Source organism: Tatumella sp. JGM130, assembly GCF_018257525.1.
In the GTDB taxonomy this organism is placed as follows: Bacteria; Pseudomonadota; Gammaproteobacteria; order Enterobacterales; family Enterobacteriaceae; genus Tatumella; species Tatumella punctata.
This window is the reverse complement of the sequence record NZ_JAERJS010000007.1, coordinates 57,672-115,342: the sequence shown is the minus strand read 5'-3', so window position 1 is coordinate 115,342 and position 57,671 is coordinate 57,672. Positions and strand designations below refer to the sequence as shown.

Below are 57,671 nucleotides of genomic sequence, written 5' to 3'. Positions count from 1 at the left end.
ATATGGATACGGTCTGGTCGCCGGCCGAAAAATATGGTGTTGACCGGGCGCTGGGGATGTCGCTGGTCGGAGACCAGGCCTCTGTCACCCAGGGACTGGCATCTTTGCAGCAGCAATACCAGCCAGATGAACTGATGATTAACGGGCAGATTTTTGATAATGAGGCACGGATTTATTCGTTCTCCCTGGCCATGGCCGCGGCAGAATCGCTGAAACACTGATCTGCCACCGGCCAGCAGATATAAAAAAAAGCGATGGTTTTCACCATCGCTTTTTTATTTTCTGACCCGGCGCAAACAGCGATGCTGTTCCCGCCGGCAGTAGTGACTAACGATTAATATTCGCGACGACGGGCAGCCGGTGCGGCACCATCTTCACGACGCTGACCACGATGACCTTCACGGTTTCCACCGAAACCACGACCGCCTTCACGACCACCTTCACGACGATCCGAAAAACGACGACCGCCGCCCTCACGACCACCTTCACGGCCACCACGACGTGGCTCACGTGACTGTGGTGCATCACCAATCAGTTGCATATTCATCGGCTTGTTCAGAATACGGGTTTTCGTAAAGTGCTGCAGAACTTCACCCGGCATACCTTTTGGTAATTCAATTGTTGAGTGGGTACCAAACAATTTGATGTTACCGATATAGCGGCTGCTGATATCACCTTCGTTAGCGATAGCACCAACGATATGACGCACTTCAACACCATCATCACGGCCAACTTCAATGCGGTACATCTGCATTTCGCCGACATCGCGACGCTCACGACGCGGACGATCACCATCACGGCCACCTTCACGGTTACCACGACGATCATCACGGCTGCCACGCTCATCACGGTCACGGAACTCACGGCGTGCAGGACGAGGTGCATCAGCAGGGACGATTAACGGACGTTCACCCTGGGCCATTTTCAGCAGAGCGGCAGCCAGAGTTTCCATATCCAGATCTTCCTGCGGCGATAATTTCTCCAGCAGTGCACGATACTGATCCAGATCGCTGCTTTCCAGTTGCTGCTGTACGCGCTCAGCAAATTTCGCCTGACGACGGCTGCTCAGCAGTTCTGCATTTGGCAGTTCAACTTCCGGAATCGTCAGCTTCATGGTGCGTTCGATGTTGCGTAGCAGACGACGCTCACGGTTCTCCACGAACAGTAAAGCACGCCCCGCACGACCCGCACGGCCAGTACGGCCAATACGGTGTACGTAAGATTCTGCATCCAGAGGGATGTCGTAGTTTACCACCAGGCTGATACGTTCAACGTCCAGACCACGTGCGGCAACGTCGGTGGCAATCAGAATATCCAGACGACCATCTTTCAGGCGTTCCAGAGTCTGTTCACGCAGTGACTGGTTCATGTCACCGTTCAGTGCTGCACTGCTGTAACCACTGCGCTCCAGAGTTTCAGCAACTTCCAGGGTGGCATTTTTGGTACGAACGAAGATAATCGCCGCATCAAAATCTTCTGCTTCCAGGAAACGTACCAGTGCATCGCTCTTACGGCCGTAAGCAGTCCAGTAAGACTGGCTGATGTCCGGACGGGTAGTGATGCTGGACTGAATGCGCACTTCCTGTGGATCTTTCATAAAGCGACGGGTAATACGACGGATTGCTTCCGGCATAGTCGCAGAGAACAGCGCTGTCTGATGCCCTTCAGGGATCTGCGCCATAATGGTTTCAACGTCTTCGATGAAGCCCATACGCAGCATTTCATCAGCTTCGTCCAGCACCAGACCACGCAGGTTAGACAGGTCCAGAGTACCGCGTTTCAGGTGATCCAGCAGACGGCCGGGAGTACCGACAACAATCTGTGGTCCCTGACGCAGGGCGCGCAGCTGTACGTCGTAACGCTGACCACCGTACAGGGCCAGAACGTTAACGCCGCGCATATGTTTAGAAAACTCAGTAGCAGCTTCACCTACCTGTACCGCCAACTCACGGGTCGGTGCCAGCACCAGAATTTGTGGTGCTTTCAGAGAAGGATCAATGTTGTTCAGCAATGGCAAAGAGAATGCCGCTGTTTTACCACTTCCGGTCTGAGCCATACCCAGAACATCACGGCCTTCCAGCAGATGAGGAATACAGGCAGCCTGGATTGGCGATGGTTTAACGTATCCCATGTCATTCAGTGCAGACAAAATGGATTCGTTAAGGCCCAGATCGGAAAAAGTGGTTTGAATATCAGTCATGTAGTACACGTGCCTCTTAGATAACGGCGGCCAGTCTACATAACTCGTCATGAAAACTTTCAGTTATTTTCATTGAAAAGTGTGAACCGGCTCAAATTAGAAGTTTTTGACGAATAAAACACCCCTCACCCCGAAGGATGACAGGATACATAAACAAAGGGCGTTAAATGTCGTCAGCTATTGCTGGTCGGATTCTGATAAATCGTCTTGTGCCTGGCCAAGTTCCGCCAGTTCCAACAATGCGTATCGGTGTTCAACAAAGTTATTCACATTGTTGGCAACCGCCAGTTTGAATAACGCTTCCGCGTTATCCTTCTCCCCCAGACTTAGGTAATACTTACCTAAATAGAAGTTGGTTTCACTGAGATGTTCAGCGAGCGAGGTGTTATCCGTAGCATCCGCCTGTAAACGCGCCATCAGTGTTTTTTCACTGATATCGCCCAGGTAGAATTCGACAATATTCCATCCCCATTGATCTCTGTTCGCCGAGTCATAACGCTGCCTGAGCGCGACTTTCGCTTTGTCTGCATTTATCTCACGTTCGTCGAGATAGAGCCAAAGCGTACGAAAAGGATCATTAGGATCGTCCTGATAAAACGCCAGCAGATCATCTTGCGCTAACTTGTATCGACCGCCGTAATACAGCGCGATACCACGGTTTAAATGCGCATAATTGTAAGTTGGATCAAGCTCAAGTACAGAATCAAACGCTTCATAGGCAGAATCAAAATTACCTGCCTGCGTTAAGTATATACCAAGATAGTTAAATACTTCTGGCATATCTGGTCTGATAGACAACGCTTGGGAAAAATCGTTCCGTGCGAGTGCCCGCAAACCTAAACTATCATACAACACTCCGCGCTCATATAACAGCTGTGCGCGTTCATCATCGGTGAGAGCACGACTGGCAAGAATTTGTTCCATACGTGCCAGGATGACTTCCTGCTGCAACGTTGGCTGCAAAGGCACGGCAAGAACTTCGTTCTGACGCCAATTAGAGCTGCTGCATCCTGCCAGCAATAAAGCTGTCGCAACAAAACCCCAGCGCAAATAAGGCTTCATTATCCCACTCCCGAATACAAACATTAGGATGAATATCCTGTCATCCGCCTGCCGTGCAAAGGAATCCTGCCCTCGCGATAACAGAAATCCTGCTCTCCGGGTGTCCGGAGAGCAGGAAAATCATCGAACGCTTAACCGGCGTCGGACGGATTCGTCGCTGCGGTTTCTTCTGCCTGCGGTTTTTCAGCCGCTTCTTTGATGCTCAGGCGTACACGACCCTGACGGTCGACTTCCAGTACTTTAACCGGAACTTCCTGGCCCATCTGCAGATAGTCTGTCACTTTTTCTACACGCTTTTCAGCGATCTGAGAAATATGTACCAGACCTTCTTTACCGCCACCAATGGCAACGAATGCTCCGAAATCAACGATACGGGTGACTTTACCGTTATAAATACGGCCCACTTCGATTTCTGCGGTGATTTCTTCGATACGGCGGATAGCTTCTTTCGCTTTGTCACCATCAGTAGCCGCAATTTTTACGGTACCGTCATCTTCGATTTCGATAGTGGTACCGGTCTCTTCGGTCAGAGCACGGATAACTGCCCCCCCCTTACCGATAACATCTTTGATTTTGTCCGGATTGATACGAATAGTATGAATACGTGGTGCAAATTCAGATATTTCGATACGCGGGGTGCTGATTGCCTGTTCCATGGTACCCAGGATATGCAAACGCGCACCTTTCGCCTGGTTCAATGCAACCTGCATAATTTCGCGGGTAATACCTTCGATTTTGATGTCCATCTGCAGTGCAGTCACACCGTCGCGGCTACCGGCAACTTTAAAGTCCATATCACCCAGGTGATCTTCGTCGCCCAGGATATCAGACAGGACAACATAACGTTCGCCGTCTTTCACCAGACCCATCGCAATACCCGCTACTGCGGCTTTGATAGGCACCCCGGCATCCATCAGTGCCAGAGAAGCACCACAGACTGATGCCATAGATGATGAACCGTTAGATTCGGTGATTTCTGATACCACACGTACAGTGTACGGGAAGACATCGGCTTTTGGCATCATCGCCAGCACGCCGCGCTTCGCCAGACGACCGTGGCCGATTTCACGGCGTTTTGGTGAACCCACCATACCGGTTTCGCCCACAGAGTACGGAGGGAAGTTGTAGTGGAACAGGAAGCTGTCGGTTCTTTCGCCCATCAGCTCATCCAGGTTCTGCGCATCACGGGTGGTACCCAGTGTTGCCGTAACCAGTGCCTGAGTTTCACCACGGGTAAACAGTGCTGAACCGTGGGTACGCGGCAGAACACCAGTACGAACGTCCAGACCACGAACCATATCTTTTTCACGTCCATCGATACGCGGTTCGCCGTTCAGAATACGTGCACGGACAACGTTTTTCTCGATGGCGTGCAGCAGGTCACTGATTTCGCCTTCATCCAGTGCTTCATCTTCTGCTTTCAGTGCAGCAATAGTTTCGCTTTTGATCAGGTTAACCTGCTCATAGCGTTGCTGTTTCTCTGTAATGCGGTAAGCGTCACTCAGACGAGCTTCAGCCAGTGCAGCAATACGTGAATTCAGAGCTTCATTTGCCGCTTCCGGCTGCCAGTCCCAGCGTGGTTTGCCTGCTTCAGCAACCAGAGATTTAATATTTTCGATCACAACCTGCTGTTGCTCATGGCCAAAGACCACCGCACCCAGCATTTGTTCTTCGCTCAGTACATCAGCTTCTGACTCAACCATCAGTACCGCATTCTCGGTACCGGCCACCACCAGATCCAGACGGGTGTTAGCCATCTCTTCAGTGGTCGGGTTCAGAACATACTGATCATTGATGTAACCAACACGGGCTGCACCGATGGGACCATTGAACGGAATACCAGATAAAGAAAGGGCCGCTGACGCACCAATCATTGCCACGATGTCCGGGTTAACCTGTGGGTTAACAGAAACAACAGTTGCAATAACCTGTACTTCATTGACAAAACCTTCAGGGAACAGCGGACGCACCGGACGGTCAATCAGACGCGCAATCAGTGTTTCACCTTCACTCGGACGACCTTCACGACGGAAGAAGCTTCCCGGGATACGGCCGGCAGCGTAAGTACGTTCCTGATAGTTAACCGTTAACGGGAAAAAGTCCTGGCCTGGTTTCGCTTTCTTCTGACCGACAACGGTCACGAATACACAGGTATCATCAATGCTTGCCATCACAGCAGCAGTCGCCTGACGGGCCATCATTCCTGTTTCCAGAGTGACGGTATGCTGGCCATACTGGAATTTACGTACAATCGGATTCAGCAAAGTTTAGATCCTTTAATTTTTAATCAGATAGCCTTTTTCAGGCTCTCTGTATCATGGGTTTTGATCTTCCAGCATCCTCGCGACTAATGACAAATCTTTCCGTACTGCCGGTGGGATAAGGTTTCTCATTAGCCGCGCGAATCGTGCAAATAAAGATCACTCACGGTAACAATACATGAGTTTTAGCAGAAATACTGCCAGTCCCCCGAAAAAAGGGGCCATACAGGCCCCTTTTCGCGAAACTCGCTCAAATTTTTTCGCCGGAACAGCACGGCTGATAACGCAACGTACAGACCATTGAAAAAACTCTTCAGACTTAGCGACGCAGACCCAGAGCTTCGATCAGGCTCGAGTAACGTGCAACATCTTTACGCTTCAGGTAATCCAGCAGCTTACGACGCTGGGAAACCATACGCAGCAGACCGCGACGGCTGTGGTGGTCTTTTTTGTGCTCAGAAAAGTGACCCTGCAGGTGGTTAATCTGTGCAGTCAGCAGAGCAACCTGAACTTCAGTTGAACCACTGTCATTGGTACCACGACCGAATTTAGCAACGATCTCTGCTTTAGCTTCTACGCTTAGAGACATAATAAACTCCAATATATGTGTTGATTTCAGGTTGCCGATCTCTAATTCAGCTCCCCACTTTAAAGCCGCGTCATTCTACTCTGCGGCCGACATGAGTGCAAATAACTCAGTCGAAATATTCAACCACCAGTCGGCGCGGTGCAACACGCCCCTGATCGTCGATTTCTGCCATACCGATAAACTTCTGACTGTCGCCTTCACTGACGCGCACCAGGCCATTGGCTGGCGCACCGGCAATTTGTACCGGCTGACCGAGTTTAAACCAGTGACTGACGGATTCCGGCAAATTCACCAGCGGATAGTCTTCCGCAGGGCTGTCCATTGGCATCAGTAACGCATCCAGGGCCGCCAGATCGGTGTGTCCCTGTGGGTCCGGCGCGGCCAGTGTTTGTAACTGCTCCAGGGTGACCATTTTATCCATCGGATAACGGGCGACCTGTACACGGCGCAGCATGGTGACATGAGCACCGCAGCCAAGCTTTTCACCCAGATCATCAATAATGGTCCGGATATAGGTGCCTTTTGAACAATGAATTTCCAGCTCCAGTTCATCATCCTGATGACGGATAAACTGTAACTCATGGACAGTGATCGGCCGGGGTTCCCGTTCAACAGTGATACCCTGACGGGCATATTCATATAACGGGCGTCCCTGATGTTTCAGTGCCGAAAACATAGAAGGCACTTGCAGGGTTTGCCCGCGAAAACTGTCCAGCGCCTGAGCAAGCTCAGCGGCAGTAAAACGGACCGGACGTTCTTCAACCACATTACCATCCGCATCGGAGGTATCGGTACGCTGGCCGAGCCGGGCGATAACACGGTAACGTTTATCAGAGTCGAGCAGGTAACGGGAAAATTTGGTCGCTTCACCGAGGCAAATGGGCAGCATGCCCGTTGCCAGCGGATCCAGCGCGCCCGTATGGCCGGCCCTGTTCGCGTTATAAATACGTTTTACTTTTTGCAGCAAATCATTGGAGGATATACCCGTGGGCTTATCCAGCAGTAATACCCCGTGGATATCACGCCCACGGCGACGGGGACGTCCCATCAGTCCTCCTCGTGCTCTTCAGGCTTATCGCCGCGACGTTCGTTATCCCGCTTAACTACATTGGATACCAGGTTAGACATACGCATACCTTCGACCAGGGAATTATCATAGAAAAACGTCAGTTCCGGGACAATACGCAAGCGCATCGCTTTACCCAGCAGAGTACGGATAAAGCCGGAAGCATCCTGTAATGCTTTAACCCCTGCTTTTACTGCATCTTCGTCTTTATCATTCAGGAATGTGACAAATACTTTGGCATAGGCCAGGTCGCGTGACACTTCGACACTGGATACGGTTACCATCATACCGAGACGGGGATCTTTGATTTCGCGCTGAATAATCAGGGCAATTTCTTTTTGCAATTCCTGAGCAACACGCTGAGAACGACCGAATTCTTTTGCCATCTTTTTGCTCCTTTCAAATAATTCGGGAGGCCAGCGGCCTCCCAAATAGTCATAACCTGGTAACGATTAATCGATAGTACGTTTGATTTCAATAACTTCAAACACTTCGATAGAATCGCCGGCGCGAACATCATTATAGTTCTTCACACCGATACCACATTCCATACCATTACGGACTTCGTTGACGTCATCTTTGAAGCGGCGCAGAGATTCCAGCTCGCCTTCATAAATAACCACGTTCTCACGCAGGACACGGATAGGATTATGACGTTTAACCACACCTTCAGTAACCATACAACCGGCAATGGCACCAAATTTCGGTGATTTAAATACATCACGGACTTCAGCCAGACCAATGATCTGCTGTTTGTATTCCGGTGCCAGCATACCGCTCATTGCTGCTTTTACTTCGTCGATCAGGTTATAGATAACCGAGTAGTAACGCAGATCCAGGCTTTCAGCTTCAATAACACGGCGCGCTGATGCATCAGCACGAACGTTAAAGCCCAGCACGATAGCATTAGATGCCGCTGCCAGAGTGGCATCAGTTTCGGTAATACCACCGACACCGGAACCGACAATTTTCACTTTAACTTCATCGGTAGACAGTTTCAGTAATGAATCTGAAATAGCTTCAACCGAGCCCTGTACGTCTGCCTTCAGTACGATATTCAGTTCAGAAACGTCACCTTCTGTCATGTTAGCAAACATGTTTTCCAGTTTAGATTTCTGCTGACGAGCCAGTTTAACTTCACGGAATTTACCCTGACGATACAGAGCAACTTCGCGTGCTTTCTTCTCATCACGTACCACAGTCGCTTCATCACCGGCAGCAGGTACACCTGACAGACCGAGAATTTCGACCGGGATTGACGGACCGGCTTCCAGAACTTCCCGTCCCAGTTCGTTACGCATCGCACGGACACGGCCATATTCGAAGCCACAAAGGACGATATCGCCTTTGTTCAGGGTACCGGCACGTACCAGTACGGTAGCAACCGGACCACGGCCTTTATCAAGGAAGGATTCGATAACCACACCGCTTGCCATACCACTGCGTACCGCTCTCAGTTCCAGAACTTCTGCCTGCAGCAGGATTGCCTGTAACAGGTCATCAACACCGGTACCTGCTTTCGCAGAGACATTGACGAACATGTTTTCGCCGCCCCACTCTTCCGGAATAATTCCGTACTGGGTCAGTTCATTTTTAACCCGATCCGGATCAGAATCTGGTTTATCGATTTTGTTAACTGCAACCACCACCGGTACATTGGCCGCTTTAGCATGCTGGATAGCTTCTACGGTCTGAGGCATCACACCATCATCCGCTGCGACTACCAGGATAACGATATCCGTTGCCTGAGCACCACGGGCACGCATTGCGGTAAACGCGGCGTGGCCAGGAGTATCCAGGAAAGTGATCATGCCGTTACCGGTTTCAACGTGGTAAGCACCGATATGCTGGGTAATACCACCGGCTTCACCGGAAGCAATTTTTGCAGAACGGATATAATCCAGCAGCGAGGTTTTACCGTGGTCAACGTGACCCATGATAGTTACCACCGGCGCACGTGATTCAGCTTCTGTATGTCCGCCGATATCACGGTCACTCATTACCGCTTCTTCCAGCTCGTTTTCACGACGCAGGATCACTTTGTGACCCATTTCTTCGGCAACCAGCTGAGCAGTTTCCTGATCGATAACCTGGTTGATGGTCGCCATGGCACCCAGTTTCATCATTACTTTGATGACCTGAGAACCTTTCACTGCCATTTTGTTCGCCAGTTCAGCGACTGTCACCGTTTCACCGATCACTACATCACGGTTAACCACCTGCGCCGGCTTGTTAAAGCCTTGCTGCAGAGCGCTGCCCTTACGATGTTTACCGCCTTTACCGCCGCGAACAGCTGCACGTGCTTCTTCACGGTCAGTTTTCGCTTCAGAGTGTTTGTTACTTTTCTTTGCACGCGGGCTTTTGGTCGCAGTGCGGGTACGGCCACGGCCACCTTCAACCTGACGATCGTTCTCGTCTTCAGCCTGACGGGCGTGAGTTGATGTAGTCACGTGGTAGTCAGAAGCGTCTTCGGTTTCCACCGGCTTCTGCCACTCTTCGCCTTTCTCTTCAGCCAGTTTACGGGCTTCTTCAGCAACACGCTTTGCTTCTGCTTCCAGCTTACGGCGTGCTTCTTCTTCGGTTTTACGCTTAAGTTCAGCGGCTTCCGCTTCGCGACGGGCTTTTTCTGATGGTGCTGCCTGGGTCATATCGTTCTTTTGTTGATTCGTCACAGTTTTTGTTTCCGCAGCTTCACGTCTGGCTTTTTCTTCTGCCTCACGCTTAGCTTTATCTTCGGCTTCACGTTTCGCTTGTTCTTCAGCAACGCGTCTGGCTTTTTCTTCTGCCTCACGGCGTGCTGCCTCTTCCGCTTCACGCTGTGCCTGTGCTTCAGCTTCTGCCTGGCGTTCCGCCTCGGCATCATCTTTCACATAGGTACGCTTTTTGCGGACTTCAATTTGCACAGATTTACTTTTACCCCCGGTGCCGGGAATATTCAAGGTACTGCGTGTTTTACGTTGCAAAGTGAGTTTACCTGAATCCGTAGTACCGTGCTCACGGTTCAGGTATGACAGTAAACTTTGTTTTTCCTGTTCAGTCACAGAGTCGTTTTCAGACTTAGTGATGCCTGCATCAGCCAGTTGCTGTACCAGACGATCAACAGGAGTTTCAATTTCTGCAGCCAGCGATTTTACAGTTACATCAGTCATGCTGTTCCTTCCTGTTAGTTATGCGTCACCGCCAAACCAGCAGATATTACGTGCAGCCATAATCAGCTCGCCGGCTTTCTCTGCAGAAAGCTCTTCAATATCTGTGAGGTCATCAATACCCTGTTCAGCTAATTCTTCCAGAGTGCTGACGCCTTTAGCAGCCAGACGATAGGCCAGGTCTTTATCCATTCCCTGCAGAGCCAGTAAATCATCTGCAGGTTTCTGGTTACCCAGACTTTCTTCTTTTGCCAACGCCAGGGTGGTCAACGCATTTTTAGCTCGTTCACGCAGAGCCTCTACCATCTCTTCTTCGAGCCCGTCAATTTCCAGCAGCTCATCGACCGGCACATAGGCCAGTTCTTCGAGAGTCGAGAACCCTTCTTCTACCAGTACAGTAGCGAATTCCTCGTCAATATCGAGGTATTTCGTAAACATATCGATGGCTGCATGAGCTTCTGCCTGATGCTTCGCCTGCAGGTCATCAACCGTCATTACGTTCAGTTCCCAGCCACTCAGCTGAGAGGCTAAACGTACGTTTTGGCCATTACGGCCGATCGCCTGAGCCAGATTTCCGGCTTCAACAGCGATATCCATGGTGTGATTGTCTTCATCCACCACAATGGATGCGACATCAGCAGGTGCCATGGCATTAATCACAAACTGTGCCGGATTATCATCCCACAGCACAATATCGATACGCTCACCGCCCAGTTCACTGGAAACGGCCTGTACACGAGCACCACGCATACCTACACAGGCACCTACGGGATCGATACGTTTGTCATTGGTTTTTACAGCAATTTTAGCACGTGATCCCGGATCACGGGCCGCGCCTTTAAGTTCGATAACTTCTTCACCGATTTCCGGCACTTCAATGCGGAATAACTCTTTCAGCATTTCAGGCTTAGAGCGGCTGACAAACAGCTGCGCTCCACGGGCTTCAGGACGCACCGCATAAAGAATACCGCGGATACGGTCGCCCGGGCGGAAGTTTTCACGTGGCAGCATATCTTCACGGAGGATCACTGCTTCAGCACTGGTGGCAGAACCGTCGGTCGGACGCACTTCCAGAGAGATGCTGTCACGGTTAACTTTTTTTACCACACCGGTAATGATTTCGCCTTCCTGCTCACGGAACTGATCAACCACCATCGCACGTTCGGCTTCGCGAACTTTCTGGACGATAACCTGTTTCGCTGTCTGGGTGGTGATACGGTCGAAAACCACAGATTCGATCTGATCTTCCACGAACTCGCCGAGAGTAAGGTTCTCATCTTCAAACTGAGCCGCCTCCAGCGTGATTTCACGGGTTGGCAGCGTCACTTCATCAACAATCAGCCAACGACGGAAGGTATCAAAGTCACCACTTTTACGATCAATACAAACACGAACATCGATTTCCTGTTCGTATTTTTTCTTTGTTGCCGTTGCAAGCGCACTTTCCAGCGCTTCAAAAATTTTTTCGCGCGGCAGGGATTTCTCGTTAGAAACGGCTTCTACAACAGCTAAGATTTCTTTGTTCATCCTGGTTAGCCTCAATCCGGACGTTTAAAAATGGGGGACCAGATTCGCTTTCTGAATATTACTCAGCGCGAACACTTCATCATTACCCTCGACGGTCACGGTCACCATTTCACCTTCTACGGCTTTAATGATGCCCTGCCACTTACGGCGGTTCTGCACCGCAATCCGCAACACCAGACTTACCTCATCTCCGGTAAAACGCTGATAGTGTGCTGCGTTAAACAACGGTCTTTCAAGACCAGGTGATGAAACTTCAAGATTATAAGCAACGGTGACCGGATCTTCGACATCCATTACTGCACTGACCTGGCGGCTGACATCAGCACAATCATCAACGTTGATGCCATTCTCACTATCAATATAGATACGCAGTGTCGATACACGGCCGCGAACGAACTCAATGCCGACCAGTTCGTAGCCAAGCGCTTCTACCGGAGCGGTGACTAACTCAGTTAATTTTTGCTCTAATGTGGACAAGCCCACCCCCAAGACATAAAAAAAGGGCTAACGCCCAAAATTGCTATTACCTGATAATAAAAAACCCCGAAAATTCGGGGCTTTTTATCACTGGACCCTGTGTCTGCCGTGATACGACAAAGCACATACCAAAAGAATTCTTTTCAAAACCAGGTGATTGCAGTTACCTGCAGACATTTTGAAAAATAACTCTAAGGGAAAGTGGTTGCGGGGGCCGGATTTGAACCGACGACCTTCGGGTTATGAGCCCGACGAGCTACCAGGCTGCTCCACCCCGCGTCCGAAAACGTGGCGAATTTTACGCCGAACATGCTTAAAAAGCAAGTTATAAAGAATTGGTACCGAGGACGGGACTTGAACCCGTAAGCCCAATTGGGCACTACCACCTCAAGGTAGCGTGTCTACCAATTCCACCACCTCGGTACTGCTTAAGACGATAGAGAAGTCATTCGCCGAAAGTAGGGTTACTGCTGAACTGCTTACTGCGGGATGTCACTGCCTGGTGCTGCTGGTTTTGCAGGCTGCTGAGTCTGTTCAGACTTTACAGGTGCACTCAGATTATCCCACTCACTTCCTTTCGCGCTTTTGTTGGTGTTCAGGTTGCCAAGGATCAGACTAATAATAAAGAACAGCGCAGCCAGAATGCCGGTCATACGAGTCATGAAGTTACCAGACCCTGTTGAACCAAACAATGTTCCTGACGCACCAGCACCAAAAGATGCTCCCATATCAGCGCCTTTACCTTGCTGCAGCATAACCATGCCTACCAGGCTGACTGCTATCAGAAGGAAAATAACTAAAAGAGCTTCGTACATAATTAACCTGTTTCCTTGCACGCTACCGTACAGTTAAAACTTCACCTGGCGCTGACGGATAGTCACTACCCATCAGAAGCGGGTCTGAATACTAACCAATGGCCGCAGACTCTGCAAGAGCAATTTTGTCCGCCACACTCGTTTGGCGATAAAACCAGCACAGCGCTGCATTTATCGCCAGCCACCTGCGATGACGATCATCGGTTATCCGGCTGAGGGCCCGCTGTGCCGCCGGACAGTGGCGGGCGCTTCGCACCGTGGTAACGTCAGCCAGCTTTTACAGCATCGGCAATCTTATTTGCCAGTGCCGTCACTTGCTGCTGATCTTCACCTTCCACCATGACCCGGATCAGAGGTTCAGTCCCGGATTTGCGTAACAGTACGCGGCCACGGCCTGCCAGTGCTGCTTCAGCTTCAGCTGTCGCCAGCGTCACTGCGTTACCGGACAGTGGATCCGTTTCACCGCTAAAGCGGACATTGACCAGTATCTGTGGCAGTAATTTCATACCGCTGCACAAGTCATGCAGTGTCATATGATTGCGGACCATCGCTGTCAGTACCTGCAAACCTGCCACAATCCCGTCACCGGTGGTGGTTTTATCCAGCAAAATCACATGACCTGAATTCTCGGCCCCTAACTGCCAGCCTTTTTCCTGTAATTTTTCCAGCACATAACGGTCACCCACTTTCGCTCTGGCAAACGGGATACCCAGCTGCTTCAGGGCCAGCTCCAGCCCCATATTGCTCATCAGGGTGCCGACAACCCCGCCCCGCAGATTCCCCTGGCGCAGCTTCTCACGGGCGATGATGTAGAGGATCTGGTCACCGTCGACCTTATTCCCCTCATGGTCCACCATCATAATCCGGTCGCCATCGCCATCGTACGCGATCCCCAGATGTGCCTGCTCAGCCAGTACTCTCTGCTGTAATAGCCGTAAATCCGTCGCGCCGCACTCTTTATTGATATTCATACCGTCCGGCTGAGCCGCGATGGTAATGACCTCAGCGCCCAGTTCGCGCAGCACATTAGGCGCAATGTGGTAGGTTGCGCCATTGGCACAATCGACGACAATTTTCATCCCGTTCAGGCTGAGTTCACTGGGGAAAGTGCCCTTACAGAACTCGATATAACGGCCGGCAGCATCCACGATTCGGCTGGCACGTCCCAGTTCAGCAGAAGGCACACAGGTAATGGTTTTTTCCATTTCCCGTTCGATAGCCGTTTCCACATCATCCGGCAGTTTAGTCCCTTCCGTAGAGAAGAACTTAATACCGTTATCATAAAAAGGATTGTGAGACGCCGAAATAACAATCCCCGCCTCAGCACGGAAAGTGCGGGTCAGGTAGGCAATCGCCGGGGTCGGCATCGGACCGGTAAAGGCGGCAGATAAACCGGCAGCAGCCAGTCCCGCCTCGAGGGCAGACTCCAGCATATAACCGGAAATACGGGTATCCTTACCAATAATGATCTGTTTTGAACCATGGCGGGCCAGCACTTTACCGGCGGCCCAGCCCAGTTTCAGTACAAAGTCAGGGGTGATCGGTGCCTCTCCGACTTTGCCACGGATCCCGTCAGTGCCAAAATATTTATGTTCACTCATAATGTTGTCCTTTCGCTCTTAATGTGGCCTCAGCGACCCGTATGGCTTCAACTGTTTCTTTTACATCATGCACACGGTGAATTTGTGCGCCCTGCATAGCGGCAATCACTGCGCATGCCAGGCTACCGCTTAGCCGCTGTGATGGGCCGACATTCAGTAGCTGGCCGATCATTGACTTACGGGACATACCAGCCAGTAACGGCAGCCCGAAATGGTGAAAATGATGTAAATGTGCCAGCAGCTGGTAGTTATGGGCAAGATTTTTGCCAAAACCGAAGCCGGGATCCAGTATCAGATTTTCTTTCTTTATGCCCCCGTCAATACAGCGGGTAATCTGCTGAGTAAAGAAACGGTCGACGTCTGCGACTACGTCCTGATAATCAGGAGCCTGTTGCATGGTTTTTGGCTGGCCCTGCATATGCATCAGGCAGACCGGTAAGCCAGTGTCAGCCGCCGCAGATAGCGCTCCGGGCATCTGCAGTGCACGAATATCGTTAATAATATGTGCTCCGGCCTGTGCCGCTTCGCGGATGACTTCCGGCCGGGAGGTATCGACAGAAATCCACACGTCGAAACGACGGGCAATTTCTGTCACTACCGGGATAACCCGCTCCAGTTCTTCTTCGGTACTGACTTCCGCAGCCCCTGGCCGAGTAGACTCACCACCAACATCGATAATGGTGGCACCGGCATTCACCATCTCATTGGTATGGGTGATAGCATCGGTTAAAGTCGCATGACTGCCGCCATCGGAAAATGAATCAGGGGTAATATTCAGTATCCCCATCACATGCGGAAATGAAAGGTCGAGTTCAGAATCCCTGGCGTACAACTTCATCAGACGGTATCTCCCGGCAGTAAAAAACAGCAATAAAAAACCCCGGACAAGCCGGGGTTGTATTTTAACGTAAAAGCGTCTTATTTATCGAATGATTCAGACATGGTGTTATTGCCCGGGGTCTCAGTACGCGGTTCATCGACCGGACGAGGCGCCTGCGGTGCAGGAGTACCATTGTTATTGTCTGAAGAAGAACCATTATTTTTTGGTTCTTCCCATCCGGCTGGCGGACGGACTTCGCGACGCGCCATCAGATCATCAATCTGTGGTGCATCGATAGTTTCGTACTTCATTAATGCATCTTTCATGGAATGCAGAATATCCATGTTTTCATTAAGGATAGTACGGGCACGCTGATAATTACTGTCGATCAGGTGTTTAATTTCCTGGTCGATAATACGTGCCGTTTCATCAGACATATGTTTCGCTTTGGCAACCGAACGGCCGAGGAATACTTCACCGTCTTCCTCTGCGTACAGTAGTGGTCCCAGCTTGTCGGAGAAGCCCCATTGCGTAACCATATTACGTGCCAGGTTAGTCGCCACTTTAATATCGTTAGATGCCCCGGTGGAAACGTGTTCAACGCCATAGATAATCTCTTCTGCCAGACGGCCACCATACAGCGTGGAGATCTGACTTTCGAGTTTCTGACGACTGGCGCTGATTGCATCTCCTTCCGGCAGGAAGAAAGTCACACCTAACGCACGTCCGCGAGGAATAATGGTCACTTTATGTACCGGATCATGTTCCGGTACCAGCCGGCCGATAATCGCATGTCCTGCTTCGTGGTATGCCGTAGACTCTTTCTGGGCCTCTGTCATCACCATCGACCGGCGCTCAGCACCCATCATGATTTTGTCTTTGGCTTTTTCAAACTCAACCATCGATACCACACGCTTGTTACCACGCGCAGCAAACAGAGCAGCTTCGTTAACCAGGTTAGCCAGATCAGCACCGGAGAAACCCGGTGTACCACGGGCAATAATCGCCGCATCAATATCTGTCGCCAGCGGGACACGACGCATATGTACTTTCAGGATTTGCTCACGGCCACGCACATCCGGTAACCCTACCACGACCTGACGGTCAAAACGGCCCGGACGCAATAACGCAGGGTCCAGTACATCAGGACGGTTAGTGGCGGCAATGACGATAATACCTTCGTTACCTTCAAAACCATCCATTTCGACCAGCATCTGGTTCAGGGTCTGTTCACGCTCATCGTGACCACCACCTAAACCGGCACCACGCTGACGACCGACGGCATCAATTTCATCGATAAAGATAATGCAGGGCGCGGCTTTTTTAGCCTGTTCAAACATATCACGAACACGGGATGCACCCACACCAACAAACATTTCAACGAAGTCAGAACCGGAGATGGTAAAGAACGGTACTTTCGCTTCACCGGCAATCGCTTTTGCCAGCAAGGTTTTACCGGTACCCGGAGGGCCGACCATCAGAACGCCTTTAGGAATTTTACCGCCAAGTTTCTGGAAACGACTCGGTTCACGCAGATATTCCACCAGTTCACTGACTTCTTCCTTCGCTTCATCACAGCCTGCGACATCGGCAAAGGTGGTCTTAATCTGATCTTCGGTGAGCATACGTGCTTTGCTCTTTCCGAAAGACATCGCGCCTTTACCGCCACCGCCTTGCATCTGACGCATAAAGAAGATCCACACGCCGATCAGCAACAACATAGGGAACCACGAGATAAAGATAGAAGTCAGCAGACTTGGTTCTTCCGGTGGCTCACCTACTACGGTTACATTTTTAGTCAGCAAATTGTCGAGCAACTTGGGATCGTTGACAGGAATATAGGTCGTATATTTTCCACTGTCTTTTTTGATAACGTTAATTTCACGCCCGTTAATACGTGCCTCGCGGACCTGATCCTGGTTCACTTCCGACAGGAAAGTTGAATAATCAACCCTCTTGCCATTCGACTCGCTGGGCCCAAAGCTCTGGAATACCGACATCAGTACAACCGCGATGACTAGCCAGAGAATCAGGTTTTTCGCCATGTCACTCAAGGGATTAACCTCATATTACAACGATGTTAACAGACAGCGTAGGGTACTATAGTTTGCGCCCAGTCGCTACAATGTACACTTCACGTGAACGTGAACGTGAAGCGTCAGGCTTCCGAATTTTCACTTTCGTAAACAGGGAGCGAATTTCCCGCAGGTATTCATCGAAGCCATCTCCCTGAAACACTTTCACTACAAAACTACCACCCGGCGCCAGAATATCCCGACACATATCCAACGCCAGCTCTATCAAATACATCGAACGTGGAATATCCACTGCCGGAGTACCGCTCATATTCGGTGCCATGTCAGACATGACGACCTGAACTTTCTCATCACCTACGCGTTCCAGTAATGCTGCTAATACCGCTTCATCACGAAAATCGCCCTGCAGGAAGTCTACCCCTACAATAGGGTCCATCGGTAACAGGTCGCAAGCAATAATGCGCCCTTTCGAACCGATCTGCTGTACCACATACTGTGACCAGCCTCCCGGTGCCGCACCAAGGTCAACAACTGTCATACCAGGTTTAAATAATTTGTCACCTTGCTGAATTTCGTCCAGTTTAAACCAGGCGCGTGAACGCAACCCTTTTTTTTGTGCCTGTTGCACATATTTGTCGCTAAAGTGTTCCTGAAGCCAGCGGCTGGAACTGGCCGAACGCTTTTTACCGGTCATAATTTTTCCAACTAATTCTATATCGTCGCGATAAATCACCACGTATATGTCGCGTTGATTTGGCGATATACCAGAGATGGCGGTAGAATGACCCGTTTTCAATCCCTGAGTAAGTAAATAATACGATGAATCTGAGTACTAAACAAAAACAGCACCTGAAAGGTCTGGCCCATCCCCTGAAACCGGTTGTTATGTTAGGTAACAACGGGCTGACAGAAGGTGTTCTGGCTGAAATCGAAAATGCACTCGAACACCATGAACTGATCAAAGTAAAAATAGCTGGCGAAGATCGCGAGACTAAATCTTTGATTGTTAATGCCATTGTTCGCGAAACCAAAGCCGCTGAAGTTCAGGTTATTGGCAAAGTACTGGTGCTGTATCGTCGTTCAAAAGAGAATAAAATCTCTTTGCCACGCTAAATTTCGGCAGGTACCGGCTCCGGTGCCAGCAGAAATTGCCACAGGTCTGCTGTGGGTGAAAAGGCCGCACAGCGGCCTTTTCTGTTTTTTACATTTCAGCATGACAATTTATGTTACCACGCTAAGTACATCATTGCAGACCTGCTGAACAGATTTACGATATTTAGCCATAAAATAACGTTATCTGTTAAATCTGAGTTCTGTTATCTAAGCGTAGCAAGAGATTACAGGTATTCCACCCGCAGGATCTCATATTCCACATCACCACCCGGTGTTTTGATAATCGCGACATCATCCTGCTGTTTGGAAATTAATCCGCGTGCCATTGGCGAATTTACAGAAATCAGATTTTGCTTAAAATCAGCTTCGTCATCACCCACAATACGGTAGGTCGCTTCTTCATCAGTGCTGGTATTGTAAACCGTCACTGTTGCACCAAAAATCACACGGCCAGTGGCTGGCATTTTAGTAATATCAATAATCTGTGCGTTAGATAATTTCGCTTCAATTTCCTGAATGCGTCCTTCACAGAATCCCTGCTCTTCACGTGCCGCGTGATACTCTGCATTTTCCTTAAGATCACCGTGTTCACGTGCTTCCGCGATTGAGGCGATGATGCGCGGACGTTTAACAGTTTTCAGCTCTTCAAGTTCTGTACGCAGTTTTTCAGCACCACGTAGTGTCATAGGAACCTGACTCATCTTCAACTCCTCATTATCTTATGTGTACAAGTGTCATCCTGACTGATGACAGCAGAAAATAGCGTCCTGCCTCGCATTAATTTCAGCATAAAACAACCCTGCCCGGGGCATGATTAACCACAGGCAAGGATCATTTTTTCATTTTGATACGTATTTTACCCCGGAGTTCCCCGGGGGTCATCGTTTACTTTGCCCTGCAATGGGACGTAGTATTGCGGCTTCCTCCGTCACTTAGCCCGAGATTATGCGATTTTTACGACTTATATCAGGATTGACTCTCGCTTTTACTCTGCAGGCTCAGGCCGCTATCCCTGTAGAGCAATATACACAATATTTGCCGGACGGGGCCAGCCTTGCGTTCCTGGCACAAAAAGTCGGCTCACAGGAACCCCTGGTGGATTACCGTGCACATCAGATGGCGCTCCCCGCCAGTACCATGAAAATATTCACCGCACTCAGTGCATTACTGGAGCTGGGTAAAGATTTCAGGTTTCAGACCACATTTGAAACCAAAGGTAACATCAGTAACGGCACATTACAGGGAGACTTAATTGCCCGGTTTGCCGGCGACCCGACTTTTACCCGCCAGGACCTGCGGGTCATGGTAAACAGTCTGAAAAAACAAGGGATCACTCATATTCAGGGCAATCTGGTGATTGATACATCAGTGTTTGCCAGCCACGATGCTGCTCCGGGCTGGCCGTGGAATGATCTGACCCAGTGTTTCAGTGCCCCGCCGGGTGCAGCGATCATCGACAAAAACTGCTTTTCCGTCGCACTTTACAGTGCCGATACCCCCGGCCAGAATGCCTATATCCGCATTGCATCTTACTATCCGGCTCATATGTTCAGCGAGGTAAAAACCATCGCACCGAACTCCGGAGAAGGTCAGTACTGCGAGCTGGATGTGGTACCCGGAGAATTAAACCGTTATACCCTGACCGGATGCTTGCGCAAACGTGCCGACCCGCTGCCTTTAGCCTTTGCTGTACAAAATGGCGCGGCCTGGGCCGGAGAAATTCTGCGTGATGAACTGCGTCAGGCGGATATCGATTACAGCGGACAACTGCTGCGTCAGACACAGCCAACCCCCGCAGGCACAATACTTGCCAGCCACGATTCCGCACCTTTGCATGACCTGCTGCATCATATGCTGAAGGTTTCCGACAATATGTATGCAGACACCATCTTCCGTACCATCGGCCATCATTACTTTAATGTGCCGGGTACCTACCGCGCAGGCTCAGACGCTGTCAGAAGGATTCTGAAAGAAAAGGCCGGTATTGATTTAGGTAATACAGTACAGATGGATGGTTCCGGTTTATCCCGCCATGATCTGGTTTCTCCGGAAACAATGATGCAGGCTCTGCAGTACATCGGCAAAAATGACAGCAGCCTGGACTTTATCAGTATGTTACCCCTGTCAGGCCATGACGGTACCCTGCAATATCGTGGCGGTTTACATGAGGCCGGGGTCGATGGCAAGTTGTCAGCAAAAACCGGTTCTCTGCAAGGCGTATACAATCTGGCGGGCTTCCTGACGACAGCCAGCGGCAGCAAAGTCGCTTTTGTCCAGTACCTGTCCGGATATGCTGTACCACCGCAGGACCAGCGCACGCGCCGCGTACCTCTGGTGCGCTTCGAAAGCCGCCTGTATCGCGATTTATATCAGCAATACTAGTCACCGGCCATCTGATAGCAGAAAGCCGCCTTCGTTGCTGAAGGCGGCTTTTTTTACGGAAGTAACCCGCGGATCAGAAGTGGGTATTAAGACTCATATAAAAAGTCCGTCCGGACTCGTTATAGGTATTCGCCCCTGCCCCGTAGATGGTAATCGGGTTAAGCGCTCCTGTTGAGGTGATAGTCCCTGTTGACTGAGCGTTACCTTCGCGGAAGTGACGTTTATCAAACAGGTTTTCTATACCCGCCGTGATACTGACATTTTTGGTGGCATCCCAGGTCGCGCTGGCACCGACAATGCTGTAAGGACTGACTTCCCGGGTATCAGGATAACCCACCACATTACCGCGGTAATCGAGGCGTTTAGGTTTCTGACGACCATACCAGGTGAAGGTCGTTGCCAGCGAAAGATCATCCCGCGCCTGCCAGGTCAGTCCGGAGTTCAGCGTAAACTGCGGGATAACCGATAAACGATCGCCGGTGGTTTTATTTTTACTCTGCAGCATCCAGGTCATATTGTTATTCCAGTTGACTGTATCTGTCAGCGGAATATTCAGTGTCCCTTCCAGACCTTCCACCAGCGCTTTAGGTACGTTTTCCCACTGATAGATATACGTTCCGGTACTGCTGGTGCCCAGAATATTGTTACCGGCCTCAATTTTATTGCGATAATCATTGCGGAACCAGGTCACTCCAGCCTGTAGCCCCGTCTCGTTTTTGTATTCCAGGCCGATCTCTTTGTTAACACTGGTTTCGGCTTTAAGGTTATCGTTACCCATCAGATAACAGCCCGCGCCGGTTCCTGTGTAGCCATAACAGCCCTGACCATTACTGTACAGAATGTAGTTGTTGTTGGTCTGATACAGGTTAGGCGCTTTATATGCCCGGGCGATACCCATCTTCAGTGTCAGATTGTCGGTCAGGTTCTGGGACAGATTCAGCGACGGGCTCCAGTTAGTCCCTGAAATGGAATGGTGGTCAAAACGCAGTGCCGGCGTTAATACCGTGCTGTCGGTAATATCCATATTATCTTCAGCAAACAGAGAAAAGATATCAGCACTGGAATAGGGATCACGGGTGCCGGTAGTCACACCCTCGATCGCTCCGCCCGTTTTGTTGCCGGTCAGTGCCTGGCTGGTAGAAATACCGTCTTTCATCCTCTGCTGGTTCCATTCGGTACCGAGGGTCAGGTTCTGATTGACCAGCGCCGTAAACGGGATACTGATTTCACTGTGCAATAATACATCGCTCAGGTCGATATCAGCAAAACCGGCATCAGTATTAAAAATACCTTCAGTGCCGCCAGCCAGACCTTCGGCCAGTCGTGAGTTACGGGTTCTTTCATACTGTGCATAAGTATTAGTGCTGACCCCGTTATCCCAGACGCCGGTCCAGGTCAGGGCATAATTCTGGCGATAAATACGGTTGGTTTCCTTGCCGTACATCGACTTCACATAATCGGAGGTATTGGTATTCTGAGTATCGCCGGCATACAGGTTACCCTGACGACTGGTTCCGGCTTCAAACTCCAGATGCTGGTTGCGGGCAAACTCCCAGTTCAGTTTACCGTGCAGTTCTTTATCCACTACCCCTTCGCGCCCTGCCGGGTAACTGCCCGTATAAATACCGGAACGCGGCGTCGTATGATCTTTGTTGATATCGTAAGAGTCAGCCTGCGTTTTATCCAGGTTACCCCAGATACTCAGCGTCAGGCTGTCTGATACGGGGCCCATCAGGCTGAAGTTAGTACGTTTGGTGGCGCCTTCCGCTTTATGCTGCGGTGCATTCAGGTAAGTATCCCATGAACCATGCCACTGGCTGGTCGCCTGTTTGGTTATGATATTCACCACTCCGCCCATGGCGCCGTTACCGTAGCGGGCTGCTGCCGGACCACGGATGACTTCAATACGCTCAATCATTTCCGGGGGTACCCAGTTGGAATCACCGCGGGTATCACGTTCACCACGCCAGCCAAAGCGCACTGAATTACGGCTGGATACCGGTTTACCATCGATCAGAATCAGGGTGTTTTCCGGCCCCATACCACGGATATCAATCTGACGATTGTTGCCGCGCTGGCCACTGGTCGAGTTACCCGTAAGGTTTACCCCGGGCATGGTCCGGACAATTTCTGATACATCGCGGGCCGGCGGATGCTTGCGGATTTCGTCGGCAGTAATCGTCGAGACACCCGGTGCCTGTAAGTTTTGCTGTCTGGCGGTCACAATAATTGTGCCATTTTGCGGGTCTGTCTTACTGGTGACAGATGTTTCAGATGCCTTTTGCTGGCTGGTCACTGCTCCGTCAACAGGGGCTGGTTCTGCGGCGGCCGCCTGGAAGGATAAAAAGAACGCTGTAGCCCCAATCTCAAGGCATACAGCCGTGGAAAACCGAGATAATTTTTTCATAGTAAGATCCTGGTCCTCTCCCGCGCGCAAATATGGAGCAGAAGATCCGGTTATATAGTCAGGTTTTTATCCAGTGTCTGACTGCGATCCTGCAGACAACTGCTTGTGCTGTGCGGGGTTACAGAAGATCCGGAAACAGTGAGCAGTTATAAATGCGCTAACAACAGACGGTGAAACAGACTATTGCAAACCGAAATAATTATCAATACTATTATCAGTCACTATTACTGTTTTGCTGATGTGAATACCCCGCAGATGGCTATCCCTGAATGGTTTACTGAACACCCCGGGAGTGAATCCTGGTGGCAACAACAACAACAACAGCAAGGATTACCCAGGATTGAAGACCCGGCCGGAGGTGAATGTCTGGTGACATTCCTGTGGCGCGATCCGCAGGGCTGCGAGAAAACCTCTGCCTGTCAGCATGTCTGGATAAACATCACCGGTATCACTGACCACCATCAGAAAACTCCGCCCCGTTCACTGCAGCGAATTGCCGGCAGCGACGTCTGGTTCTGGCAAACGACCCTGCCGGCTGACTGGCGTGGCAGCTATTGCCTGATCCCCGATAGCAGTACCGATACTCCTGATGATGCCGCTGATGTTTATCAGCGCCGTGAATGGTGGCGCCAGAAATTTACCGTTGCCCGACACGATCCCCTGAATCCGTTACGCCACTGGTCAGGAGGACGCGGAATGTCTGTGTCCCCGCTGCACATGCCCGATGCCCCGCCCCAGCCGGAATGGCAATCGCTGGATCAGAACCGACAGCCCGCGGCGCCAACAGATAAATATCTGTGGGACAGTGCTCTGCTGGGTAACCAGCGCAGAATACATCTCTGCCAGACAGGATCACCGGACGATGCTTCACGTCCTCTGGTACTGCTGCTGGACGGCCAGTTCTGGGCAGACCAGATGCCGGTGGCCGGGCCATTACATTCCCTCACCACCCGTCACCGGTTACCACCAGCTATTTACGTAATGATCGATATTATCGATCGTCAGCACCGCACCCGTGAGCTGACCTGTAATCCGGAGTTCTGGCTGGCGATACAGCAGGAGTTATTACCACTGATTAGCCAATGGACCCGCTGGCAGCCTGCTGCCGAACGAACGCTGGTGGCGGGTCAGAGCTTTGGCGGACTCTCTGCCGTCTATGCAGCCCTGCGCTGGCCAGAGGTGTTCTCTGCGGCAATCAGCTTATCCGGGTCATTCTGGTGGCCAGCCCGTGGCAAGCCAGACGGATGGCTGACTGAACAGCTTAACCGGCAGGCTTTTGCTGCAGCACCGCGACGAATTTATCTTGAGGCAGGACGTCGTGAACACATTATCTGTCAGGCCAATAGTGTGATGCTGGGAGCCCTGAAGCAGCAGAATATTGATGCGACACTGAAGTTGTTCGAAGGAGGGCATGACGCATTATGCTGGCGCGGAGGTTTACTCGACGGCTTACAGGCAATACTTAATCCCGTTTCCGAAGCAATAAAGGAAGGAACATGATATGGAGAATCTTCATCCCTTTGATCAGCCTGATGTTTACGGTTTTATCCTGAAAAATCATGCCGGTCAGTACAGCTTCTGGCCCGCATTTCTGGCCATTCCCGCGGGCTGGCAGCCGGTGTCTGGCCCTCAGCCTCAGGAACAATGCCTGCTGTGGCTGGAAACACACTGGACGGATATCCGTCCCGAAGAGTCACCGAATACCGGAAGTCGTTATGTCTGAGCAAGTAAACTGGCTGCCTCTGATCGCAGCACAACCGGGTATCTGGATGGCAGATCAGCTGTCACCTCACAGCAATGCTTACGCGGTTGCCCACGTTGTCGAACTGACAGGGCATATTTCCCTGGCACATTTAATCACCGCAATTAAGCTCGGACTGACCGAAGCTGATACTCTGCATATGGTATTCCGGGAAACCGAGGGGGAGGCAGTACAGGGCCAGGGTAATGCGCCACTGATTGCTCCTGAATATATCGATCTCCGGCAACAGACTGATCCGTATCTGGCGGCTGATACTCTGATACAACAGGATCTGCACAGTGATCTGCGACTCGCTGCAGGTAAACCACTGTATCGTCATCTGATATTACAGGTCGCGGATCACCACTGGCGCTGGTACCAGCGTTATCATCATATTGCTATCGACGGCTTTAGTTTTACCGCTCTGACCAAACGTATCGCCGACATCTATACCGCCTGTTGTCAGTCAGCCCCCGCCGGACCTTCACCTTTTATACCGTTCAGCGAAGTAGTGAGTGAATATCTTGACTACCGGCAATCCGTAGCATGGCAACGGGATGCAGGCTACTGGCAGGAGAAAGTGGCAGCGCTGCCACCGGCAGTCACTCTGTCAGAACAGCCGCTGGCCGGACAAATTCCGGCGACCCGTCTGTTGCGCCATCATCTGACATTATCTGCCGCTGAATTACAGCCAGTTACCGGACAACTGGCAGCGAAACAGCTGACTCTGACAGACGGAGCCATCGCGCTGATCGCGGTCTGGCTGGCCCGTCTGACCGGCCAGCAACCTTTCAGCTGCGGATTTATTTTTATGCGCCGGCTGGGGTCTGCGGCATTATGCGCCACCGGCCCGGTAATCAATGTACTGCCGATGGCGGTGGACTATGATCCGGACCTGACTCTGACTGAGCTGGCAAACCGTCTGACAAAAGAAGTAAAACGCAACCGCCGCCACCAGCGCTATGATGCCGAACAGGTAATGCGTGATGCAGGCAGGCACGGGGATAATGATCCGCTGTACGGTCCGGTCATTAATGTAAAAATGTTCGATTATCAGCTGTGTTTTAACGGGCTGCCGGCTGAAACCCGCCATCTGGCTTCCGGACCGGTACGTGACCTGGAAATAGCCCTTTATCCCGGCGAAAACGGTGAGCTGACCGTTGAATTACTGGCGAATGCCGAACGTTACGATGCCGGACAATTACAGGAACACCTGGAACGTCTGCCGCTGCTGGCTGAACAATTCGGCCGCTCTGCCGGCCTTAAATGTTCAGAAGCCCTCATACTGAACCGCCATGAACAGCAGCAAATCGCTGAAATTAACCAGACAGACCACAGCTTACCGGCAGAAACACTGTACAGTCTGCTGGCACAGCAGGCACAATCCACTCCGCAGGCGATTGCTCTGGCTGATATTCACCGCCAGCTGGATTACCGGGAAATGCACCAGCAGGTGCTGGCTCTGGCACAGCAACTGCTGGCGGCGGGTGTCAGACACGGCGATATTGTGGCAGTTGCCCTGCCCCGTTCCGTGTATCTGTCGCTGGCCCTGCAGGCCATTGTCCGGTTGGGGGCCATCTGGCTGCCACTCGATACGGGTTATCCTGATGACCGGCTGCAACTAATGCTGGAAGATGCCGGTCCGAAACTGCTGATCACTGAGGCCGGGCTGGCAGCACGCTTTCAGGCGATCACTGATGTCGCCAGGTATCACTATCAGTCTTTATTACCTGCTTTAACCGTCCCCCTTAAAGCAACAGAACCCGCTCCCGGCGACGGGGCTTATCTGATCTATACCTCCGGTTCAACCGGCAGGCCAAAAGGCGTACTGGTCGGCCATCAGGCAATAGTCAACCGCCTGTTATGGATGCAAAACCACTATGCACTGGCAGCCAGTGATGTGGTGCTGCAAAAAACACCGGCCAGTTTTGATGTCTCTGTCTGGGAATTCTTCTGGCCGCTGATCACCGGGGCCCGGCTGATGATGGCTCCGCCGGAATCACACCGCGAACCGGATATTTTACTGCAGTTAATTCTCGACTATCAGGTCACTGTGCTCCATTTTGTCCCCTCCATGCTGGCAGCATTTACTGCGTCACTGGACAGTGAAACAGCGGCGCAGACAGGAAAACAACTGCGCAGAGTATTTTGCAGCGGCGAAGCCTTACCGGCTTCTCTTGCCCGCCAGTGGCAGACTTTATGCGGCACGGAACTGCACAACTTATATGGCCCGACGGAAGCGGCGGTCGACGTCAGCGGGTATCCTGCTTTTGGGGACGCCCTGGCGGCGGTCACTGGCAACAGCGTACCTATAGGTTTTCCCGTATGGAATACGGGTCTGCATATTCTGGATAACAGACTGCAGCCGGTACCTCCGGGTATTGCCGGGGAGCTATGGCTGAGCGGTGTACAACTGGCTGAGGGCTACCTCGGCCGTCCGGGACTGACAGCGACCCGGTTTGTCGCACTGCCCGGCAAACATGGCGAACGTATGTATCGTACCGGAGATGTCGTCCGACGACTGGAAAAAGGGGCTATCGAGTACCTCGGCCGTAATGACGATCAACTGAAAATTCGTGGCCAGCGCATCGAACTGACCGAAATAGATCATCTACTACAGGGACTGGCAGGTATACGTCAGGCAGTTACAGTGGCGCGTGTTTTACAGCCCCCCCGTCATGGCAGCGAAGCGGGCTGGGAAGATGCCCGCCAGCTTATTTCTTACGTCATCAGCGATCAGCCGACAGACAGCGAACAACTGCGTGCAGAGTTGTCAGCACATTTGCCGGCCCATATGGTACCGATAGTGATTATGCAGGTGGACGATTTCCCGCTGAGCAGTAATGGCAAGCTGGATCGAAAAGCCTTACCCCTGCCGGAGACCGGTGCCGGAAAAATACAGCGTTTGCCTGAGCCGGGACTGGAAAGCACACTGGCGACAGAGTTCGCCGCCATACTCGGTTGTGACCAGGTTTATGCCAGCGATGATTTCTTTGCTCTGGGGGGGCATTCACTGCTGGCGATGCGTCTTGCCGCACGGTTACGCCAGGTTTTAGCGATCCCCGTGACCGTCGGACAAATTATGATCGCTCCGGGTGTTGAAGCTCTTGCCAGGCTGCTGACCGCGCCGACAGAAAATACCACAGAGGCTGCGGGTTTCTCTGACCTGCTGCCGTTACGCGAAGCTGGCGGACCAGAACTTTTCTGTTTCCACCCGGCCTCCGGATTTGCCTGGCAATTCAGTATCCTGCGACGTTATCTGGACCCGCACTGGCAAATCACCGGTATACAGTCCCCTGCCGTACAAGGGGTTCTGAATAATAGTCAGCATATTGATGAGGTCTGCGAAGCACATTTACAACGCCTCCGCCAGCGCCAGCCCCATGGGCCGTATTATCTGCTCGGTTATTCACTGGGTGGCACACTTGCTCAGGGGGTGGCCGCCAGGCTGGAAGCGGCCGGTGAGCAGGTAGCTTTCCTCGGACTGCTGGATACCTGGCCGCCGGAAACCCAGAACTGGGACGAACGCCAGGGAAAAAATGTGTTGGATCCGGAAGTGCTGGCCGAAGTTGACCGTGAGCGAGAGCAGTTTATGCAAAGCCAGCGCACAATGGCAGGCGAAGAAATGTCAGAAATGTTTGATGTTATCAGCGCTAACTATGCCAGCGCAGTACGCTTACTCACAACGGCTGGCAGTGCGAAATTTGGCGGTAATGCAGTTATGTTTCTGGCAGAAAAAACCCGCCAGCCAGGCATGGATGCCCGGCAATGCTGGGCGCCGTATCTCCCGCAATTACAGATTGTTCCGCTGAACTGCGCTCATTCAGCGATTCTTTCTGACAAGGTATTCACCCGGCTTGGCCCGGCCATCAATCAGTATCTGAAAGCATCTGCACCATAAACTGTTCATGCCGGACGAAGATTGTATCGTCCGGCATGGTACAGCAGGTTATACGGACGGTTGTTCTCTGCCCAGCGGTACAATCATCGGTGTCCCTGCTACCGGATCACTGATTATCATACATTTCAGCCCGTAAACCTGCTCAATCAGCGCCGGGGTCACAATATCGCAGGGTTTGCCTTCCGCAATAATCTGACCATCACGCATCGCAATCAGGTGCGTTGCATAACGACAGGCATGATTCAGTTCATGTAAGACCACTACCAGGGTGCGTCCGTGTTGCCGGTTAAGATCCCGGATTAATTCCATCAGTTCGATCTGATGGGTTATATCCAGCCAGGTGGTCGGTTCATCCAGCAACAGCAACGGTGTCTGCTGCGCCAGTACCATGGCGATCCACACCCGCTGCCGCTGTCCTCCCGACAGAGTATCCACCGTTTGTCCGGCCAGGTGACCGACCCGGGTAGCCTGCATTGCATCATCGACTGCACGGGTGTCTTCACCGCGCCAGCGGCCAAACAGATGCTGATGGGGATAACGCCCGCGGGAAACCAGTTCACGGACCGTAATTCCGGCCGGCGCATCCGGTGACTGGGGCAGCAACCCCAGCCGTCTGGCAACCTCTTTTGTCGGATAGCTGTTGATATCGGCACCGTTCAGCACAATATGGCCAGCAACCGGTGTCAGTAACCGGCTCATCGTCCGCAACAGGGTCGACTTACCACAGGCATTGGGGCCAATAATCACGGTCACTTCCCCCCGGGGGATAGCCACGGATAGATCGCGGGCAACAATCTTGTTATCGTAACCGAGTGTCAGATGCTGTCCCAGCAGCGGTGATTGTCTGTCAGTCATTTACGACGGGCCTCTCTGACCAGTAAACTCATTAAGTAAATCCCGCCCAGACTCACCGTGACCACTCCCACCGGCAGCTGATACGGAACAAACAGATGGCTGGCAATATAGTCTGCTGCCAGCAATAAAATCGCCCCACAGAAAGCACTGGCGGTCAGCCGGGAGTGTCCGTTACGGCATAAGCGGCTGGCAATTTGCGGGGCCACCAGCGCGATAAAAGAAACCGGACCAATCAGCGCCGTCGATACCGCGGTCAGTATGACTCCCGTCAGCATTAACAGCATCCTGCTGCGCTCAACCGGAACCCCCAGCGCAGCTGCCATATCATCCCCCATCTCCAGTAAACGCATACGTCTGGCCAGTAATCCGGTCGCGACACTGGCCAGTAACAGGATCAGGGCAACCGGTGGCAGGCTGTGCCAGCTGATGCCATTCAGTGAACCGGCACTCCATAATCCGGCGGATAATGCCGTATCCAGTGAAGCTGAAGTGATAAGCCAGCTATTCAGAGACATCAGTAAGGCACGGACACCAATGCCGACAATAATCAGCCGGAAAGTATCCACTCCCCGCCGCCAGGAGAATATATAGACCAAAACTGCCGTGATCAGTCCGCCAGCCAGCGCCGCCAGCGCCAGAACAGCAGGCTGTCCCGGTAAAAATACCATCACCAGCAAGACGGCCGAAAATGCGCCGGTGTTAAACCCCAGAACATCCGGACTGCCAAGCGGATTACGTAACAGTGACTGAAATATTGCACCGCTGAGAGCCAGTGCGGCACCGGTCAACAGTGCAGTCACTACCCGCGGTAATCGCCAGTCCATCACTATCATCGTAACAGCCCGTGGTGCACTGCCATTCAGTACTTGCCAAAGCTGGCTACTGCTCAGTACCAGAGTGCCGCGGCTCAGGGACAGCACACTGACAGCAATCATAACGGCCAGTAAACAGAGTAATACTGTCAGGGTCCGGCCAGCCATCAGAAACCTCCCGCGGGCTGACGACGGATCAGAAAGATCAATACCGGCGCGCCGATAAATGCTGTCACAATCGACACCCGCAGTTCTCCGGCAGCCATAAACCGCCCGGCGATATCGGCTGACAGCAACAGACAAGGTGTCAGTAACAGCGTGACCGGTAACAAACGGCGGTGATCGGCACCTGCCAGTAAGCGGCCCAGATGAGGCGCAATCAGGCCGACGAAGGCTATCGGCCCGGTCAGTGCCGTGGCTGAACCGGCCAGCAGAGCCACCGCCAGCAGACCACTCAGCTGGGTACCCAGCACCCGGGTGCCGAGAGTGGTTGCCATATCTCCCCCCATACTGAGATTATTCAGGGATTTACTAAGTAATAAGGCCAGTAATACAGCCACAACAATGGCCGGGGTAACAACGGCCAGAGAAGAGAACTGACGGATATCCAGCGAGCCACTGAGCCAGAAACGCAGATGATCATAGATATCAGGATTCATCAGTGAGAACCCGTTAGTGATGCCTTCCAGTACCGCTGCCAGGGCAACCCCGGCCAGAGTCAGCCGGACCGGATTAACACGGCCGCCAGCCGCCGCCCCTGTCAGGGCGACGATCAGTAAGGCAAACACTGCACCGCCAAAGGCAAAGCCAAGCCAGGCCTGCGGGGTATCAGCCCCGGTCAGGGCAATACCCAGAACAATGGCAAAAGACGCACCGGAGTTAATACCAAGCAGACCGGGGTCGGCCAGCGGGTTACGGGTCAGCGTTTGCATCAGTACCCCGGCCACCCCCAGCGAAATACCGGCGGCAATTCCGGCCAGAGTCCGGGGGAGTCTTGCAAAACGGATAATCGTACAGTCCTGAGAGCTACAGGGGCCTGACGATACCAGCGCCTGCCAGCTTTCCGTCACCGGGATCAGCTTCGCCCCGGCCATCAGACTCAGGGTGGTCAGCAAAATAAACAACAGTAACAGCAATATCAGCAAATACGGTTGGCGCATCACTCTCAGAACCTTCATCGCACTAAAATACTCGCTGCCCGCAGGAAATGAATATACCGTCAGCAACAGAGAAATACCGGCTGTCCCCGGTTACGGGGGCTTAATCTGCAAAGAGTTTTTGCAGGGTCGTCAGCAGATGGCTGGCACTATAATAATCCAGTCGGAAATTGTCAGCCCCCATCCCATAGACGTTTTTATTGCTGACCGCTTCTGTCTGTGAGAGAAACGGGTCACTGAGCACTGAAGGAACCGTGCTGTCAGTACTGGCGAATAACAGCCAGCTTTTACCGTCCAGCCCCGTGGCCAGGTTTTCCCCTGATAACTGAATAATATCTTTACGCTGCCCCATACTAACGTTACCGGTGACAGAGGATGGCGGTATCGCCAGGCTAAATCCAAGTTGTTCCAGCAGTTTTCCCTGGGCTGACTCACGGGTCCACAGATTGACTTCACGTCCGCCGCCATTCCACACCATGGCAGAGACTGGCTGTGGTGGCAGGCGTAACCCGGGTTTTAATGCTTTTTCCCGCTGATCAAATTCTGCAACTTTCTGTGCTGCCTGAGCCTCATGACCGGTCACCTGCCCCAGCACAGTCACCAGTTGCTGCCAGCTTTTATCGTCATAATTCACTACCAGCACAGGGGCAATCGCCGATAACTGGCTGACCATGCGCAGAGCACTGTCATTTCCTGTCGCACTGACCAGAATCAGATCCGGTGCTTCACTGGCAATACTTTCGATATTGGGCTCACCGATATATAAGGGTTTAACCTTCCGCTGCCGGGCAATATCTCCCCATTGGCGGAAAAAACCCTGAGCATCGGTAAAACGACTGCCCGGGGCCCCGGCACCACTCCCGACTACCGGAGCATCAATCGCCAGCAGTGATCCGGTCAGAGTCACGCTGGTGGAGACAATACGCTCAGGTGGCTGCTGAAGAGTGACTGTGCCGTTTTCAGCCTTGATTTGTCTCGGCCAGCCATCCATCGCGCTGACCTGTATGCTTAAAGGCAGTAAAAGCACCATTAACCATCTTCTGTAACCTGACCATACTGTTTTCATTGCTTAGCCCCGGGGTTGACTGATTGAGATTGTCGTATTTCCTGCGGATTTTCACCTGTAAAGGACGATTTCATTGACACATTATAAGGATCCGGTTAGGTTACACGAAACAATACAAATGATAATCATTATTAGATATTTTATCATTCCAGGACTCGATTATGGTAGAAAAGGAACAGGTTGAAAATCCCTGTTTTGAGGAATTTCCCTCCTTACAAGGCCGTTTTCTGTTTACCTCAGGCTGGAAAAGCCTGATTACCCGGGGTTGCTTCCGGCGTTTGTCTGGCCCGTTATCCGCCACCTCCTCCGCACCGTCTCTTATCGCACAACAGCTGGATACGGCGTTCAGGGATGCCCGGGCCGCCGGGATTACGCGACCGGTGGTTGTCGGGGCTATCCCCTTTGATACCCGCCAGCCTTCAGAATTGTATATTCCGCAACAAAGTACATTCTTCCATCGTCGACAGCTTAACGCTGTGACTGAGACCACGCCACGGGGCGGGATTGAAGCATTACCTGCCCGTCAGATACCGGAAAAAAGCGTATTTACAGCAATGGTCGCCTCAGCAGTCCGGGCCATGGCACGCGGTGAACTGGATAAAGTCGTTCTGTCACGGTTACTGACGACCCGCTGCCAGCAGCCACCGGATCTGCAGCTTCTGATGTCACAGATTGTGCAGCAAAACCCGGATAATTATCACTTCCATGTCCCCCTGTCTTCGGGCGCAGCGTTACTGGGTGCCAGTCCGGAATTGTTGCTCAGAAAAGCAGGCACTGACTTCTGGTCCTGCCCGCTGGCCGGGTCAGCACGCCGTTATCCGGAGGCTGCCGCAGATCAGCAGTCAGGCCAGACGCTGATGAATTCAGAAAAGGACCGCCATGAACACCGGCTGGTCACCGATGCGATGCGCAATACGCTGCAACCGGTAAGCGAGACACTGTCGGTACCCTCGGTACCGGAACTGGTGACCACCGGAACATTATGGCATCTGGCGACCCGGATCCACGGAACCGTCAGCCACCGGCAGCAAAATGCGCTTGAACTGGCGGCATTGCTGCACCCGACCCCAGCCCTGAGTGGTTTCCCCCATACTCAGGCACTGACATTAATCCGGCAGCTGGAACCTTTTGACCGCCAGTTATTTGGCGGGATGGTGGGCTGGTGCGATGACCAGGGAAATGGTGAATGGGCCGTCACTATCCGCTGTGCAACGGTAGACAAGCAGGACATCACCCTGTTTGCCGGGGCAGGCATTGTACCGGCTTCAGTGCCGGAGGCTGAATGGCAGGAAACCGGCGTTAAACTGACAACAATGCTGAAAGCTTTCGGGCTTGACCAATAAAGGTAACTCCCATGACTATCCCTTATACCCGCTGGCCCGACGCGCTGGCCAGCCGTTACCGCAGTAAAGGGTACTGGCTGGATCGGCCACTCAGTGATATCTCAGACCGCCAGCAGAATAATGATGCTATCGCCATCATTGATAATGACAGCCGCCTGAGCTACCGCCAGCTGGCACTTTACAGTTCGCGTCTGGCAGCAAAACTGCAACAGGCCGGACTCAGGAAAGGTGATACCGCTTTAGTACAGCTGGGTAATAACTGCGAGTTTTACCTGGTATTTTTTGCGCTCCTGAAACTGGGCGTGGCTCCGGTCAATGCCCTGTACAGCCATCAGCGCAGTGAATTACTGTCTTACGCCGAACAGATTTCCCCGGCACTGTTAATCGCTGACCGCCGGCATGGTCTGTTTGCTGATGACCAGTTTATACAACAGGTTCCGTCACTGAAAACCGTGGTCATGCACCATGCTCTCACCGGTGATAACTGTCTGACGGACTGGCTGACCACCCCCGGCGAGCATTTTGTTGCTGATCCCACTGCGGCAGATGAAGTCGCTTTTTTCCAGTTATCCGGCGGCAGTACCGGTACACCGAAACTGATCCCGCGTACCCATAATGACTACTACTACAGTATCCGTGCCAGCAACGATATCTGTGCCGTCGACGCGGATACCCGCTACCTGTGCGCCCTGCCCGCTGCACATAATTACCCGATGAGTTCTCCGGGCTGTCTGGGGGTATTTTATGCCGGTGGTTTCGTGGTAATGGCATCTGACCCCAGTGCCACACAATGCTTTCCGCTGATAGAGAAACATCAGATCACCATGACCGCGCTGGTTCCTCCGGCGGTCAGTCTGTGGCTGCAATCGATCAGTGATCAGGGAAATGCCCGGCAGCTTCGCTGTTTAAAAGTGTTACAGGTCGGCGGGGCGCGGCTCAGTGAATCTCTGGCACGACGGATAATTTCTGATATCGGCTGCCAGCTGCAACAGGTATTTGGCATGGCCGAAGGGCTGGTGAACTATACACGGCTCGACGATCCCGAAGAGGTTATTGTTTCGACCCAGGGACGACCAATGTCTGAAGATGACGAGGTGCGGGTGGCTGATGAGAACGGCAGGCTGTTACCGCCGGGGACTACCGGCCGCCTGCTGACACGCGGGCCTTATACATTCCGCGGCTATTTCAATAACCCGGCTCACAATGCGACCTGCTTTGATGCCGAAGGCTTTTACTGTTCCGGCGACCTGATTGAGATCACCGCAGAAGGAAACATCAAAGTTCAGGGACGGGAAAAAGATCAGATTAACCGCGGAGGTGAGAAGATCGCAGCCGAAGAGATAGAGAATCTGCTGCAACGTCACCCGGAGATTATTCATGCTGCTCTGGTATCAATGAATGATGAACTGATGGGAGAGAAAAGTTGCGCATTTATTGTCGCGACTCAACCGGTTAAACCGGCACATTTACGTCGTCATCTGCGTGAACAGGGTATCGCCGAATTTAAACTGCCTGACCGGATAGTACAGCAGGACACACTGCCCTTAACCCATGTCGGGAAAGTGGATAAAAAAGCCCTGCGTGAATGGCTGAACCAGCAGCCCAAATAACCCAATGACGACCGGACAATGGAGTTACCATGAGTATCCCTAAACTTGAATCCTATGCTCTGCCTGCCGCAGATGAACTTCCCGACAATAAAGTACAGTGGGTATTTGAACCCGCACGGGCAGCATTGTTAATCCATGATATGCAGAACTATTTCCTGAATTTCTGGGCCAGTGACAGCCCGTTAATTCATCAGGTAGTGGACAATATTGCCCGTTTACGTGCCCAATGCTATGCCCTCGGGATCCCGGTGTTTTATACCGCGCAACCAGATCAGCAAAGTGATGAAGATCGCGCGTTGCTGAATGATATGTGGGGACCCGGCTTAAACCGTCATCCTGAACAACAGCAAGTTACTGATGCACTGACCCCTGGCGAACACGACAAGGTGCTGACCAAATGGCGGTACAGCGCTTTCCACCGTGCAGATCTTGAACAGCAACTGAAAAATGCCGGGCGGGATCAGCTGATAATTACCGGGGTATATGCCCATATTGGCTGCCTGACGACAGCAACAGATGCCTTTATGCGTAATATAAAACCCTTTATGGTAGCCGATGCACTGGCGGACTTCAGCCGGGAAGAACATCTGATGGCGCTGAAATATACTGCCGGCCGCTGCGGAAAAGTGGTTACCTGTAATGAGCTTATTTTATTGCCGGAAAGTAAAGCCGCCTTACGGGCTATGGTGTTACCTTTACTTGAGGATGACGATCAGCCGGAAGATGATGAGAACCTGACAGACTACGGCCTGGACTCCGTGAGAGTTATGGCACTGGCTGCACGCTGGCGAATGGCACGCCCGGAGATTGATTTTGTGGCTCTGGCCAGAAATGCATCTATTGATGGCTGGTGGAGATTACTGGCAGGAGAACAGCAATGAGCCACTCACCGGAATTTCAGGGGAAACAGGTCTGGGTAACCGGTGCGGGCCAGGGGATTGGTTATCATACCGCGCTGGCTTTTCACCAGGCTGGTGCCACGGTGACGGCTTTTGATATTAAATTTGATCAGCACAACTACCCGTTTACCTGCCAGCTACTGAACGTCGCCGATCCGGTACAGGTCAGACAAACCTGCCAGGCATTACTTCATCAACAGCCACAACTGGATATATTGATCAACGCTGCCGGGATCCTGCGGACCGGTGCAACAGATGAGATTTCGTTTGAAAACTGGCAACAGTGTCTCAGCGTTAATGCCGGCGGCGCATTTAACCTGTTTCAGCAGACATTACCTGTATTCCGCAAACAACAGCGGGGCGCGATAGTCACAGTAGCCTCTAATTCTGCCCATGCGCCGCGGCTGGGGATGTCCGCTTATGGAGCATCTAAAGCGGCATTACGCAGTTTATGTCTGACGGTGGGTCTGGAAATGGCACCTTATGGCGTGCGCTGTAATATCGTCTCTCCGGGTTCAACTGACACAGAAATGCAGCGCAGTCTGTGGAAAACGCCACAGGCCGAGCAGCAGACTATTGATGGCTTTCCGGAGCAGTTTAAGCTGGGGATCCCATTGAAGAAGATCGCCCGGCCACAGGAAATAGCCGATACGATTCTGTTCCTGGCCTCCGATAAGGCCAGTCATGTGGTATTACAGGATATCGTCGTCGATGGCGGAGCCACCCTGGGGGCCTGAGAATATGTCACGGTTCTGGAAGCGGATAATGACTCCGGATGAACTGAACGCCCTCGGACAACAGTGTCTGGTCAGCCACTTAGGGATCGAGTTTACCGTTATCGGTGAACAGCATCTGGAAGCGACAATGCCTGTTGACCCGCGGACCCGGCAGCCATTCGGATTATTACATGGCGGGGCATCGGTGGTTCTGGCCGAGTCGATGGGCTCAGTGGCGGCTTATCTCGCCACCGAAGAAGGGAAAAGCGTCGTCGGTATTGAAGTCAATGCCAGCCACCATCGCGCCGTTTCACAAGGACTGGTGTATGCAAACTGTCATCCGCTGCATATTGGTGCACAGTTACAAGTCTGGCAGACCGAGATCCGTAACAGTAAAGGTAAGCTGTGCTGTACTGCCAGGCTGACAGTGTCGGTGTTAGGCTAAAGGTACAAAAAAGCCGGAGTCTTGCTCCGGCTATGACTGAAAAGGGGTTAAGATCCTTAAGGATCAACGCTGATAGATGATCTCCACACCTTCATCATCATCTTCGTCCCAGTCATCCCAATCGTCATCTTCTTCTTCTGCTGGCTGAGCATTATTTTCCAGCGTTTCACGGTGATAGTCGTCCCACATAAACTCGACTTTCTCCGGCTTCTGCTCTTCTTTCTCTGCTTCTTTCGGGTTCGCGTTAATAAAGCTCATCACGTCCCAGCACAGCGCATTCACGCCATCACGGCTGGCCGCAGAAATCAGATAATACTTATCATCCCAGCCCAGTGCTTCGGCAACGGCTTTAGCACGGCTTTCAGCTTCCTGTTTATCCAGCAGATCGGTTTTGTTAAATACCAGCCAGCGTGGCTTCTGGTATAACTTATCGCTATATTTTTCCAGCTCAGCCAGAATAATACGCGCGTTCTCTACCGGATCAGATTCATCGATCGGTGCCAGATCGATCAGGTGTAATAATACCCGGCAGCGTTCAAGGTGTTTAAGGAAACGGATCCCTAAACCGGCGCCGTCCGCAGCACCTTCGATCAGTCCCGGAATATCTGCCACGACAAAACTCTGCTCATGATCCATACGCACCACACCCAGGCTGGGAACCAGAGTGGTAAACGGATAGTCAGCGACTTTGGGTTTAGCCGCAGAAACGGCACGGATAAAGGTTGATTTACCGGCATTTGGCAGACCCAGCATACCGACATCTGCCAGTAGCATCAGCTCCAGTAACAAGTCACGCTTTTCGCCTTCGGTACCCATGGTTTTCTGACGCGGTGTACGGTTAACAGAAGATTTAAAGCGGGTGTTACCCAGGCCATGCCAGCCGCCTTTCGCGACCATCAGACGCTGTTCATGGCGAGTCATATCACCCATGGTTTCGCCTGTATCCTGGTCGATAATACGGGTACCGACCGGGACTTTAACAATGACATCTTTACCACGTTTGCCGGTACAGTCACGGCTCTGGCCATTCTGGCCACGTTCGGCGCGGAAGGCTTTTTCGAAGCGGTAATCAATCAGGGTATTCAGGTTTTCGTCAGCCAGCAGCCAGACATCACCGCCATCGCCACCGTCACCACCATCAGGACCGCCCCGCGGAATATATTTTTCGCGGCGGAAGCTGACACAGCCATTACCGCCATCGCCTGCGACCACCAGAATTGTCGCTTCATCAACAAACTTCATTTCTCTTCTCCGTCACTCTTTCGCCTGCACAGACAACGGTCCTGCAAACGGGCCCGCCAGGGTCGACTCTGCTGACCGGCGGCGGATAATACCGGCATGGATGCCAGTGATATCAGTATTCAGTATTTTATCTGTCCAGTGTACAGCATTCTGCTGAGGTACGCGGGGATTTAGTGTGGGTATGACAGCAGAATGTAAAAAGCCCCGCACAAGCTGCGGGGCTTTAATTCGTTAAGTCAGACAGTGATTATACTGTCAGGACCTTTCAACCTTACTCAGCAACGATGCTGACGTATTTACGGTTGTCCGGGCCTTTAACTTCGAATTTGATCTGACCAGTTGCAGTTGCAAACAGGGTGTGGTCACGACCACAACCTACGTTGTTGCCTGCATGGAATTTGGTTCCGCGCTGACGAACGATGATGCTGCCTGCCAGTACAGTTTCGCCGCCGAAGCGTTTAACGCCCAGACGTTTTGCGTTGGAATCGCGACCGTTACGTGTGGAGCCGCCAGCCTTTTTATGAGCCATTTGTCAAATCTCCTGTTAAGCGCTGATGCCAGTGATCTTCACATCAGTGAACCACTGACGGTGACCCTGCTGCTTACGATAGTGTTTACGGCGACGAAACTTAACAATTTTAATTTTCTCACCACGACCATGAGCCACGACTTCAGCTTTGATAACACCACCTGAAACCAGTGGAGCACCAATGGTAACTTCTTCGCCGTTGGCAATCATCAGAACCTGGTCAAACTCAATAGTTTCACCGGTTGCGATATCAAGCTTTTCCAGGCGAACGGTCTGACCTTCGCTAACTCGGTGTTGTTTGCCACCACTTTGGAAAACCGCGTACATATAAAACTCCGCTTCTGCGCTAGCCCTTATGATTAAATCAGGCGGCGCTATAAATATTCACAATAGGGCGCGAATTCTACGCAAATATCAGGCAGAAGACAAGTCTCCTTTGCAGGGTATTGCAGAAAAAAAACACAGGGCACAGCCGGGTGTTTCCTGTAACCAAATTTCCAGTACAATAGGCTTCATTCGTAGTTCACTGGCGTTTGTTGATCTTGCCGGGAGCTGCCGCTACTGCCGACAGAGAAATTTATTCAGATATACGCCGATACAAACTATCTGGACACTCCTGTTTAAACGGCCATATGATGGCTAAAACCGAGTCAAAACTGAACAGACGTATGAACTTAGAACAAATTACAGAAATCACCTCCGCTGATATGGCGGCCGTCAATCAGACCATTCTTGACCAGCTTGATTCCGATGTTGCGCTTATCAGCCAACTGGGCCATTACATCGTCAGCGGCGGCGGCAAACGTATTCGTCCGATGATTGCAGTGCTGTCAGCAAGAGCACTTAATTATCAGGGCGACCAGCATGTGCTGAACGCAGCACTGATTGAATTTATCCATACCGCTACCCTGCTGCACGATGATGTGGTGGACGAATCAGATATGCGCCGTGGTAAAGCGACTGCGAATGCGACTTTCGGTAATGCTGCCAGCGTACTGGTCGGCGATTTTATTTACACCCGTGCTTTTCAGATGATGACCAGCCTGGGATCGTTAAAGATCCTTGCACTGATGTCTGAAGCGGTGAATGTGATCTCCGAAGGCGAAGTTCTGCAGCTAATGAACTGTAACGATCCGGATATTACCGAAGAAAGCTATATGCGGGTGATTTACAGTAAAACGGCGCGCTTATTTGAAGCTGCGGCCCAGACGTCTGCAATTCTGGCTGATGCCACCGCCGGACAGGAACAGGCATTGCGCGATTACGGCCGTTATATTGGTACAGCCTTTCAGCTGATCGATGATTTACTCGACTACAGTACTGACAATATCGCCCTGGGTAAAAATGTCGGCGACGACCTGAGTGAAGGGAAACCTACCCTGCCATTATTACATGCGATGCAACATGGTACTCCTGAACAATCTGCCATGATCCGTCAGGCGATCGAGCAAGGTAATGGCCGGCATCTGTTAGATCAGGTACAGGAGGCCATGCAGCAATGTGGTTCCTTAAACTGGACCCGTCAACGTGCTGAAGCCGAAGCCGATAAGGCGATTCGCGCATTACAGGTGCTGCCTGCCAGCCCGTGGCGCGAAGCGTTAGAATCTCTGGCACACATGTCAGTACAGCGCGATCACTGATCTCCCCCGACGGATCACTCTTTTCTGCAGCCGGATCCTTCTGTGTTATATCGCCGGATAACGATCCGGCGATAAGCCCATATTGCCTCCATCCTTTCTTACCCTGCTTTGCCTGTGATCCCTGACGCCTGATTTTCGGATGATTTCAGCGTTCTTTTCTTCATATTTGCGACCACCGTAGTAATTTAGCGCTTTTTAGATAATTTTTATGAAATAATTGGTCGTTTTTTGCTATATCTGTTGCCATAAACAATGTAATTTTATCGCGTTAAATGGTGTGATATCCCGGAGAGTATTACCGGCATCTGAAAAGGAGAATAAGATGAATACGCTGAAAAAGGATTGGCATACTGCCGATATTATTGCTGCCCTGAGAAAGAAAGGTACCTCTCTGGCCGCTGTCTCGCGAAATGCCGGACTCAGTTCTTCAACACTGGCTAATGCCTTATCCCGCCCATGGCCTAAAGGCGAATGGCTGATAGCCAAAGCAATTGACATCCATCCTGCCGAAATCTGGCCCAGCCGTTATTACCATCCGGTAACCCATGAATTACTGGACAGAGAAAAACTGATGCGTCGTCTGCCACGTAATCAGCAACCGCATCTCCCGCCAGCGTAATTTTCTGCGGCGATAAAAAAGGCCTGTGCATAAGCAACAGGCCTTGTAGCTGATGGTCCGGTAACGGATTATTCAGCCTGAGAAGCGTCTTCTTCGCCGCGTACACGCTCGATATTTGCACCCAGCGCACGCAGTTTATCTTCTATACGTTCGTAGCCACGATCAATATGATAAATACGGTCAACGAGGGTTTCACCTTCGGCGATACAGCCCGCCAGCACCAGACTCGCTGAGGCACGTAAATCTGTTGCCATCACCTGGGCACCGGAAAGTTTATCCGTACCGTGACAAATCGCGGTATTACTTTCAATCTCAGCATGGGCACCCATCCGAATCAGTTCAGGGATGTGCATAAAACGGTTTTCAAAAATGGTTTCAGTAATGACTCCGGTGCCTTCGGCAACCAGATTGAGCAGGGTAAACTGGGCCTGCATATCCGTCGGAAAACCGGGATGCGGTGCAGTACGAATATTCACCGCTTTCGGACGACGTCCGTGCATATCGAGACTGATCCAGTCCTCACCGGTAGCGATATCCGCACCGGCTTCCCGTAATTTTGCCAGTACCGCATCCATGGTGTCCGGACGGGTTTTGTGGCAAATCACTTTACCGCCGGAAATGGCCGCCGCGACCAGGAAGGTGCCGGTTTCGATACGGTCAGGAACTACTTCATAACTGCCTCCCCCCAGACGTTCAACCCCTTCAATGGTGATTCTGTCGGTACCGGCACCACTGATTTTTGCGCCAATGGCATTCAGGAAACCGGCAGTATCGGCAATTTCCGGCTCACGGGCAGCATTTTCGATCACGGTGGTACCGGTCGCCAGGGTCGCGGCAGTCATAATTGTCACTGTCGCGCCGACACTGACTTTATCCATGACAATATGCGCGCCTTTCAGGCGGCCTTCGACAGAGGCTTTAACATAGCCCTCTTCCAGTCTGATCTCAGCACCCAGCTGTTCCAGTCCGCTGATGTGCAGGTCGACCGGACGGGCACCAATCGCACAGCCACCAGGCAAAGAGACCTGACCCTGACCAAAACGAGCCACCAGCGGACCCAAAGCCCAGATTGAGGCACGCATGGTTTTTACCAGGTCATAAGGAGCACAGAAAATATTAACCTCGCTGGCATCCAGATGAACAGCGCCATTACGTGTGGCTTTCACACCCAGCTGACCCAGTAATTTCATGGTCGTATCAATGTCACGCAATTCAGGGACATTGTTGATTTCTACTGGTTCTTCAGCCAGTAAAGCTGCGAACAGAATCGGCAGCGCTGCATTTTTTGCTCCGGAAATGGTAACTTCACCACTTAAGCGGGTCGGACCCTGCACTCGAAATTTATCCATTAACACCGATCTCAATTAGCATTTATAAAAGGTACTGACCTGCCGGCCTGCGTTTACCTGACTAACAGGCTCAAAAGCCGCTCAGTTTACGATCCCGGGCCCATTCAGCCGGGCTATAGGTCTTAATTGATACCGCGTGAATACGGTTATCCGCGATATACTCCATCAGCGGAGCATAGACGGTCTGTTGCTTTTTCACACGGCTCATGGTTTCAAAAATATCACTGACGGCGATCACCTGGAAATGGCTGCCATCACCACTGACATGTACTTCGTCCAGCGACAGTGCCTGCATCAGGACTGCCTGAATCTCATTATTTTCCATTGCTTTTAGCTTCCGATAATAATAATCAGCCCATATCTTATTAGAAAGTGGCATTATCTTAAATACACAAAAGCCCCCGTGACTGCCGGGGGCCTGAGAGGGAAAAGGCTGAGGTCAGGGGGTTTCCTGAGAAGAAACAATAATATGTTGCAGATTATACAGAGTGATTAATGACTGTAATTTGTCAGATATCCCCGTGAATGTCAGCACTGCTCCGTGGCGGCGGACAATATCCTGCAAATGGATCAGCAGTGCCAGTCCGGATGAGTCGACCCGCTCCAGACCGGAAAGATCAATGTCACTGATCCCCTGCATTACCGTATCGCGTTGTTCCCACAACGGCAGCAAAGTTTCATGATCCAGTTTTCCGGTCAGCCGCAGCGAAGCAGCCTGTTGCTGCCAGTGGAGTTCAGCATTCATCAGTTTTGCTGACCCAGAGTAATCGGCTGTGCTGCATAGGTTTTTAACCGCGCGGTTAATCCGTCAATACCCTGAGTCCGTAACAGATCACCCCACTCATTCTGCTTAGTGGTGATCATACTGATACCTTCTGCCACCATATCGTAGGCCTGCCAGGCACCGGTACGGGTATTTTTACGCCATTGGAAATCCAGACGAACCGGAGGACGTCCATTCGGGTCAATGATAGTGACGCGGATAGCGACAATATTGGCATTACCCAGCGGCTGTGCCGGCTCGATTTGATAAGTCTGACCGTGATACATCGCCAGCGCCTGCCCGTAAGCCTGTGCCAGATAATCACCAAATGCTTTGTAATACGCATCGCGCTGTGCAGGGGTTGCTTCATTGTAGAAACGTCCCAGCACTAATGCACCGGCATATTTTACCTGGACATAAGGCATCAGCTCTTCACGTACCACATCACGCAGATAGTCAGGATTTTGTTTGATTTTTGCCTGGTCATTTTTCAGACGGGTAAAGGTTTTCGCCGCAGCCTGATTCATCAGTGTGTAAGGATTACTCTGATCGACAGAATCTGCTGCCTGTGATGCCGCAACAGGCAGAATAACCAGCAATGCTGCCATAATTAAACGCTTAAATAACATAAACTTATCCTCTTAATGGGCCGGTACTGCTGCAGACGAACTGTCAGCACCTGCCGGTGAACTCTTATCACTACTACTGTTGCCGTTTTTATACAGGAACTGGCCGATCAGGTCCTCAAGTACGATGGCTGATTTGGTATCACGTAAAGTATCGCCATTTTTCAGGATCGAAGATCCTAAATCCGGGTCATTAAAGCCCAGATTAAGCGCCAGAAATTGTTCCCCCAGCAGGCCCTGGGTACGGATAGCCAGCGAACTGGTGTCAGGGATTTTTCCGGCATAAGCATCATCAATCGCCATGGTAACTTTCGGGGATAATGTACTGTCGTCCAGAGAAATATTGGTGACACGACCGATAACTACCCCGCCAATTTTTACCGGAGAGCTGACCTTCAGACCGCCGATATTGTCGAAAGTGGCATACAGTTTCCATGTCGGCTCGGTACCAAAAGATTTAAGGTCAGCGACACGCAGACAAAGAAACAGCGCCGCGGCCAGCGCCAGTAACAGGAAAATACCTACCCAGATTTCACTTTTTTTACTTTGCATTGCGTTAATTCCCAAACATCAGTGCTGTCAGCACAAAATCTAACCCAAGGATGGCAAGAGACGAATGAACTACGGTTCGTGTCGTCGCACGACTGATACCTTCAGAAGTCGGCACCGCATCATAGCCATTGAAGAGTGCTATCCATGAAACGGCGATCGCGAAAACAATACTCTTGATGACACAGTTAACAATATCCATACGGAAATCGACGGCACTCTGCATCGCCGACCAGAAGAACCCCGCATCAATGCCCTTCCAGCTGACACCGACCAGTGCGCCACCGGCAATCCCTACCGCCGTAAACATAATCGCCAGCAACGGCATGCTGATGACCCCGGCCCAGAACCGGGGTGCCACTACCCGTCTCAGAGGATCGACAGCCATCATCTCCATACTCGACAGCTGTTCGGTCGCTTTCATCAGCCCGACTTCGGCGGTCAGTGCTGAACCGGCCCGGCCGGCAAATAATAACGCCGTCACCACCGGTCCCAGCTCACGTAATAACGATAACGCGACCAGCATACCGAGACTGGTTTCCGCGCCGTAGGTTTGCAAGACCAGGTATCCCTGTAACCCCAGCACCATGCCAATAAACAGGCCCGATACCAGGATGATCAACAGAGAAAGCACACCGACACTATAGAGTTGTTTCACCACCAGCCGACTGTGTTTTGCAAATTCCGGTTTCCCCACCAGGGCATGGAACAACATGACGCCTGCACGTCCGAATGACGCACAGCTTTGGATCCCCCAGCGCCCTAATGATGCTAATGCTTTCAACAACATGAATTTAATGTCTCCCGGGGCTAAGCAAATCGGTGAGATAATCACCGGCCGGATACCTGAAAGGTACCGGGCCATCCGCATGACCATCAATAAACTGCCGAACACGTGGATCCGTATTTTTCCGTAACTCTGCCGCGTCTCCCTGGGCAATCACATGCTGGCCCGCCACGATATAAGCATAATCCGCAATACTGAGAACTTCAGGTACATCATGGGAAACCACAATACAGGTCAGCCCCAGAGCATGATTAAGTTCATCAATCAGCTTCACCAACACCCCCATAGTAATAGGGTCCTGACCGACAAATGGTTCATCGAACATAATCAGTTCCGGCTCAAGAGCAATAGCACGGGCCAGGGCAACACGCCTCGCCATGCCCCCGGACAGTTCAGCCGGAGTCAGTTTTTCTGCCCCCCGTAACCCGACAGCTTCCAGTTTCATCATCACGGTACTGTGCAGAAGTGCCGGCGGCAGAGAGGTGTGTTCCCGCAATGGCCAGGCCACATTCTCATATACACTTAAATCCGTGAAGAGTGCCCCTGACTGAAACAGCATGCTCATTTTCTTGCGGACTTCATACAGCTTACTACGTGACAGGCTAGGAATATTTTCATTATGAAAGAAAATATCTCCGTTATCCGGCTGTAACTGACCACCGATAAGACGTAATAAGGTGGTTTTACCGATACCGGAAGGCCCCATAATGGCAGTAATTTTTCCTTCAGGCACCGTTAAAGAAATGTCATCAAAGATTTTTCGGGATCCGCGGGAAAAGCTCATTCCCCGGATTTCAACCAAACCTTTTTGTTGCTGGACCATGTTAACCCCTCACAGGTGACCGGGAATTTTAGTTATCTATGATGCCAGTACGGAGAAGGGCATCTTGTCATTTTTACAGAAAATTACAGGCTGTTTTTGTGTAATTCCGTCATAAAATTTACTTTTCACGTTTCGGCAGTCAAAATCATCGTTTGTTTACTGTTGATCTTACTTTTTACTGTGATGCAGTCAGGCTGTATTACGGGCTTTTGGCAAAGGAATTCCCATGCTTGTCGCTATTGTTCTGCTGGTTCTCGGCTTACTGTTGCTGGCCTATGGCGCAGACCGTCTTGTTTTTAGCGCATCTATTCTTTGCCGGACGCTGGGGATCCCGCCCCTGATAATCGGGATGACTGTCGTCGGTATCGGCACCTCATTACCGGAAATCATACTTTCACTGTCCGCCGCACAGCATGGTCAGCGGGATTTTGCCGTGGGGATCGCTCTCGGGTCAAATATCACTAATATATTATTGATCCTCGGCGGTGCCGCATTACTCCATCCTCTGAAAATACACTCTGCTCTGCTGCGCCGTGAACTGCCACTGATGTTACTGGTCACATTACTCAGCGGGTTATTATTAGCCGATAATATGCTGACCCGCACCGAAGGTGCCTGCCTGTTAGTCATGGCAGTGGTTTATCTGTGGGGTATTCTCCGTATCGCGGGCAAAACTCAGGCATCCACCGGAGACCAGCTGACACGCGAACAGGTCGCAGAATTACCCGGCGAAGATGCCGGTAATACAGTCGCTTTCCTCTGGCTTGGGGTCGCTCTGGTATTATTACCGGTCGCAACAGGGATGATCCTCGATAATGCGACAGTGGTCGGCGATTATCTGGGGATCAGTGAATTAGTGATGGCATTAATTTTTATCTCCATCGGTACCAGCCTGCCCGAGCTTGCCACCGTTATTGCCGGTACTCTGAAAGGTGAAGGGGATATTGCCGTCGGCAACCTGTTGGGTGCTAACATTTATAATACCGCGATTGTCTTAGGGCTGCCGGCATTAGTCTCTCCCGGCAGTATCGACAGCAATGCATTCTCCCGTGATTACTGGATTATGCTGGGCGTCAGTACTGTTTTTGCGTTGATTTGCCTGAAGAAAAACCGGACTATCGGCAGGCTGACCGGCGCTGTTTTACTCTGCGGATTTTTTATCTGGGTCGCCATACTCTGGTTTTGCCCGATGATTAATGATTTTTAAAAGGACGCGCTGAAATGTCTGATCAATCACCCACTACCGGTTTTGATTTTAAGGAAGCAGGCAGGAAAGTTCTGCGTATCGAGCGTGAAGGTCTTGCGCAACTGGAACAATACATTAATGCAGACTTTTCCCGTGCCTGTGAAATACTATACCAGTGCCAGGGAAAAGTCGTCGTGATGGGGATGGGCAAGTCGGGCCATATTGCCCGCAAAATGGCTGCCACCTTTGCCAGTACCGGGACCCCGTCTTTCTTCGTTCATCCGGCCGAAGCCAGTCACGGTGACCTGGGGATGGTCGGCCGTGACGATGTGGTGATTGCTATTTCCAATAGTGGTGAGTCACATGAAATTCTGGCACTGATCCCGGTGATTAAGCGCCTCAATATCACCCTGATTTGTATCAGCAGCAGGCCGGAAAGTGCGATGGGAAAAGCAGCCGATTTGCACCTGACAGTCAAAGTTCCTGAGGAAGCCTGTCCGCTAGGGCTGGCCCCGACGACCAGCACTACCGCCACCCTGGTGATGGGTGATGCCCTGGCCGTCGCGTTGCTGGAAGCCAGGGGCTTTACCGCCGAAGATTTTGCGTTGTCTCATCCCGGCGGAGCTCTGGGGCGTAAACTGTTATTGCATGTCAGTGATGTGATGCATTCAGGAGACGAAATCCCCTGTGTGTCGCGCCATGCGACCCTGCGCGATGCCTTACTGGAAATTACCCGCAAAAAACTGGGTATGACAGTGATTACGGAAGACGATATGACCATTGCCGGTATTTTTACAGATGGTGACCTGCGGCGGGTCATTGATATGGATATTAATTTCCAGTCCACCCCGATTGCTGAGGTGATGACACCCGGCGGGATCCGCGTGCCAGCGACAATTCTGGCTGTCGATGCATTAAATATAATGCAAAACAAAAACATAACCTCACTGCTGGTTGCCGATAACAATCGTCTTGTGGGTGTGATACATATGCACGATATGTTGCGTGCCGGTGTTGTCTGAGAGGGAAAGCGAGATGAAAGATAAACTCCCCATTGATACATGCTACGGGCCTGTCAGCCCGCAGATCATGGCCAGTGCTGAAAAAATAAAATTACTGATTTGCGATGTCGATGGGGTAATGTCTGATGGCCTGATTTATATGGGAAATAATGGTGAAGAGCTGAAAGCATTTAACGTCCGTGATGGCTATGGTATTCGCTGTCTGTTAACCAATAATGTTGAAGTTGCTATTATCACCGGCAGAAAAGCCGGACTTCTGGAAGACCGCTGCCAGACGCTCGGCATCAGACATTTGTATCAGGGCCAGTCAGATAAGCTTTTGGCCTTTGCCGACCTTCTGGATAAACTGTCCCTCAGTCCGGAACAGGTTGCCTATATCGGGGATGACCTGATTGACTGGCCAGTAATGGAAAGATCAGGACTCAGTGTGTCGGTCGCTGATGCCCATCCGTTGTTAATTCAGCGTGCCGATTACGTCACCCGTATTAATGGCGGACGTGGTGCGGTGCGTGAGATTTGTGATGTTATTTTAATGGCACAAAATAAATTTGAGGATGCCAAAGGGTTATCAATATGAGTACAAGCAGGCGCTGGATTACCCTTCTGCTGGCAATTATTGCGGTAGTACTGATTGGCTGGAACCTGACAAACCAGGATACCCCGCCTTCTTCGGTGGTGCAGGACGATCAGAGTCCGACCTATACCATCGCTACCTCTGACACTGTGGCCTACAACCCGGAAGGCGGGCTGGCATATAAGCTCGATTCCGACAAAGTGTCATATTTTGATACCCCGCAGGTCAGCTGGTTCGATAATCCGGTGATGACCACTTACGATCAGCAAAAAGCCCCTGCCTGGTCGGTAAAAGCAGATAAAGCAAAATTAACTAAAAACCGGATGCTGTATCTTTATGGTCATGTTGAAGTTAACGCCCTGAATGCAGATGCAAAGATTGAACGTATCATTACAGATAATGCGCAGGTGAATCTGGTCACTCAGGATGTTACCTCTGATGACCAGGTCACCTTGTATGGTCAGGGGTTCCAGTCCACCGGAATGAAATTACGTGGCAATTTACGGGCCAAAACCGCCGAATTAATTGAAAAGGTCAAAACCGATTATGAAATTCAAAACCAAAAAAAATAGCTTCAGGTTGCTGGTGCTGGCAACACTCCTGAGCTGTAGCCTGCCCGCGCTGGCTCTGACTGGTGACTCGGATAAACCCGTAAACATTACCTCAGAAAACCAGTCTATGGATATGCAGGGCAATGTCGCCACGTTCACCGGTAATGTCATTATCACTCAGGGCTCCATCAAAATTACGGCGGACAAAGTCGTAGTCACCCGGCCAGGCGGAGACAGTCAGAAGACACTGGTCGATGCTTTCGGCTCCCCGGCAACTTTCTACCAGATGCAGGATAACGGCAAACCGGTCAAAGGCCGCGCCAGCAAACTGCATTACGACCTGGCAAAAGACCTGGTTGAACTTACCGGTAATGCCTATATCGAACAGCTGAACAGTAATATTAAAGGCGATCGAATTACCTATCTGGTGAAAGAACAGAAAATGCAGGCCTACAGCCAGGGGCAGCAGAAACGGGTCACCACAACCCTGATGCCTTCTGAGTTGCAGAACAATAACACCACCGCACATCCTAAACAGAGTCAATAATCGTTATGGCGACTTTAATTGCACAGAATCTGGCGAAAGCTTACAAAGGGCGGCGGGTCGTTGAAGATGTCAGCCTGGAAGTGAAGTCAGGCGAGATTGTCGGATTGCTCGGCCCTAACGGAGCTGGTAAAACCACCACTTTTTACATGGTGGTTGGGATCGTACCGCGTGATGCCGGTAAGATTACTATCGACAATGAAGATATCAGTCTGCTTCCGCTGCATGCCCGCGCGAGGCTCGGTATTGGTTACCTGCCACAGGAAGCTTCTATTTTCCGGCGGTTAAGTGTGTACGATAACCTGATGGCCGTGCTGCAAATCCGTAAGGATCTGAATGCACAACAACGGGCTGATCGCGCCAATGAACTTATGGAAGAATTTCATATTGAACATTTGCGTGACAGTATGGGACAGGCTCTCTCCGGGGGGGAACGACGCAGAGTGGAGATTGCCAGAGCTCTGGCAGCAAACCCTAAGTTTATTCTGCTGGATGAACCTTTTGCCGGTGTTGACCCGATTTCGGTCATTGATATCAAAAAGATTATTGAGCACCTGCGGGACAGCGGCCTCGGGGTACTGATTACGGACCATAATGTCCGTGAAACCCTTGCAGTCTGTGAACGCGCCTATATTGTCAGCCAGGGTAAACTGATCGCTCACGGTACTCCGGGTGAAATTCTGGCAGATGAACATGTAAAACGTGTTTATCTGGGTGAAGAGTTCCGGCTCTGACTCTGTTAATGTGTTCTTATTGAATTTTTTTCGGGAAATGCACTTCTTACTATGAAGCAAAGTTTGCAATTCAGGCTCAGCCAACAACTGGCAATGACCCCCCAGTTGCAACAGGCGATACGACTGTTGCAGCTTTCCACGCATGAGTTACAACAGGAATTGCTGGTCGCGCTGGAAAGTAATCCCTTGCTGGACCAGGCTGAGTTACTTAATGAAGTTGATTCTGAGGAGTCGGGTGAAACCGCTTCTCTGGATACCCGCGAAGCATTAGAACAAAAAGAGATGCCGGAAGAATTACCTCTGGATGCCACCTGGGATGAAATTTATACCGCCGGTACGCCTTCAGGTACCGGCACCGATTATCAGGATGATGAACTGCCCGTTTACCAGGGTGAAACCACCCAGTCACTGCAGGATTACCTGATGTGGCAGGCCGAACTGACCCCGTTCAGTGATACGGACCGGGCAATAGCAACATCGATTATCGATGCCATTGATAACACCGGTTACCTGACAGTTCCGCTTGAGGATATTCTCGAGAGTATTGGCGATGACGAACTCAGTCTGGAAGAAGTGGAAGCCGTTCTGAAACGGGTCCAGCACTTTGACCCTGTCGGTGCAGGTGCCCGTGATTTAAAAGACTGTCTGCTGGTTCAGCTGTCACAATTCAGTCCTGATACACCGATGCTGGAAGAAGCCCGTCTGATTATCAGCCAGCATCTGGACTTACTGGCGAGTCACGATTTCCGCAGTCTGATGCGTGTTACTCGCCTGAAAGATGATGTGCTGAAACAAGCCATGTTACTGATTCAGTCTCTGGATCCCCGCCCCGGCCAGTCAATTAATACGGGTGACTCCGAATACGTTATTCCTGATGTACTGGTGCGCAAAGTTGCCAATCGCTGGGCGGTCGAACTGAATACGGACAGTCTGCCAAAACTAAGAATCAATCAGCATTATGCAGCAATGAGTGGTGGCGCCAGAAATGACAGCGATAACCAGTTTATCCGCAGTAATTTGCAGGAAGCCCGCTGGCTGATCAAAAGCCTTGAAAGCCGTAACGATACTCTATTGCGGGTATCACGCTGTATCGTGGAGCAACAGCAGGCATTTTTCGAGCAGGGTGAAGAATATATGCGGCCAATGGTTCTGGCTGATATTGCCCGGGCCGTGGAGATGCATGAATCAACGATTTCCCGGGTTACGACCCAAAAGTATCTGCACAGTCCGCGCGGTATTTTCGAACTGAAATACTTTTTCTCCAGCCATGTCAGCACCGAAGGTGGCGGCGAAGCATCATCAACCGCTATCCGCGCGCTGGTAAAAAAATTAATCTCGTCAGAAAATCCGGTAAAACCCTTGAGTGACAGTAAACTCACCTCTATGTTATCGGAACAGGGTATTATGGTTGCGAGACGTACCGTCGCTAAATATCGTGAATCGTTATCTATTCCGCCATCAAACCAGCGGAAACAGTTGCTTTGATGCCCTGAAGCAGGGCTTATGCACTGGCAACAACAGTCATTGGCGGCGCCGGTTGACCCGCCCATGCAACAGATGTGAAACGAGACAGGTTTTATATCGATGTATCCATAAAAAGAAAGCAGTTAACGCCAGCCTGCGGCTGCTTTCGTTCACTACCTAAGGTAACGGTCATTCGTTTCAGGGTTAACAGCCTGCGACAAATAACCGCCAGGCACCATGAAAATGGTCAGATAAACCGGCAAGCGAAATAATATGAATAGTGATCTGATACTTGAACTGAGTAATGTGCTTACTCCGGAATGCACCCGTAATAATGTGGATTGCCAGAGTAAAAAGCGTGCACTGGAGATCATCAGTGAACTGGCAGCAACACAGCTGAACCTGCCGCACCAGGCTATCTTTGAAACGATCCTCAACCGCGAAAGAATGGGGAGTACCGGTATCGGTAACGGTATTGCTATCCCGCACGGTAAGCTGGAAGAAGATACTCTGAGAACCATAGGTGTACTGATCCGGCTGGAACACCCTATTCCGTTTGATGCGGTCGATAATCAGCCAGTAGACCTGCTGTTCGCATTACTGGTGCCGGCAGATCAGTGCAAAACGCACTTACATACGTTATCTCAGGTCGCTAAACGCCTGGCCGACAAAACTGTCTGTCGCCGGTTACGGGCCGCACAGAGTGATCAGGAGCTGTTTAATATCATCATGGAACAGCCGGATAATACGGACGAAAAACAATAATAAATTAACCTGTACTGCAGGGATAATTACGGGAGAAGGATCATGGTACTGATGATCGTAAGTGGTCGTTCAGGGTCTGGAAAATCTGTTGCACTCAGGGCCCTGGAAGATATGGGCTTTTATTGTGTCGACAATTTACCTGTCGATTTACTGCCGGAGCTGGCGAAATCGCTGGAGAAACGCAATATTTCTGCCGCAGTCAGTATTGATGTGCGTAATATGCCGGAATCTCCGGAAATTTTTGAAGATGCATTTAACCGCCTGTCAGCACAATTTTCTCCGCAGTTGTTGTTTCTTGATGCCGACCGAAATACTCTGATCCGCCGCTACAGTGATACCCGCCGCCTGCACCCCCTTTCCAGTAAAAATCTATCCCTGGAAAGTGCCATTGACGAAGAGAGCGATCTGCTGGAACCCCTGCGTACCAGAGCAGACCTGATTATCGATACATCAGAAATGTCGGTACATGAACTGGCAGAAATGTTAAGAGCACGGTTATTGGGCAAACGGGAACGGGAGCTCACAATGGTATTTGAATCCTTCGGGTTTAAATACGGTATCCCTATCGATGCTGACTATGTCTTCGATGTCCGCTTTTTGCCAAACCCGCACTGGGATCCTAAGTTACGTCCTCTGACAGGACTGGACCGCCCGGTCGCTGCGTTTCTTGATCGCCATACAGAAGTACACAATTTTATTTATCAGACCCGCAGCTATCTTGAACTATGGTTACCTATGCTGGAAACCAATAACCGCAGTTATCTGACGGTAGCTATTGGTTGTACCGGCGGGAAACATCGTTCTGTTTATATTGCCGAACAGCTGGCTGATTATTTCCGTTCACGGGGAAAAAATGTTCAGTCACGCCATCGAACACTGGAAAAGAAAAAATCATGACGGTCAGACAATCAGTAGAAATCAGAAATAAGCTGGGTATGCATGCCCGCCCGGCAATGAAGTTATTCGAACTGGTACAAAGCTATGATGCCGAAGTGATCCTGCGTAATGAATCAGGTACTGAAGCTGATGCCAGCAGTGTCATCGCCCTGCTTATGCTGGATTCCGCCCAGGGCGGGCAAATTGAAGTTGAAGCCACTGGCCCCGGGGAGGCTGAAGTCCTTAAGGCTGTCATTGAGTTATTTAATGCCGGTTTTGATGAAGATTAGTTCGCGGGGGCCCGCAGACTAGTACAGATGATATTTGTTCAGAAATTCAAGGCCACCCAACTGTCCCATCTGTTGTGAAATCCATTGCTGGCGTTCACGGGTGTACGCAGAAGGCGCACTGACGTGATAGACAATCGGATTAGGCAATACTGCCGCCAGTAATGCTGCCTGCTGCCGGGTGAGCTGACTGGCCGGTTTGTGAAAGTACGCCTGCGAAGCCGCTTCAACACCAAAAATTCCCGGACCAAACTCGGCAATATTCAGATAGACGGTCAGTATCCTTTTTTTACTCCAGACCGTTTCAATACCCGCCGTCAGTATGGCTTCAAGCCCTTTACGCACCCAGCTGCGCCCATCCCAGAGAAACAGATTCTTAGCCGTTTGCTGAGAAAGTGTTGATGCTCCGCGCATTGATCCCCGCCCGGAACTGTCCAGCACCGACTGCAAGGCGCCGAAATCAAAGCCCCAATGGTTCGGGAACTTTTGGTCTTCGCCGGCAATCACTGCCAGTGGCATCCAGGGAGAGATATCCGCCATACTGACCCATGAAGAGCGGGCCCGGTAAGACAGGTTGCCGGACAATAATGCGCCGGCCTGGCGTTCCGCCATCACTGCAGAAAAGGGGACCGGTATCACCGAAAATAGCAGGATCCCCGCGACAGCAATTACCATTATCCCTGACAGTAAGAAAAGCAGCTTACGTCTGACCCTGACCATTAGAGGATTATGCTGAGTTTTCAATTATTGTCCCCGGGGTACGTTCTGCGAGTGATTCCTCCTGCAGAGTAGCCCTGATTCAGATTTTTTCATAAATTTTTTAATCGTCTGCCGTCCGGATTAGGCTGCCTGCCGTGATAAAAACCCACGTGAAAATGATATTTTTCAGGTGGCAGCCCTTGCCGTATCAGTGTTTCCGTGATTACAGGAATCGGTTCCATTAATATTCACCACGAAATAAAGTATAAATTTATCTTATGTATTGATCTGCATCAAATTTTACAAACAACCACTATAGTTAACATAAAAAAAACAATCCGCAGACTTTACAGAAATTACCGCCTGCCGCCACAACTATACTTAAGATAAATGCTTTCAGCCTGATAAATTTTCCTACAGACCTTTCTTTTATCACCGGACCGGATAGCCACGACTGCACCAATAGGTGACAGAAGCTGATCTGTATTCACAGAATACTTAGATTGTAATTATCTTACTTATTGTTTTTTTGTATAAATAAGACAATTTAGTATGAAAAGGAACGGCAACAGGAAAAACACCTTTAAATATAGGGTTTTATTGGTTATTTTTTACTGTACTGGTAATTCGGCAGGCAGATACATACCGTGAAAATCCACAAGGGTCACGGTGATTTTCCCGTCAATGGATGATTTGTAAACAGTAAGATTATCCACAATGAGAACATTTCAACTTCACAAATCTTAATGAATTGTAGCAAAGTGACCGCAGTTTTTGTTAAGGTAGCGGTGCTGAGAAACCAATACCTGCTGCCGGCCGGGATACATCCCGATAACGATCACTTTTTAACCGGCAGAGTCACTGTTTCCCTGGTGTTGGCGCAATATTCGCGCACCCCGGTCTATCCGGGGTCATTTTTTCCGGCGATCTGCTCCTGCGATTATTTTCCCCGGCTATTTACCCATTGCCTGAGCATTGCGACTTCATGACGCCACTCATGCCGTAGTTCATCAATCCATTCCTGAACATTATCCCACCAGGCGGGTAACTCCGGCGTCTGTATCTGTTTAGCCACCTGCTGCAAATGTATTAAACCGACAGAACCTGCAGCACCTTTGATCTTATGCCCTTCTTCCGCAATTCCTTTCTGATCGCGGGCCATCATGTTGGAATCCAGTACATCAAGGTAACCGGGCATCATCTTCTCAAACATGTCCAGGCTCTGGCGAATGAGCTGCGGGCCGACCAGTTCCATATACTGCTCCAGCATCTCAATATCCAGGTGCCCCTCTTCTGCGTGAGAAGAGTTGTCGGCCGGGAGTTCAGCTAATGGCTGATGCTGATTCCAGAATCGGCCGATAACCGCTGTTAACGCCGAAACTGACAGCGGTTTACTCAGTACATCATCCATACCGGCATCCAGGTACTCTTTCTTATCTTTGAGGACGTTCGCCGTCAGGGCGACCAGCGGTGGTAACTGCTGCCCCGCGAAGCGCTGATGCAGGGTACGGGCGACCTGCAGGCCAGTCATATCCGGTAACTGGATATCTAACAGCACCATATCAAACTCTGACGGGTCAAACATTTGCAGTGCTTCAGCGCCAGTCATTGCGACTTCGGTACTGCAACCAAGTTTCTCCAGTACCGAACGTGCCACCACGACATTCAGCTCGATATCTTCAACCAGTAAAATATGCAACGCCGGGAGCGGTAAAATATCATCTTCATTACTGTCTTCCGCGGCCGCGAGCACCTGCGGTGCATGAATCTGCAGGCTGAAACAGGCACCTTCACCCGGTTCACTCTGTACTCTGATATCGCCACCCATCGCCTGAGCGAGACGGTGAGAAATCGCCAGACCGATACCGGTCCCGGTCGCTGGCTTACCGCCATGCTGATCTTTGACCTGATAATACATAGCAAAGATCTTATCCTGTTCATCGGGCGGGATACCAATACCAGAATCCTGTACGTCGAACCGCAATTGCTGCTGTT

Annotated in this window: 56 protein-coding genes and 2 tRNA genes (2 of these 58 cut by a window edge); 23 read left to right on the top strand and 35 right to left on the bottom strand. The window is 51.2% G+C overall.

The window, feature by feature from the left end:
• Nucleotides 1–221, top strand: the end of a protein-coding gene (locus tag JK211_RS05465) for a luciferase-like monooxygenase (protein ID WP_212707659.1). It extends 796 nt beyond the left edge of the window; the window shows 221 of its 1,017 coding nt (coding positions 797–1,017); its start codon lies beyond the left edge, outside the window; the stop codon is at nt 219–221.
• Nucleotides 222–334: 113 nt separating this feature from the next.
• Here JK211_RS05465 and JK211_RS05460 read toward each other — a convergent pair whose 3' ends face one another.
• The 17 genes from JK211_RS05460 to rlmE all read right to left on the bottom strand — a co-directional run bounded on the left by JK211_RS05460 (nt 335) and on the right by rlmE (nt 18,294).
• Nucleotides 335–2,200, bottom strand: coding sequence for a DEAD/DEAH family ATP-dependent RNA helicase (locus tag JK211_RS05460; protein ID WP_212707658.1), 1,866 nt, complete (start codon nt 2,198–2,200; stop codon nt 335–337).
• Nucleotides 2,201–2,216: 16 nt separating this feature from the next.
• Nucleotides 2,217–2,273: a protein YrbN gene (gene yrbN, locus JK211_RS17045; protein ID WP_111678723.1), complete on the bottom strand. Its 57-nt coding sequence runs from the start codon at nt 2,271–2,273 to the stop codon at nt 2,217–2,219.
• A 104-nt stretch (nt 2,274–2,377) separates the two neighbouring features.
• Entirely contained in the window at nt 2,378–3,262 is an 885-nt protein-coding gene (gene nlpI, locus JK211_RS05450; RefSeq protein ID WP_212707657.1) for a lipoprotein NlpI, read from the bottom strand.
• A 131-nt stretch (nt 3,263–3,393) separates the two neighbouring features.
• Entirely contained in the window at nt 3,394–5,526 is a 2,133-nt protein-coding gene (gene pnp, locus JK211_RS05445; protein WP_212707656.1) for a polyribonucleotide nucleotidyltransferase, read from the bottom strand.
• A 316-nt stretch (nt 5,527–5,842) separates the two neighbouring features.
• On the bottom strand, nt 5,843–6,112 hold the full coding sequence (gene rpsO / locus JK211_RS05440; protein WP_212707655.1) for a 30S ribosomal protein S15: 270 nt from the start codon (nt 6,110–6,112) through the stop codon (nt 5,843–5,845).
• A gap of 106 nt (nt 6,113–6,218) precedes the next feature.
• Nucleotides 6,219–7,160, bottom strand: coding sequence for a tRNA pseudouridine(55) synthase TruB (truB, locus tag JK211_RS05435; protein ID WP_212707654.1), 942 nt, complete (start codon nt 7,158–7,160; stop codon nt 6,219–6,221).
• Entirely contained in the window at nt 7,160–7,564 is a 405-nt protein-coding gene (gene rbfA, locus JK211_RS05430; protein WP_212707653.1) for a 30S ribosome-binding factor RbfA, read from the bottom strand. Before rbfA ends, truB begins: the two co-directional genes overlap by 1 nt.
• A 66-nt stretch (nt 7,565–7,630) precedes the next feature.
• Nucleotides 7,631–10,327 (bottom strand): translation initiation factor IF-2, encoded by a 2,697-nt coding sequence (gene infB / locus JK211_RS05425; protein ID WP_212707652.1) that lies wholly within the window; start codon nt 10,325–10,327, stop codon nt 7,631–7,633.
• An 18-nt stretch (nt 10,328–10,345) separates the two neighbouring features.
• Nucleotides 10,346–11,851, bottom strand: coding sequence for a transcription termination factor NusA (nusA, locus tag JK211_RS05420; RefSeq protein ID WP_212707651.1), 1,506 nt, complete (start codon nt 11,849–11,851; stop codon nt 10,346–10,348).
• A gap of 24 nt (nt 11,852–11,875) precedes the next feature.
• A complete protein-coding gene (gene rimP, locus JK211_RS05415) occupies nt 11,876–12,328 on the bottom strand; it encodes a ribosome maturation factor RimP (protein WP_212707650.1) in 453 nt (150 codons plus the stop codon).
• Between the two features lie 202 nt (nt 12,329–12,530).
• Nucleotides 12,531–12,607, bottom strand: a tRNA-Met gene (locus JK211_RS05410).
• A 57-nt stretch (nt 12,608–12,664) separates the two neighbouring features.
• Nucleotides 12,665–12,751, bottom strand: a tRNA-Leu gene (locus tag JK211_RS05405).
• Nucleotides 12,752–12,807: 56 nt separating this feature from the next.
• Complete coding sequence (secG, locus tag JK211_RS05400) at nt 12,808–13,143, bottom strand: preprotein translocase subunit SecG (RefSeq protein WP_212707649.1); 336 nt, start codon at nt 13,141–13,143, stop codon at nt 12,808–12,810.
• Between the two features lie 266 nt (nt 13,144–13,409).
• Nucleotides 13,410–14,744 (bottom strand): phosphoglucosamine mutase, encoded by a 1,335-nt coding sequence (gene glmM / locus JK211_RS05395; RefSeq protein ID WP_212707648.1) that lies wholly within the window; start codon nt 14,742–14,744, stop codon nt 13,410–13,412.
• Nucleotides 14,737–15,582: a dihydropteroate synthase gene (folP, locus tag JK211_RS05390; RefSeq protein ID WP_212707647.1), complete on the bottom strand. Its 846-nt coding sequence runs from the start codon at nt 15,580–15,582 to the stop codon at nt 14,737–14,739. The genes glmM and folP overlap by 8 nt, the downstream gene beginning before the upstream one ends.
• Nucleotides 15,583–15,662: 80 nt before the next feature.
• Nucleotides 15,663–17,609, bottom strand: coding sequence for an ATP-dependent zinc metalloprotease FtsH (gene ftsH, locus JK211_RS05385; protein WP_212707646.1), 1,947 nt, complete (start codon nt 17,607–17,609; stop codon nt 15,663–15,665).
• Between the two features lie 55 nt (nt 17,610–17,664).
• On the bottom strand, nt 17,665–18,294 hold the full coding sequence (gene rlmE, locus JK211_RS05380; protein ID WP_212707645.1) for a 23S rRNA (uridine(2552)-2'-O)-methyltransferase RlmE: 630 nt from the start codon (nt 18,292–18,294) through the stop codon (nt 17,665–17,667).
• Between the two features lie 125 nt (nt 18,295–18,419).
• On the opposite strand from rlmE, the gene yhbY reads away from it, so the two are divergent.
• A complete protein-coding gene (yhbY, locus tag JK211_RS05375; protein ID WP_212707644.1) occupies nt 18,420–18,713 on the top strand; it encodes a ribosome assembly RNA-binding protein YhbY in 294 nt (97 codons plus the stop codon).
• A gap of 224 nt (nt 18,714–18,937) precedes the next feature.
• On the opposite strand, the gene greA is transcribed toward yhbY, so the two are convergent.
• Nucleotides 18,938–19,414 carry a transcription elongation factor GreA gene (gene greA / locus JK211_RS05370; protein ID WP_212707643.1) on the bottom strand — a complete coding sequence of 159 codons (477 nt, stop codon included), beginning with the start codon at nt 19,412–19,414 and terminating at the stop codon, nt 18,938–18,940.
• Between the two features lie 244 nt (nt 19,415–19,658).
• On the opposite strand from greA, the gene dacB reads away from it, so the two are divergent.
• Nucleotides 19,659–21,095, top strand: coding sequence for a serine-type D-Ala-D-Ala carboxypeptidase (dacB, locus tag JK211_RS05365; protein WP_212707642.1), 1,437 nt, complete (start codon nt 19,659–19,661; stop codon nt 21,093–21,095).
• 73 nt (nt 21,096–21,168) lie between these two features.
• Here dacB and JK211_RS05360 read toward each other — a convergent pair whose 3' ends face one another.
• Nucleotides 21,169–23,502 (bottom strand): TonB-dependent siderophore receptor, encoded by a 2,334-nt coding sequence (locus tag JK211_RS05360; RefSeq protein ID WP_212707641.1) that lies wholly within the window; start codon nt 23,500–23,502, stop codon nt 21,169–21,171.
• A gap of 255 nt (nt 23,503–23,757) precedes the next feature.
• Here JK211_RS05360 and fes point away from each other — a divergent pair, with 255 nt between their 5' ends.
• The 3 genes from fes to JK211_RS05345 are packed head-to-tail and all read left to right on the top strand — an operon-like array spanning nt 23,758 to nt 29,144.
• Nucleotides 23,758–25,002 carry an enterochelin esterase gene (fes, locus tag JK211_RS05355; protein ID WP_212707691.1) on the top strand — a complete coding sequence of 415 codons (1,245 nt, stop codon included), beginning with the start codon at nt 23,758–23,760 and terminating at the stop codon, nt 25,000–25,002.
• A gap of 1 nt (nt 25,003) precedes the next feature.
• On the top strand, nt 25,004–25,225 hold the full coding sequence (locus tag JK211_RS05350) for an MbtH family NRPS accessory protein (RefSeq protein ID WP_212707640.1): 222 nt from the start codon (nt 25,004–25,006) through the stop codon (nt 25,223–25,225).
• A complete protein-coding gene (locus tag JK211_RS05345; RefSeq protein WP_212707639.1) occupies nt 25,218–29,144 on the top strand; it encodes an enterobactin synthase subunit F in 3,927 nt (1,308 codons plus the stop codon). The genes JK211_RS05350 and JK211_RS05345 overlap by 8 nt, the downstream gene beginning before the upstream one ends.
• A 48-nt stretch (nt 29,145–29,192) precedes the next feature.
• On the opposite strand, the gene JK211_RS05340 is transcribed toward JK211_RS05345, so the two are convergent.
• From JK211_RS05340 to fepB, 4 genes are all read right to left on the bottom strand, one after another.
• Nucleotides 29,193–29,999, bottom strand: a complete 807-nt coding sequence (locus JK211_RS05340) for an ATP-binding cassette domain-containing protein (protein WP_212707638.1) — start codon at nt 29,997–29,999, stop codon at nt 29,193–29,195.
• Nucleotides 29,996–30,979: an iron-enterobactin ABC transporter permease gene (fepG, locus tag JK211_RS05335; RefSeq protein WP_212707637.1), complete on the bottom strand. Its 984-nt coding sequence runs from the start codon at nt 30,977–30,979 to the stop codon at nt 29,996–29,998. Before fepG ends, JK211_RS05340 begins: the two co-directional genes overlap by 4 nt.
• Nucleotides 30,979–31,971: a Fe(3+)-siderophore ABC transporter permease gene (fepD, locus tag JK211_RS05330; protein WP_212707636.1), complete on the bottom strand. Its 993-nt coding sequence runs from the start codon at nt 31,969–31,971 to the stop codon at nt 30,979–30,981. The genes fepG and fepD overlap by 1 nt, the downstream gene beginning before the upstream one ends.
• A 100-nt stretch (nt 31,972–32,071) precedes the next feature.
• The gene (gene fepB, locus JK211_RS05325) at nt 32,072–32,998 is read right to left on the bottom strand and encodes a Fe2+-enterobactin ABC transporter substrate-binding protein (RefSeq protein ID WP_249213280.1); all 927 of its coding nucleotides are present in this window, start codon (nt 32,996–32,998) and stop codon (nt 32,072–32,074) included.
• A gap of 197 nt (nt 32,999–33,195) precedes the next feature.
• Between fepB and JK211_RS05320 the strand changes: the two genes are divergently transcribed.
• The 5 genes from JK211_RS05320 to JK211_RS05300 are packed head-to-tail and all read left to right on the top strand — an operon-like array spanning nt 33,196 to nt 38,047.
• Entirely contained in the window at nt 33,196–34,377 is a 1,182-nt protein-coding gene (locus JK211_RS05320; protein WP_212707634.1) for an isochorismate synthase, read from the top strand.
• 11 nt (nt 34,378–34,388) lie between these two features.
• Complete coding sequence (locus tag JK211_RS05315) at nt 34,389–35,987, top strand: (2,3-dihydroxybenzoyl)adenylate synthase (RefSeq protein WP_212707633.1); 1,599 nt, start codon at nt 34,389–34,391, stop codon at nt 35,985–35,987.
• Between the two features lie 29 nt (nt 35,988–36,016).
• The gene (locus JK211_RS05310; RefSeq protein WP_212707632.1) at nt 36,017–36,868 is read left to right on the top strand and encodes an isochorismatase family protein; all 852 of its coding nucleotides are present in this window, start codon (nt 36,017–36,019) and stop codon (nt 36,866–36,868) included.
• The gene (dhbA, locus tag JK211_RS05305) at nt 36,865–37,623 is read left to right on the top strand and encodes a 2,3-dihydro-2,3-dihydroxybenzoate dehydrogenase (RefSeq protein WP_212707631.1); all 759 of its coding nucleotides are present in this window, start codon (nt 36,865–36,867) and stop codon (nt 37,621–37,623) included. Before JK211_RS05310 ends, dhbA begins: the two co-directional genes overlap by 4 nt.
• A 4-nt stretch (nt 37,624–37,627) precedes the next feature.
• Nucleotides 37,628–38,047, top strand: a complete 420-nt coding sequence (locus tag JK211_RS05300) for a hotdog fold thioesterase (protein WP_212707630.1) — start codon at nt 37,628–37,630, stop codon at nt 38,045–38,047.
• A 63-nt stretch (nt 38,048–38,110) separates the two neighbouring features.
• Here JK211_RS05300 and cgtA read toward each other — a convergent pair whose 3' ends face one another.
• The 3 genes from cgtA to rplU all read right to left on the bottom strand — a co-directional run bounded on the left by cgtA (nt 38,111) and on the right by rplU (nt 40,145).
• Entirely contained in the window at nt 38,111–39,289 is a 1,179-nt protein-coding gene (gene cgtA, locus JK211_RS05295; RefSeq protein WP_212707629.1) for an Obg family GTPase CgtA, read from the bottom strand.
• A 271-nt stretch (nt 39,290–39,560) separates the two neighbouring features.
• Nucleotides 39,561–39,818: a 50S ribosomal protein L27 gene (rpmA, locus tag JK211_RS05290; RefSeq protein ID WP_212707628.1), complete on the bottom strand. Its 258-nt coding sequence runs from the start codon at nt 39,816–39,818 to the stop codon at nt 39,561–39,563.
• Nucleotides 39,819–39,833: 15 nt separating this feature from the next.
• Nucleotides 39,834–40,145 carry a 50S ribosomal protein L21 gene (rplU, locus tag JK211_RS05285; RefSeq protein WP_038016880.1) on the bottom strand — a complete coding sequence of 104 codons (312 nt, stop codon included), beginning with the start codon at nt 40,143–40,145 and terminating at the stop codon, nt 39,834–39,836.
• 341 nt (nt 40,146–40,486) lie between these two features.
• Between rplU and ispB the strand changes: the two genes are divergently transcribed.
• A complete protein-coding gene (gene ispB / locus JK211_RS05280; protein WP_212707627.1) occupies nt 40,487–41,458 on the top strand; it encodes an octaprenyl diphosphate synthase in 972 nt (323 codons plus the stop codon).
• Between the two features lie 322 nt (nt 41,459–41,780).
• Complete coding sequence (locus tag JK211_RS05275; RefSeq protein ID WP_212707626.1) at nt 41,781–42,077, top strand: helix-turn-helix domain-containing protein; 297 nt, start codon at nt 41,781–41,783, stop codon at nt 42,075–42,077.
• A 68-nt stretch (nt 42,078–42,145) separates the two neighbouring features.
• Here the strand turns inward: JK211_RS05275 and murA are convergent, their stop codons facing one another.
• The 7 genes from murA to mlaF form a co-directional block, all read right to left on the bottom strand.
• On the bottom strand, nt 42,146–43,426 hold the full coding sequence (gene murA, locus JK211_RS05270) for a UDP-N-acetylglucosamine 1-carboxyvinyltransferase (protein ID WP_212707625.1): 1,281 nt from the start codon (nt 43,424–43,426) through the stop codon (nt 42,146–42,148).
• Nucleotides 43,427–43,496: 70 nt separating this feature from the next.
• Nucleotides 43,497–43,751, bottom strand: coding sequence for a BolA family protein (gene ibaG, locus JK211_RS05265; RefSeq protein ID WP_212707624.1), 255 nt, complete (start codon nt 43,749–43,751; stop codon nt 43,497–43,499).
• A 114-nt stretch (nt 43,752–43,865) separates the two neighbouring features.
• On the bottom strand, nt 43,866–44,171 hold the full coding sequence (gene mlaB / locus JK211_RS05260) for a lipid asymmetry maintenance protein MlaB (protein ID WP_212707623.1): 306 nt from the start codon (nt 44,169–44,171) through the stop codon (nt 43,866–43,868).
• Nucleotides 44,171–44,818, bottom strand: a complete 648-nt coding sequence (gene mlaC / locus JK211_RS05255; RefSeq protein ID WP_212707622.1) for a phospholipid-binding protein MlaC — start codon at nt 44,816–44,818, stop codon at nt 44,171–44,173. The genes mlaB and mlaC overlap by 1 nt, the downstream gene beginning before the upstream one ends.
• 12 nt (nt 44,819–44,830) lie before the next feature.
• Entirely contained in the window at nt 44,831–45,367 is a 537-nt protein-coding gene (mlaD, locus tag JK211_RS05250) for an outer membrane lipid asymmetry maintenance protein MlaD (RefSeq protein ID WP_212707621.1), read from the bottom strand.
• A gap of 4 nt (nt 45,368–45,371) precedes the next feature.
• Nucleotides 45,372–46,154 carry a lipid asymmetry maintenance ABC transporter permease subunit MlaE gene (gene mlaE, locus JK211_RS05245; RefSeq protein ID WP_212707620.1) on the bottom strand — a complete coding sequence of 261 codons (783 nt, stop codon included), beginning with the start codon at nt 46,152–46,154 and terminating at the stop codon, nt 45,372–45,374.
• A 4-nt stretch (nt 46,155–46,158) separates the two neighbouring features.
• Nucleotides 46,159–46,974: a phospholipid ABC transporter ATP-binding protein MlaF gene (gene mlaF, locus JK211_RS05240; RefSeq protein WP_212707619.1), complete on the bottom strand. Its 816-nt coding sequence runs from the start codon at nt 46,972–46,974 to the stop codon at nt 46,159–46,161.
• Between the two features lie 226 nt (nt 46,975–47,200).
• On the opposite strand from mlaF, the gene JK211_RS05235 reads away from it, so the two are divergent.
• The 10 genes from JK211_RS05235 to npr all read left to right on the top strand — a co-directional run bounded on the left by JK211_RS05235 (nt 47,201) and on the right by npr (nt 54,980).
• Complete coding sequence (locus tag JK211_RS05235) at nt 47,201–48,181, top strand: calcium/sodium antiporter (RefSeq protein WP_212707618.1); 981 nt, start codon at nt 47,201–47,203, stop codon at nt 48,179–48,181.
• 14 nt (nt 48,182–48,195) lie between these two features.
• Entirely contained in the window at nt 48,196–49,182 is a 987-nt protein-coding gene (gene kdsD / locus JK211_RS05230; protein ID WP_212707617.1) for an arabinose-5-phosphate isomerase KdsD, read from the top strand.
• Between the two features lie 13 nt (nt 49,183–49,195).
• A complete protein-coding gene (gene kdsC, locus JK211_RS05225; RefSeq protein ID WP_212707616.1) occupies nt 49,196–49,759 on the top strand; it encodes a 3-deoxy-manno-octulosonate-8-phosphatase KdsC in 564 nt (187 codons plus the stop codon).
• Nucleotides 49,756–50,328 carry an LPS export ABC transporter periplasmic protein LptC gene (lptC, locus tag JK211_RS05220; protein ID WP_212707615.1) on the top strand — a complete coding sequence of 191 codons (573 nt, stop codon included), beginning with the start codon at nt 49,756–49,758 and terminating at the stop codon, nt 50,326–50,328. The genes kdsC and lptC overlap by 4 nt, the downstream gene beginning before the upstream one ends.
• Nucleotides 50,303–50,854, top strand: coding sequence for a lipopolysaccharide ABC transporter substrate-binding protein LptA (gene lptA / locus JK211_RS05215; RefSeq protein WP_212707614.1), 552 nt, complete (start codon nt 50,303–50,305; stop codon nt 50,852–50,854). The genes lptC and lptA overlap by 26 nt, the downstream gene beginning before the upstream one ends.
• 5 nt (nt 50,855–50,859) lie before the next feature.
• A complete protein-coding gene (lptB, locus tag JK211_RS05210) occupies nt 50,860–51,585 on the top strand; it encodes an LPS export ABC transporter ATP-binding protein (protein WP_212707613.1) in 726 nt (241 codons plus the stop codon).
• Nucleotides 51,586–51,636: 51 nt separating this feature from the next.
• Nucleotides 51,637–53,070: an RNA polymerase factor sigma-54 gene (rpoN, locus tag JK211_RS05205; RefSeq protein WP_212707612.1), complete on the top strand. Its 1,434-nt coding sequence runs from the start codon at nt 51,637–51,639 to the stop codon at nt 53,068–53,070.
• Between the two features lie 252 nt (nt 53,071–53,322).
• Complete coding sequence (gene ptsN / locus JK211_RS05200) at nt 53,323–53,814, top strand: PTS IIA-like nitrogen regulatory protein PtsN (RefSeq protein ID WP_212707611.1); 492 nt, start codon at nt 53,323–53,325, stop codon at nt 53,812–53,814.
• Between the two features lie 42 nt (nt 53,815–53,856).
• Nucleotides 53,857–54,711, top strand: coding sequence for an RNase adapter RapZ (rapZ, locus tag JK211_RS05195; protein WP_212707610.1), 855 nt, complete (start codon nt 53,857–53,859; stop codon nt 54,709–54,711).
• Entirely contained in the window at nt 54,708–54,980 is a 273-nt protein-coding gene (gene npr / locus JK211_RS05190; protein ID WP_212707609.1) for a PTS phosphocarrier protein NPr, read from the top strand. Before rapZ ends, npr begins: the two co-directional genes overlap by 4 nt.
• 18 nt (nt 54,981–54,998) lie before the next feature.
• On the opposite strand, the gene mtgA is transcribed toward npr, so the two are convergent.
• Together mtgA and arcB are read right to left on the bottom strand one after the other, a co-directional pair.
• The gene (gene mtgA / locus JK211_RS05185; RefSeq protein WP_212707690.1) at nt 54,999–55,697 is read right to left on the bottom strand and encodes a monofunctional biosynthetic peptidoglycan transglycosylase; all 699 of its coding nucleotides are present in this window, start codon (nt 55,695–55,697) and stop codon (nt 54,999–55,001) included.
• A 919-nt stretch (nt 55,698–56,616) separates the two neighbouring features.
• A protein-coding gene (gene arcB, locus JK211_RS05180) for an aerobic respiration two-component sensor histidine kinase ArcB (protein ID WP_212707608.1) crosses the window boundary here: on the bottom strand, nt 56,617–57,671 show its final stretch. 1,282 nt of this gene lie beyond the right edge of the window; the window shows 1,055 of its 2,337 coding nt (coding positions 1,283–2,337); the start codon falls outside the window, past its right edge; the stop codon is at nt 56,617–56,619.

Coding starts and splice junctions, on each gene's coding strand:
- lptC (WP_212707615.1), top strand. CDS start 49,756: ATGAGTACAAGCAGGCGCTGGATTACCCTTCTGCTGGCAATTATTGCG.
- dhbA (WP_212707631.1), top strand. CDS start 36,865: ATGAGCCACTCACCGGAATTTCAGGGGAAACAGGTCTGGGTAACCGGT.
- JK211_RS05350 (WP_212707640.1), top strand. CDS start 25,004: ATGGAGAATCTTCATCCCTTTGATCAGCCTGATGTTTACGGTTTTATC.
- rpmA (WP_212707628.1), bottom strand. CDS start 39,818: ATGGCTCATAAAAAGGCTGGCGGCTCCACACGTAACGGTCGCGATTCC.
- mlaD (WP_212707621.1), bottom strand. CDS start 45,367: ATGCAAAGTAAAAAAAGTGAAATCTGGGTAGGTATTTTCCTGTTACTG.
- dacB (WP_212707642.1), top strand. CDS start 19,659: ATGCGATTTTTACGACTTATATCAGGATTGACTCTCGCTTTTACTCTG.
- rbfA (WP_212707653.1), bottom strand. CDS start 7,564: ATGGCAAAAGAATTCGGTCGTTCTCAGCGTGTTGCTCAGGAATTGCAA.
- infB (WP_212707652.1), bottom strand. CDS start 10,327: ATGACTGATGTAACTGTAAAATCGCTGGCTGCAGAAATTGAAACTCCT.
- JK211_RS05235 (WP_212707618.1), top strand. CDS start 47,201: ATGCTTGTCGCTATTGTTCTGCTGGTTCTCGGCTTACTGTTGCTGGCC.
- JK211_RS05310 (WP_212707632.1), top strand. CDS start 36,017: ATGAGTATCCCTAAACTTGAATCCTATGCTCTGCCTGCCGCAGATGAA.
- mlaF (WP_212707619.1), bottom strand. CDS start 46,974: ATGGTCCAGCAACAAAAAGGTTTGGTTGAAATCCGGGGAATGAGCTTT.
- mlaE (WP_212707620.1), bottom strand. CDS start 46,154: ATGTTGTTGAAAGCATTAGCATCATTAGGGCGCTGGGGGATCCAAAGC.
- mtgA (WP_212707690.1), bottom strand. CDS start 55,697: ATGGTCAGGGTCAGACGTAAGCTGCTTTTCTTACTGTCAGGGATAATG.
- fes (WP_212707691.1), top strand. CDS start 23,758: ATGGCTATCCCTGAATGGTTTACTGAACACCCCGGGAGTGAATCCTGG.
- JK211_RS05345 (WP_212707639.1), top strand. CDS start 25,218: ATGTCTGAGCAAGTAAACTGGCTGCCTCTGATCGCAGCACAACCGGGT.
- ispB (WP_212707627.1), top strand. CDS start 40,487: ATGAACTTAGAACAAATTACAGAAATCACCTCCGCTGATATGGCGGCC.
- JK211_RS05340 (WP_212707638.1), bottom strand. CDS start 29,999: ATGACTGACAGACAATCACCGCTGCTGGGACAGCATCTGACACTCGGT.
- truB (WP_212707654.1), bottom strand. CDS start 7,160: ATGGGACGTCCCCGTCGCCGTGGGCGTGATATCCACGGGGTATTACTG.
- JK211_RS05315 (WP_212707633.1), top strand. CDS start 34,389: ATGACTATCCCTTATACCCGCTGGCCCGACGCGCTGGCCAGCCGTTAC.
- folP (WP_212707647.1), bottom strand. CDS start 15,582: ATGAAGTTGTACGCCAGGGATTCTGAACTCGACCTTTCATTTCCGCAT.
- JK211_RS05460 (WP_212707658.1), bottom strand. CDS start 2,200: ATGACTGATATTCAAACCACTTTTTCCGATCTGGGCCTTAACGAATCC.
- JK211_RS05275 (WP_212707626.1), top strand. CDS start 41,781: ATGAATACGCTGAAAAAGGATTGGCATACTGCCGATATTATTGCTGCC.
- rplU (WP_038016880.1), bottom strand. CDS start 40,145: ATGTACGCGGTTTTCCAAAGTGGTGGCAAACAACACCGAGTTAGCGAA.
- JK211_RS05300 (WP_212707630.1), top strand. CDS start 37,628: ATGTCACGGTTCTGGAAGCGGATAATGACTCCGGATGAACTGAACGCC.
- JK211_RS05320 (WP_212707634.1), top strand. CDS start 33,196: ATGGTAGAAAAGGAACAGGTTGAAAATCCCTGTTTTGAGGAATTTCCC.
- fepD (WP_212707636.1), bottom strand. CDS start 31,971: ATGCGCCAACCGTATTTGCTGATATTGCTGTTACTGTTGTTTATTTTG.
- glmM (WP_212707648.1), bottom strand. CDS start 14,744: ATGAGTGAACATAAATATTTTGGCACTGACGGGATCCGTGGCAAAGTC.
- ftsH (WP_212707646.1), bottom strand. CDS start 17,609: ATGGCGAAAAACCTGATTCTCTGGCTAGTCATCGCGGTTGTACTGATG.
- murA (WP_212707625.1), bottom strand. CDS start 43,426: ATGGATAAATTTCGAGTGCAGGGTCCGACCCGCTTAAGTGGTGAAGTT.
- JK211_RS05360 (WP_212707641.1), bottom strand. CDS start 23,502: ATGAAAAAATTATCTCGGTTTTCCACGGCTGTATGCCTTGAGATTGGG.
- lptB (WP_212707613.1), top strand. CDS start 50,860: ATGGCGACTTTAATTGCACAGAATCTGGCGAAAGCTTACAAAGGGCGG.
- npr (WP_212707609.1), top strand. CDS start 54,708: ATGACGGTCAGACAATCAGTAGAAATCAGAAATAAGCTGGGTATGCAT.
- lptA (WP_212707614.1), top strand. CDS start 50,303: ATGAAATTCAAAACCAAAAAAAATAGCTTCAGGTTGCTGGTGCTGGCA.
- rpoN (WP_212707612.1), top strand. CDS start 51,637: ATGAAGCAAAGTTTGCAATTCAGGCTCAGCCAACAACTGGCAATGACC.
- rlmE (WP_212707645.1), bottom strand. CDS start 18,294: ATGACCGGTAAAAAGCGTTCGGCCAGTTCCAGCCGCTGGCTTCAGGAA.
- fepB (WP_249213280.1), bottom strand. CDS start 32,998: ATGGTGCTTTTACTGCCTTTAAGCATACAGGTCAGCGCGATGGATGGC.
- secG (WP_212707649.1), bottom strand. CDS start 13,143: ATGTACGAAGCTCTTTTAGTTATTTTCCTTCTGATAGCAGTCAGCCTG.
- nusA (WP_212707651.1), bottom strand. CDS start 11,851: ATGAACAAAGAAATCTTAGCTGTTGTAGAAGCCGTTTCTAACGAGAAA.
- yhbY (WP_212707644.1), top strand. CDS start 18,420: ATGAATCTGAGTACTAAACAAAAACAGCACCTGAAAGGTCTGGCCCAT.
- ptsN (WP_212707611.1), top strand. CDS start 53,323: ATGAATAGTGATCTGATACTTGAACTGAGTAATGTGCTTACTCCGGAA.
- fepG (WP_212707637.1), bottom strand. CDS start 30,979: ATGGCTGGCCGGACCCTGACAGTATTACTCTGTTTACTGGCCGTTATG.
- ibaG (WP_212707624.1), bottom strand. CDS start 43,751: ATGGAAAATAATGAGATTCAGGCAGTCCTGATGCAGGCACTGTCGCTG.
- nlpI (WP_212707657.1), bottom strand. CDS start 3,262: ATGAAGCCTTATTTGCGCTGGGGTTTTGTTGCGACAGCTTTATTGCTG.
- rpsO (WP_212707655.1), bottom strand. CDS start 6,112: ATGTCTCTAAGCGTAGAAGCTAAAGCAGAGATCGTTGCTAAATTCGGT.
- mlaB (WP_212707623.1), bottom strand. CDS start 44,171: ATGAATGCTGAACTCCACTGGCAGCAACAGGCTGCTTCGCTGCGGCTG.
- kdsD (WP_212707617.1), top strand. CDS start 48,196: ATGTCTGATCAATCACCCACTACCGGTTTTGATTTTAAGGAAGCAGGC.
- kdsC (WP_212707616.1), top strand. CDS start 49,196: ATGAAAGATAAACTCCCCATTGATACATGCTACGGGCCTGTCAGCCCG.
- greA (WP_212707643.1), bottom strand. CDS start 19,414: ATGAGTCAGGTTCCTATGACACTACGTGGTGCTGAAAAACTGCGTACA.
- cgtA (WP_212707629.1), bottom strand. CDS start 39,289: ATGAAGTTTGTTGATGAAGCGACAATTCTGGTGGTCGCAGGCGATGGC.
- mlaC (WP_212707622.1), bottom strand. CDS start 44,818: ATGTTATTTAAGCGTTTAATTATGGCAGCATTGCTGGTTATTCTGCCT.
- rapZ (WP_212707610.1), top strand. CDS start 53,857: ATGGTACTGATGATCGTAAGTGGTCGTTCAGGGTCTGGAAAATCTGTT.